The sequence below is a fragment of the Mycobacterium sp. NGS61 genome (assembly GCF_059812325.1).
Genome location: NZ_JCALCL010000009.1, coordinates 57,672 through 115,342 on the forward strand (window position 1 = coordinate 57,672; position 57,671 = coordinate 115,342).

Sequence of the window (57,671 nt, forward strand, 5' to 3'; positions counted from 1 at the left end):
GTCGAGCTGATGATGAGCTGCGAACCGGCCTTCGACTACCACCGCCTCGGCGCCACCTGGGAGTATTCGGCGAAGGCGTATAACGAAGCGATCGCTCGTGCGACCAAGCAGCCCGATGCGCATCCGACGCTGCGCCTGACCACGAACCTGAACATCGGCCTGGAAGGCCGCGAAGCCCGCGCCCGCACCCGGATGAAAGAAGGCGACGACGTGTTCGTCGCGCTGAGCTGGACCAAGCATCCCGCGCCGCAGACCTATGAAGAAGCTGCCCACAAGATGTGGCAAACCACCGAATGCTGGCGGCAATGGATCAACATCGGCAATTTCCCCGACCATCCGTGGCGGGCCTACCTGCAGCGCAGTGCGCTCACCCTGAAAGGGTTGACGTATTCGCCGACGGGTGCGTTGCTGGCGGCCAGCACCACGTCACTGCCGGAAACGCCGCAGGGCGAACGCAACTGGGACTACCGCTACTCCTGGATCCGGGACTCGACGTTTGCGCTGTGGGGGCTCTACACCATCGGATTGGACCGCGAGGCCGACGATTTCTTCGCGTTCATCGCCGACGTGTCCGGCGCCAACAGCGACGAACGTCATCCGCTGCAGGTCATGTACGGCGTCGGCGGCGAGCGCAGCCTGGTCGAAGAAGAACTGAACCATCTCTCCGGCTATGACCACGCCCGTCCGGTGCGCATCGGCAACGGTGCCTACGACCAGGTCCAGCACGATATCTGGGGCTCGGTGCTGGACTCCTTCTACCTGCACGCGAAGTCGCGCGAGCAGGTGCCGGAGACGTTGTGGCCGGTACTCAAGCGGCAGGTCGAGGAGGCGATCAAGCATTGGCGGGAGCCCGACCGCGGCATCTGGGAGGTGCGCGGCGAACCGCAGCACTTCACCTCCTCGAAGGTGATGTGCTGGGTGGCGCTGGACCGGGGTGCGAAGCTGGCCGAACGCCAGGGCGAGAAGACCTATGCCCACCAGTGGCGGGAGATCGCCGAGGAGATCAGGGCCGACATCCTGCACCACGGAGTCGATTCCCGGGGCGTGTTCACCCAGCGCTACGGAGACGACGCGCTGGACGCGTCGTTGCTGCTGGTGGTGTTGACCCGGTTCCTGCCGCCCGACGACCCGCGGGTGCGCGCCACCGTGCTGGCCATCGCCGATGAACTCACCGAGGAAGGCCTGGTGCTGCGCTACCGGGTGCACGAGACCGACGACGGGCTGTCCGGTGAGGAGGGCACGTTCACCATCTGCTCGTTCTGGCTGGTGTCGGCGCTGGTGGAGATCGGTGAGGTGGCCCGCGCCAAACGGTTGTGCGAGCGGTTGCTGGCCTATGCCAGCCCGCTGCACCTCTACGCCGAGGAGATCGAGCCGCGCACCGGCCGGCACCTGGGCAACTTCCCGCAGGCGTTCACCCACCTGGCGCTGATCAACGCGGTGGTGCATGTGATCAGGGCCGAGGAGGAAGCCGACGGCTCGGGCGCCTTCCAGCCCGCCAACGCCCCCGTTTGACGGCGCGGGATCAGACCAGGGCGCTGATCTTGTCCATCACGGCGCGGGCGATCTGAATCGCGCTGCTGCTCAGGGTCGCCGTGCCCTGATCCGATGAGTTGTCGGTGCTGAAGAAAGCGATCTCCACCTCGACCAGGCAGTTGGCCCGCACCCCGATGGCGCGCGCCATCGGCATCGGGGTGGCGTCCGACAGACTGGCCTGCTCGGAGATGTCAGCTGCCAGCACAGAATCGGCCACCCGGACGTTGCTGATCGTGTCGACGAAGCTGAGTGTGGAACCGGACAGCTGCACCGAGGTCCCCGCGCACTTCTTCCACTGGGTGGTGAACTGGTCGAAGAGCGCGCTCGCGTCGGTGACGGCGGGAAACGTCACCACGCCTTCGGTCACGCTGATGACCTTGACGGAATCAGTTGCGTGCCACCACACCTGGCGTGCAATGTCCTGAACCGGGGCGGATTCGTAGGAGCCTTTCTCCATCTGGGTCACGACGCCGACGCAGGAGGGTGGCGAGGCGGGTCCGTACGAGCGCGGCAACTTGTCGCGGCCGCCGTAGCGGGGCGGGAAATCCGAGTCGACCTTGAACGGCTGACCCAGCATGGCAGCCAGCGCGGCATCGTCGAGCAGCACCTCTTTGACGGTTTCGTTCAGCAGTGGGCGCGGTTTGAGTCCCGGTGCGGCGTGCATGGTGCCGGGCACCACATTCGTACATCCCGCCAGTCCCAGGACAAGCGACGAAAGACCCACTAGCCAGCGGTATTTCATGTGTCCGGGCCTCTCTGCCGTCGCTACTTCTTGCCCTTGTCTCCCGCGCTGTCGGTGGAAAGCGCTGCGACAAAGGCTTCCTGGGGCACGTCGACGCGTCCGATGGTCTTCATCCGCTTCTTGCCCTCCTTCTGCTTCTCCAGCAGCTTGCGCTTGCGGGTGATGTCACCGCCGTAGCATTTGGACAACACGTCCTTCCGGATGGCCCGGATGTTCTCACGCGCAATAATTTTGGAGCCGATCGCGGCCTGAACCGGAACTTCGAACTGCTGACGCGGGATCAGTTCCTTGAGTTTGGTGGTCATCTTGGTGCCGTAGGCCGCTGCGCCGTCCTTGTGGACGATCGCCGAGAACGCGTCGACGGCTTCGCCCTGCAACAGAATGTCGACCTTGACCAACTGGGCTTCCTGTTCGCCCGCCTCTTCGTAGTCGAGGCTGGCGTAACCGCGGGTGCGTGACTTCAACGAGTCGAAGAAGTCAAAGATGATCTCGCCCAACGGCATTGTGTACCGCAGTTCGACCCGCTCGGGCGACAGATAATCCATGCCACCCAGTTCGCCGCGCCGCGACTGGCACAACTCCATGATGGTGCCGATGAATTCGCTGGGCGTGATGATGGTGGTCTTGACGACGGGTTCGTAGACGGTGCGGACCTTGCCTTCAGGCCAGTCCGACGGGTTGGTGACCACGATCTCGGTGTTGTCTTCCTTTTCCACCCGATACACCACGTTGGGCGAGGTGGAGATCAGGTCCAGGTCGAACTCGCGCTCGAGCCGCTCCCGGGTGATTTCCATGTGCAACAGTCCCAGGAAGCCACACCGGAATCCGAAGCCCAGCGCCACCGAGGTCTCCGGTTCGTAGGTCAGGGCGGCGTCGTTGAGCTGCAGCTTGTCCAGGGCGTCGCGCAGATTCGGGTAGTCGCTGCCGTCGACCGGATACAGACCCGAGTAGACCATCGGCCTGGGCTCCCGGTAGCCCGTCAGCGCGTCCTTGGCCCCGTTGCGGGCCGTCGTGACGGTGTCCCCGACCTTGGACTGCCGGACGTCCTTCACCCCGGTGATCAGGTAACCCACCTCACCAACGCCCAGGCCGACGCTGGGCTTCGGCTCCGGCGAGACAATGCCGACCTCGAGCAGTTCGTGGGTGGCGCCGGTGGACATCATCGAGATGCGTTCGCGCGGAGTGATCTTGCCGTCGACCACCCGGACATAGGTGACCACGCCCCGGTAGATGTCGTAAACGGAGTCGAAAATCATTGCGCGGGTGGGGGCCTCGGCGTCACCCTGCGGCGGCGGCACCTCTCGCACCACATGATCGAGCAGATCGGCGACGCCCTCGCCGGTCTTGCCCGACACCCGCAGCACGTCGCCGGGTTCACAACCGATGATGTGGGCGATCTCACCGGCGTAGCGGTCCGGGTCAGCGGCGGGCAGGTCGATCTTATTGAGCACCGGGATGATGTGCAGATCGCGGTCCAGCGCCAGATAGAGGTTGGCCAGGGTCTGGGCCTCGATGCCCTGGGCGGCGTCGACCAGCAGCACCGCTCCTTCACAGGCCTCCAGCGCGCGGGACACCTCGTAGGTGAAGTCGACGTGGCCGGGGGTGTCGATCAGGTGCAGGACGTAGTCGCCTGCGTCGGGCCCATCCTTCAACGCCCAGGGCAACCGGACATTCTGCGCCTTGATGGTGATGCCGCGTTCCCGTTCGATGTCCATCCGGTCCAGGTACTGAGCGCGCATGGAGCGCTCGTCGACCACTCCGGTGAGCTGCAGCATCCGGTCGGCCAGCGTCGATTTGCCGTGGTCGATGTGAGCGATGATGCAGAAATTCCTGATCTGCGCCGGCGCGGTGAACGTCTTGTCGGCGAAACTGCTGATGGGAATCTCCTGGTCGGGCGGATTATGGGTATGCCCAGCGTATCCGTGCAGAACAGCCGGGACACAATCACGCGTCTATGCTGCGAGCATGGCACCGGGTAAGAAGTCGTCCGGCAAGTCACAGTGGAGGACGTTCCAACGATTTGCGGAGAATCTCGTCAACGAGGCTCCGAGGGTGGTGCAGCGCCTGCAGAACACGCAGGAGACGCTGCGGACCATCCAGCAGGCCGTAAAGATCACCGCGAACGTGATGGCGATGGGTCTGCCGGGCCCGCCGGCGGAGATCACCGCGGGTCGACCCGTGACGAACACGAGCTTTCCCACCGCGCACCGGGCCCGCAGGGTGAGTTATGCGCCCAACCTCGACGGTCGCGCCGATCCCGGCGAAATCGTGTGGACGTGGGTGGTCTACGAAGACGACCCCACCCGCGGGAAGGATCGGCCCGTGCTGGTCGTGGGTCGGGATCGCAGCGTGCTGCTCGGTCTGATGCTGTCCAGCCAGGAACAGCACGCCGACGATCGGGACTGGGTCGCCATCGGGTCCGGCGCGTGGGATTACGAGGGCCGGCAGAGCTGGGTGCGGCTAGACCGGGTGCTCGACGTGCCCGAGGAGGGCATTCGCCGCGAGGGGGCCATCCTGGACCGCGAGATCTTCGATGTGGTGGCGGCGCGGCTGCGCAGTGAATACTCCTGGCGCTGAGGTTTGCGCCCTTGCTGCGCTGACTCTGCGTCAGCGGCAGGGACGTGCGGGAAGGCACCACCCTCAGCGCAGCGTCAACGCCAGCGCCCCCGGGCCGGAGGTGAGCTCGCTCAACCCTGGGTGATGTAGGACTGCAACTGTTGCTGCTCGGCCTCGAGTTCGCCCATCCGCGTCTTGACCACGTCGCCGATGCTGACGATGCCGATCAGCTTCCGACCGTCGAGCACCGGCACGTGGCGTACCCGGTTCTCGGTCATCAGCACGCTGATCTCGTCGACCGTGTCCGACTTCGTGCAGGTGGCGACGGCGCTGGTCATGATCTTGGACACGGGCCGTGACAGCACGCTGGCGCCGTGCGTGTGCAGTTGACGTACCACGTCGCGCTCGGAGACGATGCCGACCACACCCTGGTCGCCGACCACCACCATGGCGCCGATGTTCTGCTCTGCCAGACCGGCCAGCAGTTCCCGGACCGTCGCGTCGGGGTTGATCGTGGTCACCGCCGCCCCCTTGTTCCGCAAGACATCCGAGATCCGCATCTAACCTCCCGTGGGTTGTGATCCGATTCACACAGGCTACGACTTCCTGGCGTAGCGGAAAAGCCGCTGTCCGAAGCTGTGATCCGCTGCAGCGAAACCGTCACTGCATCTTGACTGCGGCGATCGCGGGACTACTGCTCAGCGCACCGGCTTGCAAGGATGGAGCCATGATCGAGGTCACCCTGCTCGGCACCGGCAGCCCCATTCCCGACCCGAACCGCGCCGGACCCGCCACCCTGGTCCGGGCCGGCGGCCAGGTATTCCTGATCGATTGCGGGCGCGGGGTGTTGCAGCGCGCAGCGGCGGTCCGGGTCGGTGCCGCGGGTTTGACGGCGCTGCTACTCACCCACCTGCACAGTGACCACATCGCCGACCTCGGCGACGTGCTGATCACCGGCTGGGTCAGCAACTTCGCACCCGATCCGGCGCCGCTGCAGATCATCGGTCCGCCGGGCACAGCGCCGGTGGTGGACGCCACCCTGCAAGCCTTCGGTCACGACATCGGCTACCGGATTGCACATCACGCGGATCTGAACGCGCCACCGCCGATAGAGGTCCACGAGCACACCGCGGGCCGGGTATGGGACCGCGACGGCGTGACCATCGACGTGGCACCCACCGACCACCGTCCGGTGGCGCCGACGATCGCATTCCGAGTCGAATACGACGGCGCCGCGGTGGTTCTGGCGGGCGACACCGTCCCGTGCGGCACCTTGGACGAATTAGCCAGTGGCGCAGACGCATTGGTGCACACGGTGGTCCGCAAAGACATCCTCTCCCAGGTCCCGCAGCAGCGGATCAGGGATGTCTGCGACTACCATTCCTCAGTGCCGGAGGCGGCCGCGACGGCGGCGCGCGCCGGGGTCGCGACCTTGATTCTGACGCACTACGTGCCGGGTCTGGTGCCGGGCCAAGAGGGGCAGTGGCGGGACCTGGCGGCCGGCGAGTTCACCGGACGGATCGAGCTGGGTGACGACCTGCACCGGGTCGAGGTACACGCACGATGAGCACAAGACCCGAAATGGGTGTCCAGGGGCTCGCCGCGAGGTACGATCCGCTCCTGCCGTTGTTGAAATTAGGTGCGCGATGTCATGGTTTGCCGCGGAGCCGGAGGCGATAGCCGCTGCGACCAGCAGCCTGGCCGAGATCGGTTCGACGCTCGATGCGGCCAACGTCAGCGCGGCGTCGCCTACCACCGGTGTTCCCGCGGCCGCCGCTGATCAGGTCTCCGCGGCCGTCGCGTCGTTCTGGGGCACGCACGCGCAGGGATACCAGCAGATCAGCGCCCAGATGGCGGCGTGTCACGACCAGATCATGCAGGGACTGGCCGCCGCGGGCGAGTCGTACGCCGGCACCGAGGCGGCCGTAGCCCAGCCGCTGCAGGGCATCAACGCCCCCGCCAGACATCTGCTGGGCGGCCGCTGATCGACTCGGTCGGCTAAGCGAGTCTGGTGATCTCGACTTCCACGTCGAGGTCCGTCGCGCCCAGGCCGGAGTAGATACCCTTCAGCGGCGACACGTCGGCGTAGTCACGGCCCACTCCCACACTGATGTACTGCTCGGTGATTTCGGTGTCGTTGGTGGGGTCCCAGTTGCACCAGCCACCCGTCCAGGCCTGGATCCAGGCGTGGCTGCGACCCTCGATCGCCTTGCCGACGGCGGCATCCCGCTTGGGGTGCAGGTAACCGGATACGTACCGGCCGGGAATTCCCATGCTGCGCAACACAATCAACGTCAGATGAGCGAAATCCTGACAGACGCCCTTGCCCTGCTCCAGCGCATCCAGGCCGGAGGATCGCACCCCGGTGGTGCCGGGTAGATAGTCCAGTTCGCTGCGCGCCCAGCGGGCTGCTCCGACCACGGCGTCGGCCGGCTCGTGGTTCTTCATGATCCGCTTGCCCACCGCGGCGACCCGCTTGCTGAACGGGGTGTAGTCGGTGGGGCGCAGTACCTCGTCGAACCGGTCGATCACCGCCAACGACTGCAGTTCCTTCCAGCTTGTCTTGTCCGTTGGCACCTCGGGGCGTTCGGTTTCCACCACCGACGACGACGTCACCGTGAGCTCGGTGTGCGGGGCGTGCAGGTCGAAAGCCGTGACGGCGGTGCCCCAGTAGTCGATGTAGCGGTAGGAGCGGGTCGCCGGGATGGTCTCGACCCGGTTCAGGACGACGTTCTGCCGCGTGTTGGACCGCGGTGTCAGCCGCGCCTCGTTGTACGACGCAGTCACCGGCGACTGGTACGCATACCCGGTGGTGTGCACCACCCGCATCCGCCACATCAGGATTCTCCTTGACTCTGCACGAGCTCACCGCGCTGTCGGGCATCCGTCCACGCCACCCATGGCGCGGCGTGAAAGTACTGCAGCGCCAACGCTTCTCCCACGTCGTGGCATGTCTTCTGCAGGCCGCCCAGCCGGTTTTCCAGGGTCTCCAGCAGCACGCCGGGCTGCAGGAATTCCAATTCACTGCGCGCCTGACCGAGCAGTCGCTGCGCCTCGGAGGTGGCGCCCACGCGGCTCTGCGGATTGTGCAGCAACTCTTCGAGGTTGTGTTCGGCGAGCTTCAGTGAGTAGAAGACCGAACGCGGGAAAAGCCGGTCCAGCAACATGAATTCGACGACCCGGCCCGCGTCCAGCGCCCCCCGGTAGGTGCGCAGGTACGTGTCGTGCGCACCGGCTGAGCGCAGCAGTGTGACCCAGGCCGGCGACGAGGCACTGTCCCCCACCCGCGAGAGCAGCAGTCGCACCGTCATGTCGACCCGCTCGATCGCACGGCCGACCACCATGAAGCGGTACCCGTCATCGCGGGACAGGGTGGAGTCGGCCAGACCGGCGAACATGGCCGCCCGGCCCTCGATGAACGACAGAAACTCGTGTGGCCCAAGGCGTTTGGCCGCCCGCTCCCGTTCCGGCAGGGCATGGTAGGTGGTGTTGATGCACTCCCATGTCTCGCTGGACGTGACTTCCCTTGCCGACCTGGCGTTTTCACGAGCCGCCGAGATGGCGTCGACGATTGAACAGCCGCCTTCGGTATTGGGACTGAACGCCACCAAATCGGTCAACGACCAGACGTCGAGCCGGTGTTGGGGAGGTTCGATTCCCAGCACCTTGAGCAATAGCCGGGAAGACCGGTCCGGATCGACGCTGGATTCTTCGAGCAGGTGGTGTACGGCCACGTCCAGGATTCGCGCGGTGTCATCGGCGCGTTCCACATAGCGCCCGATCCAGTACAGGGCTTCGGCGTTGCGGGCAAGCATCAGTCGATCGCTTTCTGTTGCTGCTGTTGCTGTTGCTGTTCGTCCATCGGCTGCTGGATCGGTTGGGATTTCGTCCTTGCGGGGCGCGCGACCTCGGAGTTCTGCTCGGGCACGGCCCGCGGCAGCGAGCGCACCACCTGCGCGCGGCCCAGCTCGCGGGCGGCCACCGACGTGCGTGGCGCCAGCACCCAGGTGTCCTTGGAGCCGCCGCCCTGGCTGGAGTTCACCACCCGGGATCCTTCGACCAGCGCCGTGCGGGTCAGCCCGCCGGGCAGCACCCACACGTCGTCCCCGTCGTTGACGGCGAATGGCCGCAGGTCGACGTAGCGCGGTGCCAGCGAGTCACCGATCCGGGTCGGCACGGTGGACAGTTCCATCACCGGCTGAGCGATCCAGGAGCGAGGATCGTCGCGGATCTTCTTGGCCAGGGCGGTCAACTCCTTCTCCGACGCCTCCGGCCCGAAGACGATGCCGTACCCGCCGGAACCCTCGACCGGTTTGACCACTAGCTCCCGGATCCGGTCCAGCACCTCTTCGCGTTCGTCGTCCAGCCAGCAACGATAGGTGTCGACGTTGGCCAGCAGCGGTTTCTCCCCGAGGTAGTACTCGATGATGGTGGGCACATAGGTGTAGACGAGTTTGTCGTCGCCCACACCGTTGCCGATGGAGCTGGAGATGACGACGTTTCCGGCACGTGCCGCGTTGACCAGTCCCGCCACCCCGAGCACCGAGTCGGCGCGGAACTGCAGCGGGTCCAGGAAGGTGTCGTCGATGCGCCGGTAGATGACGTCGACCTGCCGTTCGCCGGCAGTGGTGCGCATGTAGACCTGGTTGTCGCGACAGAACAGGTCACGACCTTCGACCAGCTCGACACCCATCTGGCGGGCCAGCAGCGAGTGTTCGAAATAGGCCGAGTTGTAGACGCCGGGGGTCAGCACCACCACGGTGGGATCGGCCTCGTTGGTGGCCGCCGACTTGCGCAAGGCCCGCAGCAGGTGTGAGGCGTAGTCGTCGACGGTGCGCACCCGGTGCGTGGCGAACAAATTGGGAAAGACCCGTGCCATGGTGCGCCGGTTTTCCATGACATACGACACACCCGAGGGTGAGCGCAGGTTGTCCTCGAGGACCCGGAAGTCGCCCTTCTCATCGCGGATCAGGTCGATGCCCGCCACGTGGATACGCACCCCGTTGGGCGGAACGATGCCGACGGCCTCGCGGTGAAAATGCTCGCAGGAGGTGATCAGCCGACGCGGGATGACGCCGTCGCGCAGGATTTCCTGATCGCCGTAGATGTCGTCGAGATACAACTCGAGAGCCTTGACGCGCTGGGTGATGCCGCGTTCCAGCCGGGTCCACTCGGCGGCCGAGATGACCCGAGGCACCAAATCCAGCGGAAAAGGGCGCTCCTGGCCGGACAGCGAGAACGTGATGCCCTGATCGATGAAGGCCCGGCCCAGCGCATCGGCGCGGGCTTTGAGCTCCGAGGCATCGGTGGGCGCCAGTTCGTTGTAGATGCCCTTGTAGGGACCGCGGACGTTGCCGTGCGCGTCGAACATCTCGTCGAACGCCAACGAGTAAGCGGCGTCTGAGGTGTTGTAACCCTCGAAAATGCGCTCGGAGCGGACCGGTGACCGCCGCCTGGACGGCTGGACCTGATTGGCAAGACTCACCTGTGTCACTCTGCCTCAATCCCCCCACTCCGGCTGACCCGGAGTTCGTCTTTTGGGCGAAAACGTAACCGACTGATAACCTGGGCAGTCGCTATCGGGTTGCTTACCCCGGGCAAAGCCAAGTCGAAACGAAATAAGGAACTGACGCGTGGCCAACATCAAGTCGCAGCAGAAGCGCAACCGGACTAATGAGCGCGCCCGGCTGCGCAACAAGTCGGTGAAGTCTTCGCTCCGTACGGCCATTCGCGCCTTCCGCGACGCGGCCCACGCCGGCGAGAAGGAAAAGGCCGCCGAGCTGCTGGTCTCGACAAGCCGCAAGCTGGACAAGGCCGTGAGCAAGGGCGTCATCCACAAGAACCAGGCCGCCAACAAGAAGTCGGCGCTGGCCCGCTCGTTGCACAAACTCGGCTGACCACCGCCTCGGCGGGCGGTATTCAGCTCGAGGCCAACTCCGCCACCTGCCGCACCGCGGACTCCAAGGCGTAATCGGCGACCGCGACGGCCCCTTTCACATTGGCGTTGAGGGTCGCCACCACCTGCATCGCAACGGCCAATCGGTCGCGTGACCACCGCCGTGCCTGCTTCTGGGCTTTCTGCACCCGCCACGGCGGCATCTTCAGTTGCCCGGCCAGCCGATAATGATCGCCGGACTGCGCCGAGACCAGGCCGATGGTGTGCACGGCTTCGGCGAGCGCGTCGGCCAGCACCACCAGCGGTTCACCGCGCATCATCGCCCAGCGCAGCGCCTCCGCGGCGCCCGCCACATCACCGGCCACCGCCTTATCGGCGATGTCGAACCCCTTCACCTCGGCTTTGCCGCTGTGGTAGCGGCGCACCGCCGCGGCGTCCACGTTGCCGTTGGTGTCGGCGACCAGCTGCGAGCAGGCCGACGCAAGTTCGCGCAGGTCGGATCCGACGGCATCCAGCAGGGCCGTCACCGTCTCGTCGTCGACCTTGGCCTTCAGCGAGCGGAATTCTTTGCGGACGAAATCGGTCCGTTCACCGGCCTTCGTGATCCTGGCGCAGGGATGGACCTGAGCGCCCAGCGACCGAAGCTCACCGGCCAGCGCCTTGGCCCGGCCACCACCGGAATGCACCACCACCAGCACAGTGCCGGCCGGGAGGTCCGCGGCAGCCGACGCGACCAGCGCGGCCGCCTCCTTGCCCGCCTCGGCCGCGGCCTCGAGCACGACGATCCGTTCCTCGGCGAACAGTGAGGGGCTCAACAACTCGGTGAGCTCGTAGGTGCTGACGTCACCCGCCCGCATCCGGTCCACGGGCACGTCAGCCCCGGGGGTGCGGCGTCGCGCCGCCTGCACGATCTGCGCGACCGCCCGCTCGATGAGAAGTTCCTCTTCCCCCAGCACCAGGTGCAGCGACGAATCCTCGGTCACGCCACGATGGTGTCACGAAGCAGCGACAGCCACGGAATTCGGTGGCGACCCGCCGCACCCGGCTACGCCGCGCTTGCGATCGCCACGCGAACATGGTGGCGACCCGCCGCACCCGGCTACGCCGCGCTTGCGATCGCCACGCGAACATGGTGGCGACCCGCCGCACCCGGCTACGCCGCGCTTGCGATCGCCACGGAAACCGACCAGGCCGTGAGGGAAAGGGCGCCGGCCAGCGCCCCGCAGACCGCGGCAACCCGAAACCAATGCCATCGCCACATCACCACCACCAGCACGCTGGTGCAGCCGACCACCACCAGGCCCGCGACGCCCGTCGGCACTGGCACCGCGGCACCTGGCACGCCGGCGGCCCAGTGCGCAACGCGTAGCGCCCACCACACCTCGGGCCCGGTGAACCGGATCAGCAGCTGCGATGCCGCCGGCCAGCACACCGCCAGCACCGCCGCGGCCGTGCCCAGCACAGTGATCGCGGCTATGACCGGCGCCACCACCAGATTGGCGACCACAGCGACCAGGCTGAACCGGCCGGAGATCGCTGCGACCAGTGGCGCGGTCACCACCTGAGCCGCCGCGGCAACGGCCAACGCGTCGGCCAACGGCTTCGGACAGCCGCGGGCGGTCAACCGGCGCGACCAGGCGGGCGCGACGACAACCAACGCGGCGGTGGCGATCACCGACAGTGCAAAACCGACGTCAACAGCCAGTTGCGGTGCCACCACCAGCAGCAACAACACCGTGGTGGCCAAAGCCGGAATGGCTTGCCGGCGTCGCGAGGTCAGCATCGCGGTCAGCGCGATCGCGCCCATCACGGCCGCCCGCAGCACGCTCGGCGTCGGCTGCACGACGATGACGAAAGCGATCAGTGCCAGCCCGGCCAGCGCCACGGCGGCCCGGGGCCCGATCAACCGTGCCGAAAGCAGCACCGCCGCGCAGACAATCGTGACGTTGGCCCCGGAGACCGCCGTGAGGTGCGTCATGCCGGCCGCGCGGAACTCACCGTTGGTTGCGGCACTGACCTGTGAGGTGTCGCCCAGGACCAGCGCGGGCAGCATTGCGGCCTCGTCCGCGGGCAACACCTGGTGTACAGCCACGCTGAAGCGACGGCGGACGGTGTGTGCGGCCTGTTGCACAGAATTCGCACTGCCGACCGTCGGATGGCCCGTGGCAGTTAGCACCGCAACCGTCAGGTCACGACGGGTGGGCTGAGTGATCCGTGCGGTGAACCGCACCGGCTGGCCCACCGACAGCTCGCCGAACCCACCGTCGGATTCTGAAGCGCGCGCGAAAACGACTGCACGGCCTGATATTTCGGCGTCGCGCAGCCGCAGCAGGGTGGCTCGGAACATCAGCCGGCCGGACCGCAGCAACAGCGGGCTCTCGCTCGGGCTGACCGTCACCGGCTCGACGGTGCCGAATGCCGCGGTGATCGGGTGGTGACCGAGCGCGTCGGTACGCAGCGCGATCGCCAGCCCGTAGCCGGTACCCACCACGCCGACCGCGACCAGACCGGCACCGACGAAAGTCGTTCCGCGACCCCGCCGCCACCACACCAGACCCGCCGTCGCCGTCAACATCGCGCAGCAGCTGGTCAGCGCCGCACCGATGGGCCAGACGATCCCACCGGCCGTCACGATCCAGGCGGTCATGGCAGCTGGCACCAGCCGCACGTCCAGGCGCGACGCCGGGTCCGGCACCAACCCCCCGGTCGGACGCTGCCGAGTCAAACACGAACCAGGGCGCGCAGTTTGTCCAGCCGCGCCGGCCCGATCCCGTCGACCTCCCCGAGCTGGTCGACGCTGGTGAACCTGCCGTTGGCCTGGCGCCAGGCCACGATCGCGGCCGCGGTGACCGGTCCGACCCCGGGCAGGGCGTCCAGCTGTTCCACGGTCGCCGTGTTCAGGTCGAGCGCCTGCTTTGCGGTACCGGGTTTGCCTGAGGTGGTCGCGACTTGCGATGGCACCGGTCCGGCTGGGCTGCCTGTGCCGACGGAGCTGCCGAGCACCGACGGTTTGCCCGACGGTGGCGCCAGGCCGACGACGATCTGTTCGCCGTCACCGAGCGGGCGGGCCATGTTGAGCCCGATGGTGTCTGCGCCGTCGACCGGCCCGCCGGCGGCCTGCAGTGCGTCGGCGATACGCGCACCTGGCGCCAAGGTCACCAAGCCGGGCTTGCGCACCAGGCCAACGACGCTGACTACGACTGGACCCACCGGTGGGCCGGGGCTGCCCGAGGACCTCGGCCCGGTCGACGAAACCCGTTCCACCGGCGGCAGTTTGGCCGAAGTGACCGGCGCCGGCCGGTCACGCACCAACGTGAAGACGGTGATCAGCACCGCCAGCGCGGCGATCACCGCCAACCCGACGGCACCGGCACGACCCGGATCGGCGCGCACCCGTTCCATCCAGCCGCGTCCACCAGAGGGCTCAGGAAGCCAGCGCGGCAACAACGAGTTCGGGTCGTCTTCGGTACCTGCTTCGCTGTCTTCAGCCTCGGATTCGGCTGCGTCGGAGTCGGTACCCGGGCCGGACCCGAACCGCCGGTGCAGTCGCTCCGCGGGAGGTTCTGTTCGCATGCGCCGACCGTAGGCGCGCCCACCGCCACACCAGCCCGAAAATCGGCACCTCAACACCCGGTTGTGGACTAACCCGAGGCTGTGCACGGGCGCCGGAACGGATGGGTCAAGATGGAACCGGCGCGAACGATCCGGGCCGGACGTCCACCGTCTCTCGACGAGCTCACGTTCACCGACACAGGAGGCTGCAATGAAGCTGGCGCTCACATCCGAGGAAGCCGCGTTCCGCGACGAACTTCGTACCTTCTTCACCACCGAAATCCCCGCCGAGATCCGGGACCGGGTTCGCCAGGGCGGATCGCTGACCCGCGAGCAGATCGTGACCAACCACAAGCTGTTGCACGAGAACGGGCTCGCCGTGCCCGGCTGGCCGGTCGAGTGGGGCGGCAAGGATTGGACACCCACCCAGTCGCAGATCTACAACGACGAGATGCAGCTGGCCAGTGTGCCCGAGCCGCTGAACTTCAACACCAAGATGGTCGGACCGGTGATCGCCGAATTCGGGTCCCAGGAGATCAAGGAACGGTTCCTGCCGCCCACGGCGGCGCTGGACATCTGGTGGTGCCAGGGCTTCTCCGAGCCCGAAGCCGGCTCAGACCTCGCCTCGCTGCGCACCACCGCGGTCCGCGATGGTGACACCTACGTGGTCAACGGGCAGAAGACGTGGACGACACTGGGTCAGTACGCGGACTGGATCTTCTGCCTGGTGCGCACCGATCCGCAGGCACCCAAACGGCAGGCGGGCATCTCGTTCCTGCTCATGGAGATGGACACCCCGGGTATCACGTGGCGCCCGATCAAATTGATCGACGGGGGCGTCGAAGTCAACGAGGTGTTCTTCTCCGATGTCCGGGTTCCCGCCAATCAGCTTGTCGGCGAAGAGAATCAGGGCTGGACGTACGCGAAGTTCCTGTTGGGCAACGAACGCACCGGCATCGCGCAGGTGGGTCGCACCAAGGTGCGGTTGGCCGAGGTGAAGCGGCACGCCGCGGAGAGCGGGCTGCTCGACGACCCGCTGTTCGCCGCGCGGCTGGCCGAAGCCGAAAACGAGGTGCTGGCACTGGAACTCACCCAGGCCCGGGTCGTCTCCGGTTCGTCGGGCGGTAAACCGAACCCAGCTTCGTCGGTGCTCAAATTGCGCGGCAGCCAGTTGCAGCAGCTGTCCACCGAGTTGATGCTCGAGGCGGCCGGTGCCGACGCGCTACCGATCGACGGTGACGAAATCGCTTCGCCGGCTTGGGCGCAAGCCAGTGCGCCACACTACCTCAACTACCGCAAGACCTCGATCTACGGCGGTAGCAACGAAGTTCAACGCAACATCATCGCGTCCACCATTCTGGGATTGTGAGGCAGTCATGGACTTTCAGTTGAGCGAAGAGCAGGTGCTGTTGCGCGACACCGCCCGGGAGCTGTTGTCGCGCAGCTACGACACGGAAAGCCGCAACAAGGTGGTCGACACCGAGCTCGGCTGGAGTCGTGAGGTGTGGAGTCAGTTGGCCGAGACCGGGATTCTGGGTCTCGGCTTCGATCCGGAAGAAGCCGGCCAACTGGAGATCGCCGTGGTCCTCACCGAAGTGGGGCGCCGCCTGGCGCCGGAGCCGATCGTGCACGCTGCCCTGGCCCCGGGTGCGCTGATCGCCGAACTCGGCAGTGCTGCGCAGAAGGAACTGCTCGACGAGGTCGCCGCGGGCCAACTGCTGCTGGCGTTCGCCCACCTGGAGCCCGGACAGCGGGGTGCGTCGGCGGAGATCGCCACTCGCGCTGTGCAGCAAGGTGATTCGTGGACTGTGAGCGGACGCAAGAACCCGGTGCTGGCCGGGCACTGCGCCGAGACGCTGGTGGTCAGCGCGACGTTGCCGGACGGCGGCACCGGCCTGTTCCTGGTCGACGCCGACAATGCCACCCGACGGTCCTACGCCACCTTCGACGGCCAGCGCGGCGCCCAGATCGACCTGGACGACGCCGCCGCCGAACCGCTGGGCGATGCCGCCGACGCCTCGGTGGCGATCCGCAACGCCGTCATCCGGATTCAGTCTTCGCTGTGTGCCGAAGCGCTGGGGGCGATGGAGGAAGCGCTGCGGCTGACCACTGAATACCTGAAAACCCGCAAACAATTCGGGGTCACCTTGAACAAATTCCAGGCGCTGACGCAGCGCGCCGCCGACATGTATGTCTCGCTGGAGTTGGCGCGCAGCATGAATCTGTACGCGGCGATGTCCATCGCCGACGGCAACTACGACCCGGTGATCGCCGCGCGCGCCAAGCTGCAGATCGGGCGCTCCGGCCGGCACATCGGGCAGGAGGCGATCCAACTGCACGGCGGCATCGGCATGACCGCGGAATACCCGGTGGGCCACTACACGGCGCGGCTCACCGCGATCGACAACACGCTGGGCTCCACCGGAGATCAGCTGCGGGTGCTCATCGACAACGTCGGCGAATACGACCTGGCAAAGTTGTAAATCGCATGGCCGAACTGTCCGACCGCGTCATCGCCTTCCTGTCCGAAGGCACTCGGACGGGCATGCTGGCCTTCACCGCCAGCGACGGCCGCCCGCTGGTGGCGCCGGTCTGGTTCGTCGTCGACGACGGCGCACTGGTGTTCACCACCGACAGCAGGACCGCGAAAGGGCGTGCGCTGCAGCGTGATCCACGGGCCACGATCTGCGTCGACGACCCGCACCCGCCCTACTCGTTCGTGCAGGTTCAGGGCCAGGCTTCGGTGAGCGACGATCCGCAGCAGCTGCTGGACATTGCGACCCGAACCGGCGCCCGGTACATGGGCGCCGATCGGGCTGCTGAGTTCGGCCGGCGCAACGCCGTGCCCGGCGAGCTGGTGGTGCGGCTGCGGCCCACCAAGGTGATCGCCGGGTTCGACGTCAGCGACTGACGCGTCAGTCAGCCGGCCCCGGTGCTGATTCGGACTCGCCGTCCGCGTCCTCGGCCTGCGGGACTTCCCCGTCCGTCTCCGGCAGCTGCTCGGCCAGATACTCGGCCAGCGACCGGATTGTCGGGTAGTCGAAGACCGCCGTGGCGCTGATGGTGAACGCCCCGCCGAACTGCGCGTGCAACCGGTTGCGCAGTTCCACCGCCATCAGCGAGTCGGTACCCAGGTCCAGGAACCGGCTGCTGGCCGCGGGCGGCTGCGCAAGCCGCAGGAACTGTTGCACCTCGTGCTGCAGGTACTCGCTGATGAAGTCGGCGCGTTGCGCTTCCGGCACTTCGTAGAGCTGACGCAACAATTCGCTGTCGCCGGGTGTCGCTGTGGCATCACTGGGCAGCAGGTGGTCGAGGATCGGCGGCCGGGCACCGCCGAGCATCTTGGCGAGCCGTTGCCAGTTGGCCTTGATCACGGTGACCTGCCCGGTGCCGTGGGCGAGGATCTCGCCCAGCGCACTCAGGGCCGCGCTGGGCTCCAGCGGAAGCAGGCCCTGTGCACCGAGATTGGCGCGCGCCGCATGTGACGTGGCCATGCCGCCCTTGCCCCACGGACCCCAGTTGATGCTGGCTGCGGGCAGACCTTGGGCCTTGCGGTAGGCGGCGAGTCCGTCCAGCAGTGCATTGGCCGCTGCATAGTTTGCCTGTCCGGGCGAGCCCAGCACGCTGGAGGCCGACGAATACAGCAAGAAGAAATCGAGGTCGTCGTCTGCCGTCAACCGATGCAAATGCCACGCCGCCAATGCTTTCGGTTGCAGGGTTGTCTGGAAGTGCGCCGCGTCCTGCTGGGTCAGCAGCGCGTCGTCGAGCACACCGGCCAGATGGGCCACCCCGGCCAGCGGCGGCAGCTCCGACCGGATCCGCCCCAGCAACTCGGCGGCCGCAGTCTCCTCACCGACGTCGGCGGCGAAGGTGTGGATCCGGCACCGGTACCGCTCGGTGATGTCGGCGATGGTCCGCTGCGCCTCGGCATCGGGCTCTCGCCGGCTGGTCAATACGATGTCGCCGGCGCCGAGCTGCGCCAGGTGGGCGGCTGTGTGCAGCCCGAGCGCTCCCAGACCACCGGTGATCAGGTAACTCCGATCACCGTGCAGCTGAAGCGGTTTGGGCATCTGTAGCACGATCTTGCCGATGTGACGTGCCTGCTGCATGCGGCGGAAGGCGGTCTTGGCTTCGGTCAGCGGATAGATCTCCACCGGTAGCGGCGACCACTCGCCGTTGCCCAGTCCCTCCGACACCTCGACCAGCAGACGCTGGATGTGCGCGGGGTCGGACACGATGGTGCCGTCCAGCGCGACGATCTCGTAGGCGATGTCCGGCCGTTCAGCCGCCATCTGTTCCGGCGACCAGATGTCGCGCTTGGCGATTTCGGCGAATCGTCCGTTGCGCGCGGTGGCCCGCACGGTGGCAGCGACGAACCCGTCATTGGTCAGGCTGTTGAGCACCACGTCGACACCGGCTCCCCCGGTGTCGGCGAGGATCTGGTCGGCGAAATCCGTACTGCGCGAGTCATAGACGTACTGCACGCCCAGTTTGCGCAGCATGGCCCGCTTATAGGTGCTGGCGGTGGCGAAGACCGTGGCACCGTGCTGTTGGGCCAACTGGACCGCGGCCAGCCCGACCCCACCGCTGGCTGCATGCACCAAGACCCGGTCGCCCGGCCGCAGCTTGGCCCAGTCGAACGCGAGTCGCGCGGTGAGTGCGGCGGCGGGAATGCTGGCCGCGTCGACCGCGCTCAGTCCCTTCGGAACGGGCGCCAGCAACTGCGCCGGCACGTTGACCCGGCTGGCGAACGCGCCCTGCATGAAGCCCATCACGCGTTGGCCGACCGCGAGTCCGGTTACGCCGCTGCCTAATTCGGTGACGATGCCGGAGAAGTCGCCACCGATCAGCCCCGGGTCGCCGGGATACAGGCCGAGCACGTTGAGCACATCCCGGAAGTTGAGGCCGGCGGCCTCCACCTGGATCTGCACCTGGCCCTCGCTGGGCGAGTTGACCTCTGACTCGGTCAGACGCAGGTTGTCGATCGCACCGCGCTCGGTCGGCGCCAGCACGTAGTCGCCGGCGCGGGGTACCGCGAGATGTCCGCTGCGGGCCCACGGCATCAGCCGCGAAACCAGGTACTTTCCTTGCCGCAGCGCGAATTCGGGTTCCTCGCCGGGAGCGCCGAGCAGTCTGGCCAGCGCGGACACCGCTTCCTCGGACCCGTCGTGGTCGACCAGGCGGCAGCGCAGGATCGGTTGTTCGGCGACGATGGTCCGTCCCAGCCCCCACAGCGCGGATTGCACCGGGTCGACAGGCTCACCCGGTTCTGCGGCGACGGCTCGTTCGGTGACGATCCACAGTCCGCCGGTGAGTTTCACCGTTTCGTCAGCCAGCAGCGGTTGCACCACGTCGATCACTTCGCCGATCTCGGTCTGCAGGCGCTGCGCGAACTCGGCGCTGGACTCCTCGCCGGCCGGTCCGGAGCTGCCGCGCAACACGATCCCGGAAATCGGCATTCCGCGGTCCTGGGCCTGCGCGATAAGCTGCCGCCACTGTTCGGCGTCGGCGTTGCGATCCACGCGCAGGCAGCCGGGCAACTCGGTGGCCAGCTCGTCGAATCCGGCGACAAGCCACGTGCCGGAGATGCTTTCATCACCATCGGACGGCGGCGGCGGCACCTCGTGCCAGCCCAGGGTGTACAGCAGTCTGGTGGCGTCACCTCCGAGCCCACGCAGCAACGCCTCGCGGGGCGCGCGCTTCACGGTGAACTCGCGGATACCGCCCAACAGGCGCCCGTCCCGGTCCACGAAATCGAGGTCGAAGACCTGTGTTTCGTTGTCCAGTGCATTGCCGTGCCACTTCGCCCGGCAAAAGAACCGGCGTGGCATCCGTTCGCGCAGCATCACTCGGCCGTACCGCAGCGGCAGAAACAGGTCGGCCACGCCGTGCTCGGCTGCCAGCAGCGCGGGGAACGCCGGGAAGGCGACACCGGTGCACAGGTCCAGCAGCACCGGATGGATCGGTTCCCCGCCGAGGTGCTCGCTGAGTTCGTCGCCGACGACGACATCGCCGATCGCCTCGCCTTCACCCACCCACAATGACTTCAGGGACGTCGACCAGGTTGGCCCCCAGGCCAATTCCATGTCGGCGAAGGTTTCGAACAGCTGTTGCGGCCGGGTGCGGCTCAGCTGCTCGGTCGCCGCTTCGACGGAATCCTCGGTATCCAGCGCCGACTCGTCGTCCACACCGGTCACGACGGTCCCGTCGGCGTTCAACGACCAGTCGACATCGCGCACCCCGTAGGGGCGGCTGTGCACCTTGAAGGTGAAGCCGCTGCCATCCTCGGTCGGGGTCAGCGTCAGCTGCACCTCACGAGAACTCTTCTCCGGCAGGATGATCGGCTCGTAGAAGAAGACATCCTGCACCCGCGCCGGCGGGCCGACGGCGGCAAGGGCCATCGCCGCGTACGTCGCGCCCGGGACGACGACCGTGCCGTAGATGACGTGATGAGCCAGCCACGGCTGCGATTTGACCGACAACCGGCTGGTGTAGACGGCGTCACCGGAGGCGAGGTCTTTTGCGCTGCCCAGGATCCCGGACGCCGCGACACCTTCGCCGCCGCCGATGATGCCGGAGGTCTTGGGCCAGAAGTGCCGGCGCTGAAACGGATAGGTCGGCAGTTCGAGCCGGCGGCGCGGCGAGTGATACAGCTTGGCGAAATCCGGACGATGCCCCGAAACATAGGCTGTGGCAACCGCTTCGGCGATCTGGCGCCGCGCGTCGGTGCCCTTGCGCAGCGAGACGATCGCGCGGGGCGCGGTCGCGTGCTCGGGCCACACCTGCACCGCGGCCGCGGTCAGGATCGGCTGCGGACCCAATTCCATCAACACCGTGCATCCCAGCTGCGCCACCGTGCGCACGCTTTCGGCAAACTGCACCGGCTGCCGGGAGTGCCGCCGCCAGTACTGCGCGTTGAGCGGGGTTTCGGCGCTGAGTACCCCGCCGGTGCGGTTGCAGACCAGCGGTCGAGTCGGAACCGCGAACTGGAAACCCGCCGCATACGACTCGAACTCGTCCAGCGCGGGTTCCAGCAACTCCGAATGGAAGGCGTGGCTGGTGTCCAGCCAGTTGCAGCGGATCCCGTCCTCGCTGAGGGCTTCGACGACCTGCTCCAAGTCCTCGCCCGGGCCCGACAGCACCGTGTTAGGGCCGTTGTAGGCGGCGACCGAAACCCGCGGCGACTTGTCGGCGACGGCCTCGACGTGTCCGGCATCGGCGAAGACTGCGACCATTCTGCCGCCGGCCGGCAGATTGCCGAACAACCGACCGCGTTCGGCGATCAGCCGGGCCCCGTCCTCGAGGCTGAACACTTCGGCCACGCAGGCGGCCGCGTACTGGCCCACGCTGTGCCCGAGAACCACGTCGGGCTCGATGCCCCACGACTGCCACAGCCGGGCCAGACCCATCTCGACGGCAAACAACGCCGGCTGCGCGAAAGACGTGTGCCGCAACGTTTCCGAACTGTCCCGGTCGGTGGCGAACATCACCTCCAACAGTGGCCGCGGCAGCAGGTCATCGACCGCGGCGGCACATCGCTGCAGGACGTCGGCGAATACCGGTTCGGCAGCGAACAACTCGCGTGCCATGCCCGGGTACTGACTGCCCTGCCCGGTGAACAACCACGCCGTGGTCGGCGGGTCGGCGCATTCGCCGCGCAGCACCCCCGGTCGCAGCCGATTCTCGGTCAACTCGACCAGCTGGTCGCGGGCGTTGCGCACCGGGTCCCCGCCCGGGTCCAGAACCAGCGCGGCCCGGTGTTCGAACTGTGAGCGGCCCACTCCGGCGGTGAAGCAGACGTCGGCGATGTCGACCTCAGGATGCGCGTCGAGCCATTCGCAGTACCGCTGCGCCAACGCCGTCAGCGCCTGCGGGGAGCGCGCCGACAGCGGCAACACCTTGACCTGTTCGTCAGCGGTGTCCGCCTTCGGCGCCACCACCCCGTCGTCATCGGTGCCGGCCAGGTCGTCGACAACCGGCGGCGCCTCCTCGATCAGTACGTGCGCGTTGGTGCCGGTGAAGCCGAACGAGCTCACCCCGGCCCGCCGCGGCCTGCCGTTGGTCTGCCACGGCATCGGCTCGTCCACCACCCGCACCGGTAGCGAACTCCACGGGATATGCGGCGACGGGTTCCCGAAATGCAGTAGGTGCGGCAGCATTTCGTGCTGCATCGACAACACGACTTTGATCAGTCCGGCGACGCCCGCAGCGGACTCGAGGTGGCCGATGTTGGTCTTGACCGATCCGAGCAGCAGGGGCCGGTCCGGGGTGCGGCCGGTACCGTAGGCGGCCGCGGCGGCCTGCACCTCGATCGGGTCACCGAGCGCGGTGCCCGTCCCGTGCGCCTCGAGATAGTCGACGTCGCCGCCGCTCAAACCGGCGCGCGTCAGTGCCGAGGCGATAAGGCGTTGCTGCGCACCGCCGTTGGGCACTGTGAGACCACTGGAAGCGCCGTCCTGGTTGACCGCGCTGCCGCGGATCACCGCGCAGATCCGGTCCCCGGCACGCTCAGCGTCGCTGAGTCTCTTGAGCACCAGAATCCCGCAGCCTTCGCTGCGCACGTACCCGTCGGCCGCGGCGTCGAAGGTCTTGCAACGACCGTCGGGCGAGAGCATCCGGGCTCGGGAGGCGGCGACGATGGACGCGGGGCTCAGCAACACGTTGACCCCGCCGGCCAGCGCCAGATCGCAGTCACCGGAGTGCAGTGCCTGGCAGGCCTGGTGGACAGCCACCAGCGACGAACTGCAGGCAGTGTCCACCGCCACCGCAGGGCCCTCCAGCCCGAGCGCGAACGCCACCCGGCCCGCGATGGCGTTGAGCGCATTGCCGGTGATGAAGTGGGCTTCGATGCTGTCCACCGAGTCCCGCGACAGCAGATGCGAATACTCGTTGGCGGCCACCCCGACGAAGATGCCGCTGCGGCTGCCGCGCAACGCCGTCGGCGAATATCCGGCGCGCTCCAAACCCTCCCAGACGATCTCCAGCATCAACCGCTGCTGAGGATCGATCCACACGGCCTCGCGCGGGGAGATGCCGAAGAACTCCGGATCGAATTCCGCGATGCCTTCCAGGTACCCCCCGTTGCGGCTGTAGATCTTGCCCGGCGTCTCGGGATCCGGGTCGTAGAACTCGTCGATGTCGAACCGGTCCTCGGGGATCTCACGGATCGCGTCGACACCGCCGGACAACAGGTCCCAGTACGCTTCGGGATTGGGCGAACCCGGAAAGCGGCACGCCACCGCGACGATCGCGATCGGCTCGTCGGCGGCTCCGGACGTCAACGACGTCGGCTGGGTCGGCGCCGCGGCCGCCGAGGGCTGGGCACCCAGTCGCAGTACGTCGCCGAGCAGGTAGTCCGCCACGTCGACCAGGCGCGGATGATCCATCGCCAGCGTCGCCGGCAGATCCCTGCCGACGGCCTGCTCGACCCGCCGCCGCAGTTCGACGGCCATCAACGAGTCCATACCGAGGTCGAAGAAGCCGGCCTCCTCGCGGATTTCGGACCCGTCGGTCCGGGTCACGTCCGCCACCACGTCGCGCAGGAACTCGACCAGAATCTTCTTGCGCTGCTGCACCGGAGCCGCGGTCAGCTGCTCGACCAATCGAGTGGGACCGGATGCCCCCGATGCCGCTGCCGCCGTTCCGGACTCGGGCACCTCGCGCTCGAGCTCCGCGAGGAAGGACCGCCGGCCACCCAGCTGGTACAGCGGCAGGAAGCGGGCCCAATCAACCCGTGCCACAACGCCGTTCGGGGTCTCCGATGCCGCCGCCATGACCTCGGCCATCCCGGCCAGCGCGTCAGCGGACGACAGAGCTTTGACGCCGCGCTGCTCGAGACGGGCGCGGGCGTCCTCGTCGGCCATGCCGGACGCTCCGGACAGCCCGGACATCCAGGGACCGAAGTTCACGCTCATGGCGGGCACGCCCTGTTCGCGCAACCGCCACACCAACCCGTCGAGGAAGGCGTTGGCGGCACTGTAGGCGGTCTGGCCGAAGCTGCCCCAGACCGCGGCGATCGAGGAGGTGCACAGGAAGAAGTCCAGTTTCTGGTCCCCGGGCAAATCCGCCACAGCCTCACTCAAATGCCAAGCGCCCCAGACTTTTCCAGCAAAGACACGGTCAACTTCGGTGTCCTCGAGAGTCTGCAGGGGTGTGTTGCCGATCTCACCGGCGGCGTGCACGATGCCTGCCAGCGCGGGCAGCTCGGACTGCACGGTGGCCATCAGGCGGGCCACGTCGTGCGGGTCGGCGACGTCGGCCGCGACCACCCTGATCTGGCAGTCATGCTCGCCGCTGATGGCCTCGATGCGCTGCCGGGCACCGTCACCGGGCGCCCGCCGACCGGTCAAAACCAGCTGCCGGGCACCGCGCGACGCCAGGTATCCGGCAATCTCCAGACCGACGGCACCCAGCCCACCGGTCACCAGATACGTTGCGTCAGAACGGAGTTGCAGCGGCGCGGCGACCGGCAGGCCGGGCCGACGGTGCAGCCGGGGAACGTAGACAGCCTGGTCGCGCAACGCGATCTGGTCTTCTCGGACCGCCGAGTTGGGTGAGGTCACGGCCAGCTGGTCGATCAGTCGGGACCACTCGTCGGTGCTGCCGTCGGGCAGGTCTGCCAGCCCGCCCCACACCTGCGGATGCTCCAGCGCGGCCGCGCGACCGAATCCCCAGAGGCAGCTCTGCACCGGCGACACGACGTCGGCGTCGACGACCCGCTGCGCACCGCGGGTGACCAGCCAGATAGGGGTACGCAGTTCGGCGGCAACGGCGGCGCGGAACAGGTGTTTGGCTCCGCCGAGCACCCGGTGCTGCATCCGCAGCAGCGAACGCATCGACGGCGCAGTGGAGACACCGCCGCGTTCCAGGGCAGCCAGGCACAGGATGCGCAGCGAGGGTTCCTCGGCCACCGCGGCGCGCAATGCGGCTTCGAGTCGGTCGCGGTCCGCGTCGGAGGCCGGCAACCCGAGGATCCGGTACCGGTGACCCCGCGCGGTCAGCGCCTCGGTCAACGACGCGGCGAGTTCGGCGTCGTCACCGATGAGCAGCCAGGCCGAGCCCTCACCGGCGCCCACCTTGGCCACCGCAGACTTCTGCCAGCGCATCTCGTAGCGCGCGTCGACGATCGACTGCACCGCCCGCTGGCGATTATGCTGCGCGGCAAACTTTTTCAAAATTTCCGCAGTCTGTTGGTTGCCGCTGTCACCGTCGAGCAGCGCGGCGAGTTCGTCGATCCGGCCGTCCTCGAGCAGGCGCACCGCCTCGGTCCGCGCAGCGGGGGCGGCGGTCTCGGCGACCGGGGCGCGGCTGTCCCGGTACCAGTACGGGCGGCGCTGGAACGGGTAAGTGGGCAGGTCGAGCTTGTGGGTGGCCCCATGCTGCAGCGCGCCGAAATCAGGCAGGTGCCCCGTGGTGTAGGCGCTGGCCAGGGCTTCGGTGATCTGGCGGTGGTCGGCACCGTTGCGGCGCAGCGACGCGATCGCGCGCGGCGCGGTGGCCGGGTCGGGCCAGACCCGCAGTGCCGCGGCGGTGAGCACCGGCTGCGGCCCGACCTCCAGCAGTGCCGCGCAGCCGAGGTCGGCCAAAGTGGCCACGCTCTTGGCGAATTCGATCGGCTGGCGCGCATGACGACGCCAGTAGCGCGCGTCCAGTTTCACCGTCCTGCCCAGCGCGGCACCGGTGCGGTTGCACACCAGCAGACGCTGCGGCGAGCGGTATTCGAAACGGCTTGCGTACGACTCGAATTCGTCGAGGGCCGGATCCAACAGCGCCGAGTGGAACGCGTGGCTGGTGTCCAGCCAGTCGCACCGCACTCCGTCGGCGGTCAGCGCGGCCACCGCCCGGTCCAGATCCTCGGCAGGTCCCGACAGCACGGTGTTGGCGCCGTTGTAGGCGGCCACCGAGAGTCGGGGGAATTCATCGGTGAAGCTCTCCACCCGCTCGGCGGCGGCGAACACCGCAACCATCCGGCCACCCGCGGGCAGGTTCCCGAACAGACGGCCGCGTTCGGCGAGCAGCAACGCGCCGTCTTCGAGGCTGAAGACACCGGCGACGCAGGCCGCCGAGTACTGGCCGACGCTGTGCCCGAGCACGACGTCGGGCTGAAGTCCCCACGACTGCCAGAGCCGGGCCAGACCCATCTCCACCGCGAACAGGGCGGGCTGGGCATAGCTGGTCTGGCGCAAGGTGTCTGATCCGTCGGGCGCGAAGATGACGTCCAGCAGCGGCTGGTCCAGCACGGCGTCGACCACTGCCGCGCACCGGGTCATCGTCTCGGCAAACACCGGTTCGGTCTCGAACAACTCCCGGGCCATGCCGGCGAACTGGCTGCCCTGGCCGGGGAACAGCCAGGCCGTCTTCGGGACGTCGGCAGCGGACTCACCGCGCACCAGGCCGGGGGCCGGTCGGTCGTCGGCCAGCGCGCCCAACAGCTCACTCGCGGACTCCACCGAATTCACCACCAGCGCGGCGCGGTGCTCGAAGTGGGAACGACCCACACCGGCGGTGAAGCACAGATCGGTCAGAGCGGCCTCGGGATGCGCGGTCATCCACTCGCGATACCGCTGCGCGAGCTGCACCAGGGCGGCCGGGCTGCGGGCCGACAGCGGCAGCAGGCTGAACCGGCGGTCCTCACTGTCGTCGATCACGGCGGGTGCGGGCACCCGAGCGGGCGCTTCTTCGAGGATGACGTGCGCGTTGGTCCCGGAGAACCCGAACGAACTGACCCCGGCGATGCGCGGCGCGCCGTTGCGTTCCCAGGCGGTGGCCTCCTGCACGACGCGCACCGCGAGCCGGTCCCACGGGATGTGCGGCGACGGTTTGCGGAAATTGAGGTGCTTGGGCAGCGCCTCGTGCTCCAGCGCCAGGATGACCTTGATCACACCGGCGATTCCGGCGGCCGCTTCCAGGTGCCCGATGTTGGTCTTGACTGACCCGATCAGCAGCGGGCGGCCCGGGTCGCGACCCTTGCCGAGCGCCGCACCGGCGGCCTGCACCTCGATCGGATCACCCAGCGAGGTCCCGGTCCCGTGCGCCTCCAGGTATCCGACGTCACTGGCTGCGACGCCGGCGCGGTGCAGGGCCTCGGTGATCACCCGCTGCTGGGCGACCCCGTTGGGAACCGTCAGACCACCCGAAGCGCCGTCCTGATTGATCGCGCTGCCGCGAATCACGGCCCGGATACGGTCGCCATCGCGGATCGCGTCGTCGAGCCGTTTGATGACGATGACGCCGCAACCCTCGCCCCGCACGTAGCCGTCTGCGGCCGCGTCGAACGTCTTGCAGCGTCCGTCCGGCGCAAGCATGTGCGCATGCGAGAACGTGATCATGGTCGCGGGGCTGAGCAGCACGTTGGCCCCGCCGGCCAGCGCCAGGTCACACTCGCCCAACCGCAGCGCCTGGCACGCCTGATGGATCGCCACCAGCGACGAGCTGCACGCGGTGTCGACCGTCACCGCCGGGCCCTGCAGTCCCAGGCGATAACTGATCCGGCCGGCTGCCGCAGCAGCCGCCGTGCCGATCGCCATGTAGGCCTCGATCTCGGCGTAGTCGAGTTCGTCGGACGCCATGCCCAGGTAGTCATGGGTGGACAGACCCATGAACACCCCGGTGTTGGAATTGGCCAGCGCCATCGGGGCGGTACCGGAGTGCTCCACCGCCTGCCACGCCGTCTCCAGCAGCAGCCGATGCTGCGGGTCCATCAACCGCACCTCGCGGGTCGAGACCCCGAAGAACGGCGCGTCGAACCCCGTCACGTCCTCGATGAATCCTGCGCGGCGCGCAACCATTTTTCCCGGCGCGTCCGGATCGGGGTCGAAGAACTCATCGACGTCCCACCGGTCCCGGGGCACGTCGGAGACCGCATCGCGGCCCTGCCGCAGCACGTCCCAGAACTCGTCTGCATCGGCAGCACCGGGGAACCGCGCCGCATAACCGACGATTGCAAACCCTGATGTCGGCCCCGTCGGTTCCGCCACGATTGCCATGCATTGCCCTCTCTGGTCGGCCGGCCCGGTTGCGCTGCAGCCGCACCCTTCCCGCGCCCAGTATGGCAAGCGAGCGGATCCGCCACGCCGCGACTAAGCAAGGTCACAGGTTGCGACCCCGTTCCGGCCGTGCTCACCGGTGCCATCGGGGAACGGTTATGTTGATCTGGGTAACAGCGCGGCCGCACCGGGGTAGCGCAGACCCGGGAGGAAATATTGCGCATCGGGAAAATCACGATCGGCACCATCAATCAATGGAGCTTTCGGCCCGGGACGGTTATCTCCTGGCACCCGACCGATGCAGCGCGGGAAAAGGCACGGCAGGCTCCGGTCAGTTCGGTTCCGGTCAGCTACATGCAGGCCCAGCATCTGCGGAATTATCACGAGCGCACCTCCGCTGGACTCGACTTTTCCCGGCTCATACTCGCCGGCTGCGAGGTTCCCGGTCACTGCGATATCGACATCATGGATCGAGCACTCAACGCCTACCTGCGCCGCCACGACACCTACCGCAGCTGGTTCGAATGCACCGACACCGGTGATCTGGTCCGCCACACCCTCGCCGATCCGACGGACATCGAATTCGCTCCGGTCAATCACGGTCAAATGGATGCCGACGAGATTCGGCGGCATGTGATCTCCACACCGAATCCCCTGGAATGGGGTTGCTTCAGCTTCGGCATCGTGCAGAGTGACGACCAGTTCACCTTCTATGCCAGCATCGATCACGTCCACGGGGACGCGACGCTGATCGGCATCACCATGCTGGAATCTCACGCGATGTATCAGTCGCTGACCGCCGGCAACGGACCGCTCGCCTTGCCCGAGACCGGCAGCTACGACGACTTCTGCGTCCAGCAGCGTGACTTCACCGCGCAGTTGACCGAGGATTCGCCACAGGTGCGCGCCTGGATCGACTTCGCCGAGAACAACGGCGGCGGCTTTCCCGAATTCCCGCTTCCGCTGGGCAATCCGCGCAAGCCGTCCGACAGCGACATGGTCACCCTCCAACTGATGGACCCGGAGCAGACGGCCCAATTCGAATCCGCGTGCGACGGTGCCGGCGCCCGGTTCATCGGCGGCCTGTTCGCCTGCATGGCCCTGGTCGAACATGAGTTCACCGGTGCCCTGACCTACTACGGCCTGACCCCGCGCGATACCCGCCGCACGTCGGAGAATTTCATGACCCAGGGCTGGTTCACCGGCTTGGTCCCGATCACCATTCCGATCGCCGCGGCATCGTTCGGGGACGCGGCGTGGGCCGCGCAGAATTCCTTCGACTCGGGCCTGGACATGGCGAAGGTCCCGTTCTACCGGGTGCTGGAGTTGGCCCCTTGGCTCAACTGGCCCCGGCCGAATTTCCCGGTCTCGAATTTTCTGCACGGCGACGCGGCTCCGCTCAACGCCGTGTTGGCCGCCGCCGACATGGGTTATGCCGACAACATCGGGATCTACTCCGACGGCCGGTATTCCTATCAACTGACCATCTACATATTCCGGTACGGGCAGGGCACTTCGATGGCGGTGATGTTCCCCGACAACCCGGTCGCGCAGAAGTCCGTCGCCCGCTACCTGCAGGCGATGAAGTCGGTGTGCACCCGAGTTGCTGAGAGCGGTGATTGGGGCCGCGTTGCGTAGTGTGGGGTAGTTCGATGGATAGCGCTGTCCCGAAATGCCCGGTCTCCGATCCGGCGCGGTGCGCCGTTTCGCGCGGAATGGCAAGTGGGACAACGAGTGTCGCTGGGGGGCGCACGCTGGGACCGGAGGTGGGGACGCAGTGCGACGGCTAGCCGATGTAGTGGTGCGCTGGCCCTGGCTGGTGATCGGGCTGTGGGTTGCGATCGCCGTCGCCCTGCCGCTGACGATGCCGTCGCTCAACGAGATGTCCCAGAAACATCCGCTGTCCATCCTGCCCAGCGACGCGCCGTCGGCCGTCACCGCCCGCAAGATGACCGAAGCGTTTCACGAGTCCAGCTCGGAGAATTTACTGCTGGTGGTCCTGACCAACGACCGCGGGCTGGGACCGGCCGACGAAGCCGTCTACCGCAAGCTGGTGGCGGATTTGCGCGGCGACACCAGAGATGTCGTGATGGTGCAGGACTTCATCGGCACCCCGCCGCTGCGGCCGGTCTTGACCAGCAAAGACAACAAGTCGTGGGTGCTGCCGGTCGGACTGGCCGGCGAGCTGGGCACACCCCGGTCCTACGCCGCGTTCGGACGCGTCTCCAACGTCGTCAAACACAACGTCGCCGGAACGCCGCTGACCGCCAACCTGACCGGGCCGGCAGCCACCGTCGCCGATCTCACCGCCGCCGGCGACCACGACAGACTGCCGATCGAGATCGCCATCGGGGTCCTGGTGCTCGCCGTCCTGCTACTCGTCTACCGCAACCCGGTCACCATGTTGCTGCCGTTGACGGCGATCGGGATGTCGCTGCTCGTCGCGCAATGCCTGGTGGCCGGGTTCTCCCAGCTGACCGGGTTCGGCGTGTCGAACCAGTCCATCGTGTTTCTGAGCGCGATGATCGCCGGCGCCGGCACGGACTACGCCGTCTTCCTGATCAGCCGATATCACGACTATCTGAGGGACGGCGCCGATTTCGACGACGCGGTGCGCCGGGCCTTGATCTCCATCGGGAAAGTGATCGCCGCGTCCGCCGCCACGGTGGGCGTCACCTTCCTCGGCATCAGTTTCGCCCGGATGGGGGTGTTCTCGACGGTCGGTGCGTCCTCAGCGATCGGGATCGGCGTGGCGTTTCTGGCCGCGGTGACCTTGTTGCCGGCCATTCTGGTGATCGCCGGACCACGTGGCTGGGTCCGGCCCCGGCGCGATCTCACCGCCCGGTTCTGGCGGCGGTCGGGAATCCGCATTGTGCGCCGTCCGACCGCCCATCTGGTGGGCAGCGTCCTGGTGCTGATCGCGCTGGCGAGCTGCGCAGCCCTGGTGCGCTACAACTACGACGACCGCAAGGTGGTGCCGGCGTCGGCCCCGAGTTCGATCGGGTACGCCGCGCTGGAACGCCACTTCCCGGTGAACCAGTCCGTCCCTGAATACATCCTGATCCAGTCGCCGCACGACTTGCGCACCCCGAAGGCGCTCGCCGACTTGGAACAGATGGCGGACCGGGTCAGTCAGTTGCCCGACATCGCCAGGGTCAGCGGCATCACCCGGCCCACCGGCGTGGTGCCGCAGGAGTTCCGCGCCACCTACCAGGCGGGTGCCGTCGGCGCCCGACTCGGCGGCGCGTCCGACGTGATCAACGACCACAACGACGACCTGAGCAAGTTGGTCAGCGGCGCCAATACGCTGGCCGCCAACCTCGGCGACGTGCGCGGCCAGGTCAGCCAGATGGTGGCCAGCATGCAGGGTCTGACCGATGCGTTCGCCTCCATGAAAACGCAGTACGGCGGCGAGAAGCTGGTGCGGGAGGTAGTGACCGCGGCCAAGCTGGTCAACAGCATCAACGCCCTGGGCAACTCGATGGGAGTGAACTTCAGCGCCGTCCGGGACATGTTCGCCTGGATCGGGCCGGTATTGGCGGCATTGCAGAACAACCCGGTCTGCGACGCCGACCTCTCCTGCAGTGACACCCGCGTCCAGTTCCAACGACTGGTCGGGGCACGTGGGGACGGCAGCCTCGACCAGATCAACGAGCTGGCCGGACAGCTGCAGACGTTCCAGGACCGGCAGACCCTGAACGCTTCGGTGGACCGGCTGCGCGCCGTCCTCACCGGCTTCACCCGAGCGATGCACTCATTGGGACTGGACCAGCCCGGCGGCCTGCAGTCGGGCCTGACCAATCTGCAACAGGGCGCCGACCGGTTCGCCGGGGGTAGCCGCCAGCTGGCCGACGGCGTGGAACAACTGGTCGACCAGGTCCGACAGCTGGGTGACGGGCTCGGGGAGGCGTCGGCGTTCCTGTTGGCGATGAAGAACGAAGCAGCCGATCCGTCGATGGCGGGATTCAACATTCCGGCCCAGCTGCTGCATCTGGAGGAGTTCAAGAAGGCCGCCAAGATGTTCATCTCGCCCGACGGTCGCTCGGTGCGCTACCTGGTGCAGACCAAACTCAATCCGTTCGGCGCCGAGGCGATGGACCAGGTCAACGCGATCACCGACGCAGCGCGAAGCGCCCAGCCGAACACCGCTCTGGCGGACGCTTCGATATCGATGGCCGGATATCCCGTCACCTTGCGCGACACCCGCAACTACTACGAGCGCGACATCCGCTACATCATCGTGGTCACCATCCTCGTCGTGCTGCTGACCCTGATGGCGTTGCTGCGCGCGGTGGTCGCGCCGCTGTATCTGGTCGGTTCGGTGATCATCTCCTACCTGTCGGCGGTGGGCATCGGCGTTGTGGTGTTCCAATTTCTGCTCGGTCAGCACTTGCACTGGAGCGTTCCGCCGTTGGCGTTCGTGGTGCTGGTCGCGGTGGGGGCCGACTACAACATGCTGTTCGTCTCCCGGATGCGCGACGAGTCGCCGCACGGCATGCGCTACGGCGTGATCCGCACCTTGACCTCGACCGGCGGCGTGATCACCGCGGCCGGTCTGATCTTCGCCGCGTCGATGTTCGGTCTGCTGTTCTCCAGCATCGGCACGGTGATCCAGGCCGGATTCGTGATCGGTGTCGGGATCCTGCTGGACACCTTCCTGGTGCGCACCGTGACGGTGCCCGCCATCGCTACCCTGGTCGGAGCGGCGAGTTGGTGGCCGTCCCGGCTCAGGTCGCGGGAGTCACCGGGCGAGCGGGTCGACTAGGAGCGGGTGTATGCACAACTACGGGACTGAGCCGGACGGGCGGGGTATGCCGATGAAGAAACTGCTCGCAGGGGTCACCGCGCTGGTAACCGTCTGCGCCACAGGATATTTCGGCGTCGGCCTGGCAAATGCCGACGAACCACCCGCCGACCCGCCGACCCCCGGTGGTAACGCCTACGCACTGGGTGGCGCCCACGTGCTGGGCATCCCGTACGACGAGTACATCCGTCGCGAAGGCGACGAATGGTTCCCGGGTCTGCGACGCCAGATCGTCAATTACCCGGCCGGTCAGGTACAGGGCCACGTACTGGGCCGGATCTTCCCGGGCATCGGCCAATTGGACGAGTCCTTTCCCGGCCTTGGTGCGGACGGTCCGAGTGTCGGCGAGTCGGTGGTGGTCGGTGAGGACAATCTCTACTCGGCGATCCGCGCCGGCGGCCCGGGCACCGCGATCGGACTGTCCGAGGGTTCACTTGTCCTCAACGCCGTGCAGGCCCGGCTCGCCAACGATCCGACTGCTCCCCCGCCGGACCAGTTGACGTTTGCCACTTTCGGCGACCCGGTCGCGCGGCACGCCTTCGGGCAGAGTTTCCTGACCGCGATGTTCCCGGTCGGGTCGGTGGTACCCGCGTTGGACTACACCATCCCGCCGCCGGTGGAAAGCCAATACGACACAAGCGTTTTCGTCTCCGCCTACGACTCGATCGCCGACTTCCCGGACCGGCCGGACAACTTGCTGGCCCTGGCCAACACGCTGGTGGGCCTGGCCACCGGGCACACCGCGGTCGCCTTCACCAACCCCAGCATGGTGCCGCCGCAGAACATCCGCACCACGGTCAACTCCCGGGGCGCCAAGACAACGACATACCTGATCCCCGAGCGGCATCTGCCGCTGATCCTGCCACTGGGCTACCTCGGGGTGCCGGACGAACTGCTCAGTCAGATGGACGCCGAACTGACCCCGATGGTCAACGCCGCGTATTCGCGCAACGACGATCCGCTGACCGCTCCGATCCAGGTGGACCCGGTGCGTGGGTTCGACCCCGCGGCCGTCACCGCCCCGGCCACCCAGGCCACCTTCGGTGGCGGCGCGGATCCGATGTCGCAGATACTCTCCGGGGCGCTGGCCGTGTTGGGTCAGGGCCACCACTGAGCAGGCGCGTGCAAAGGAGAACCCGATGACTGACCGTCCCCTGCGGGTGATCCAGTGGACGACTGGCAACATCGGGCGGCGTTCGTTGCACGCCATCATCGGCAGGCCCGACCTGGAACTGGTCGGGGTCTACGCGCACGGCGCCGACAAAGTCGGTGTCGATGCCGCCGATCTGTCGGGCTGGCCGAAACCCACGGGCATCCAGGCCACCAACGACATCGACGCGCTGCTCGCGCTCGGTGCCGACGCCTGTTGCTATAACCCGTTGTGGCCCAACATCGATGAGTTGGAGCGGCTACTGGAGTCGGGGGTGAACGTGTGCTCCAGCGCGGCGTGGATCACCGGTGGCAAACAGACACCGCAGGACCGCGAGCGCATTCTGCAAGCCTGCCAGCGCGGCAACTCGACGATCTTCGGTAGCGGCGCGCACCCGGGCATGACGAACATGGTCGCGATGGTGCTCAGCGGGTCCTGCGAGCGGGTGGATGAGATTCGCATCACCGAGTCGGTGGACTGTTCGACCTACGAGTCGGCCGGAACCCAGACCGCGATGGGCTTCTCGCAACTCCCCGACACGCCGGGATTGGCCGAGAGCGTGCGGCGGGAAAGCGAAGTGTTCGCCGAATCCGCCGCGATGATGGCCGACGCGATCGGCGCGCGGCTGGACCGGATGACCTTCGACGTCACGTTCACCGCCGCGACCGGCGACAGCGATCTGGGTTTCATGACCATCCCCGCCGGGACCGTCGCCGGCGTACACGGCTACCACCGTGGCTGGGAGGGCGAGCGCAACGTGGTCAGCGTCGGGTTCAACTGGACCATGGGCGACCACGTGGTTCCGCCCAAGCCTCTGGAGCACGGGCACGTCATTCAGGTGTTCGGGTTGCCCAACATGCGTACGGTGCTGCACTGTCTGCCGCCACGGGACTGGAAAGAACCCGGGTTCATGGGCCTGGGCATGATCTACACCGCGCTGCCGGTCACCAATGCGGTACCGGCGGTGGTGGCCGCCAGACCGGGCATCGTCACACTCGCCGATCTGCCACCCATCACCGGCCGGTTCGCACGCTAGGGTCACTGCCGGGTTGGTTGTCGCCGCCGCGCCCCGGCTGTGCCGTTGGACACGTCGCGGCCACCCCGAGGAACGCTCGCGTGCACTAAGGGTTAGCATACTTAGCCGAGCAAAGATTCTCCTCGGCAATGTCCGGCGGGCGGGAAGCAAGCTCTTCGATCAGATGTTGCATCGTGCGATCGGCGTGCGGAAGGCGGTGGCTGGGCGGTGGCGTTGAAGACCGGTTCGCTCGGAGGTACCGCTGCCCGCCTGCTCAAACGAGCGTGGATCCCGTTGGTCCTGGTGGTGGTGCTCGCCGTCGCGGGCCTGGCCGTGTCGCGGCTTCACAAGATATTCGGCTCCCAGGATCTCAATGCCAACGCCGGCGCCGGGATCGAGATCGTGCAGTTCAACCCCAAGGTCGTCACGTACGACATCTACGGCTCGCCCGGCGCTACCGCCAACATCAACTATTGGGACGCCGACGCCAACACCCATCAGGTCAATGCCGCGACGTTGCCGTGGTCGTTCACCATCTCGACGACGCTGCCCTCGGTGAGTGCCAACATCATGGCCCAGTCCGACGGCAGCCAGATCGGCTGCCGTATCACCGTGGACGGAATCGTCAAGGAGCAGAAGAACTCCGACGGCGTCAACCCGCAGACCTTCTGCCTGGTGAAGTCCGCATGAGCAACCTCGAAGACACCCGGGGTGCGGCGACCGGCCCGATCAACGTGCAGGACCGCGCCGACACCACCGCGCCCGCTGCCCGCCCGCACCGCCCCGCCATCCCGCACGCCATCCGCCTCTTCGCGATCCCGATCATCCTGGCCTGGGTGTTCGTCACGGTGCTGGTGAACGTCGTCGTCCCGTCACTGGAAGTCGTCGGCGAGCAGCATTCCGCCCCGATGACCCCGCTGGACGCGCCGTCGATGAAAGCGATGATGCGCCTGGGCCACAACTTCAAGGAGTTCGACTCCAACAGCACCGTGATGATCGTGCTGGAGAGCCAGGGACCGCTGGGCGACGAGGCGCACCGCTACTACGACAACCTGATTCGTCAGCTTCGCGAGCAGCCCAAACACGTTCAGCACATCCAGGACTTCTGGGGCGACCGGCTGACCGCGGCCGGCGCCCAGAGCGCCGACGCCAAGGGCGCCTACGTGATGTTGAATCTGGGTGGCAATCAAGGCACCACCGAAGCCAACGAATCGGTGGAAGCGGTACGCAAGGTCATCGATAAAAACGCGGTGCCGGCCGGGCTGAAGGTCTACGTCACCGGCCCGGCTGCGCTCAGCGACGACATGCATGTGATAGGCAACGCCAGTCTGGCCAAGATCACCCTGTTCACGCTGGGCGCGATCGCCATCATGCTGCTACTGGTCTACCGGTCCATCGTCACCACGCTGGTCCAGTTGTTCATGACGTTCGTCGCACTGGCTTCTGCGCGCGGCGTCGTCGCGGTATTGGCCTACCACAACGCATTCGGGCTCACCACGTTCGCTGCGAACATCCTCACCATGCTCGCGATCGCCGCCGGTACCGACTACGGAATCTTCCTGGTCGGGCGATATCAGGAAGCGCTGCGCGCCGGTGAGGACCGGGAAACCGCCTACTACACGACATTTCGCGGCGTGGCCCCCGTGGTGCTGGGCTCGGGTTTGACGATCGCGGGCGCCACCTACTGCCTGAGTTTCGCGCGGCTCCCCTGGTTCAACACCATGGGTGCACCGGTGGCGATCGGGATGCTGGTGGTGGTGCTGGCCGGCGTCACATTGGGTCCCGCGGTGGTCTTCGTGGGCAGCAAGCTGCACCTGTTCGAGTCCAAGCGGGCAGCCAAGCAGGGACGCATGTGGCGACGGGTCGGCACCGCGGTGGTGCGTTGGCCCGCACCGGTTCTCGCGGTCAGCACCGCGGTCGTCCTGATCGGCATGGTTGCGTTGCCGAGCTTCAAGACCAGTTACAACGACCGTTTCTATCTGCCGACCGCCGCCCCGTCCAACCAAGGCCAGGAGGCCGCGAACCGGCACTTCTCCGAGGCGCGGATGAACCCCGACATGTTGATGGTCGAGGCCGACCACGACATGCGCAACCCGGCCGACATGCTGGTGCTGGACCGAGTCGCCAAGAACGTGATGCGCACCGTGGGCATCGCGATGGTGCAGGACATCACCAGACCGCTGGGCATCCCAATCCAGCACAGCTCCATACCTTTTCAGAACAGCATGCAGAGCCAGACCACGATGCAGAACATGGCCTTCCTGCAGGACCGAATGGCTGACATCACCAAGATGGCCGACCAGATGCAGTTCATGATCGAAACGATGCAGCGCATGTACAAGGTGACGCAGGATCTCTCCAGTGCCGCCGACGACAGCGCCAAGACCACGGCCGAAACCGCCGAGATCACCAACCGACTGCGCGACCACATCGCCGACTTCGACGACTTCTGGCGTCCGATCCGCAGTTACTTCTACTGGGAGAAGCACTGCTTCGACATCCCGATCTGTTGGTCGTTGCGGTCACTGTTCGAGTCGCTGGACGGATTCGACCAGCTCGCAGGACAATTCGACGAACTGACCAAGGACATTCAGCGGACCGCTGCGGCCACCCACCAGATGCTGGTGTTGATCCCGCCGATGATCACCACCATGAAGACGACGAAAGCGTTGACACTGACAATGCAGGCCACGTTCAAGGCCATGCTCGATCAGATGAAGTCGCTGAGCGACACCGCGATTGTGATGGGGCAGAGTTTCGACACTGCCAAAAACGACGACATGTTCTACCTGCCGCCGGAAGCGTTCGACAACCCGGACTTCCAGACCGGCCTCCGGATGTTCCTGTCGCCGGACGGAAAGTCGGCACGCTTCTTCATCACCCACCAGGGTGATCCGATGTCGCCCGAAGGCATTGCCCGGGTGGATGCGGAGCGCACGGCCGCGCAGGAAGGCCTCAAACAGTCCTCGCTGTCGAATGCGCTGGTATATCTCGGTGGTACCGCCGCCACCTTCAAGGACATGCATGACGGCGCCAAGTACGACCTGATGATCGCCGTGGTGTCGGCCCTGACGCTGATCTTCATGATCATGCTGCTGCTCACCCGCAGTGTGGTTGCGTCGATGGTCATCGTCGGAACCGCGGCCAGTTCCATCGCGGCGTCCTTCGGGTTGTCGGTGCTGATCTGGCAGGACCTGTTCGGCATCCGGATCCACTGGATCGTAATGGCGTTGTCGGTGATCATCCTGTTGGCCGTCGGGTCGGACTACAACCTGTTGCTGGTCTCCCGGTTCAAAGAGGAGATCCACGCCGGGCTGAAAACCGGGATCATCCGGTCGATGGCCGGCACCGGCGGAGTGGTGACGGCGGCCGGACTGGTGTTCGCGTTCACCATGGCTTCCATGCTGGGCAGTGACCTGCGAGTGCTCGGCCAGTTCGGGTCCACCGTCTGTATCGGTCTGCTGCTGGACACTCTGATCGTGCGCACCTTGCTGATGCCGTCGATCGCCACGCTGCTCGGGCGCTGGTTCTGGTGGCCGCAAGTGGTGCATCCGCGCGGCGACAACGCCCGACGCACCTTCGCCCGGACGTGACCTCGCAACCGGTCAGGCTGTGCTGACCCGGTAGACCTCGATCTGTTCCGGAACGCCCTTGAGTTGTTGCGGCCCAAGGCTTTCTGATGCGCCGAAAACTATTCGGCCAGTTGGAGACACACCGCAATCGCTCCGTCGCCGACGTGCAGCGCAAGCACCGGACCCAGCGGCGTGACGATCGCCGGTTCACACTTCGGTAGCCGTTCGGCCAGCGCCGCCGCCACGTCCTGCGCGCCCGCCGGGTTGGCGACATGGTGCACCGCGAGCGCAGCCGGGTGCTCCCCCACCAATTCACACACCTGATCGACCAGCGCCGTGAGAGCGCCCCGGGTAGTCCGGATCCGTTGTGCCAGAACCAGATTTCCATCGTCGATGTGCAACAGTGGCTTGAGCGACAGGGCGGTGCCCAACCACGCCTTGGCACCGCCGATCCGGCCGCTGCGGCGCAGATTGTCCAGCCGGTGCACCACCATATAGGCGTGCGTCAGCGACACCCCGGACGCTGCGGCAGCGGCGACGGCAGCCAGATCCTCGCCCGCCGCAGCGGCGCGCGCGGCGGCCAGCGCCAGGAATCCGGTGCCCATTGCCGTCGATTTGGAATCGATCACCCGTACCGCCGGTCCGAGGTCGGTGGCGACGAGTTCGGCGGCCCGGTAGGTTCCGGACAACCCCGACGAAATATGCACTGCCACAACGCCGTCACCGCCGCTGTCGGCCAGCGCCTGTTCGTATGCGCCCCCGAGCTCAGCAGGAGTCGCTGCCGCGGTGGTGGCGTTGCGCTTGTGGATGTCGGCGGGGATGTCGTCCACGCCGTCACGCAGGTCGGCGTCATCGAGCAGGATGTGCAGCGGGACCTCCCGGATACCCCACGTGTCGCGCAGATCGACCGGAATCCGCGACGAGCTGTCAGTGACCACGACGACGGTCACCGGCGCCGCTCCTTCCCATCGCTACGCTCTGCATCGTCACCGGCGCGGCTCACGGTCGGCGGGATTTCTCGCTCGGCGCGCTAGTCTTCTGCACGGCTTCGGCCAGCGCCTTGAGCATCAGTTCGGCGACCGCCTGATGCGCTTCGAAGTTCCAGTGAATGCCGTCGGGATTTCCTCGCCCGCTCATGATCTCATCCGCGACAGCGGCTTTGAGGTCCACCAACGGAACATCATGCTGTTGGGCCCATTCGGTGATCGCTGCGACGGTTCCCGCGCGCCCGTGGTGCGCCTTGCCGTATGTCTCGGCGATGTGCACCGACGGCAGCGACGCCACAATCGGAATGCCAGGCCGGTTGAAATCGATTGCACCGCGGGTTTTTTCCAGGTAATAGGCGGTCAACCGGGGAGGAAGGGCGGGCCTGGCCACCGGCGAAAACCGTGGCTGGAGCCAGCCGTATCCGTCGCGGACCCAGCGCCGCAACCGGGGCGGGCGCACGTACCGGATCAACTCACGCAACGCGGTCGGCCACACCGACGGCAGTGAGTCCATCCCACTGGTAGCGAAGATCACCGCGCCGGCCCGGGGCAGCGCAGCCCAGGAGCGGGGGTCCTGAGTCGCTGCCCACCACACGTCACGACAGGTCCACCCGATGCGCCCGATCAAGTCGACATCCCAACCCAGTTCAGCGGCAACGATATTGGGCCAGATGCGCGGATCGTCTGCTGGCAAACCACCGGCGGGCCCGTAGTAGGACAGCGAGTCGGCGAAGATCAACAGGGTCGGTTTACCGACCGGTCGGTATTCAGAGGACATCGTTGGACACCTGCGCCGAGGCGTTCCACACGTCCAACCGCCACCCGATCTCGTCGAAGCCGGCGCCACCCTCGGAATGCCCGGACAGTTGCACCCAACTGCAGTTGCCCATGCCACCCAGGATCGGCCAGTTGGCGACCGGCAACTTCAACAGCGCCGCCGACAGCGCGGCGATCAGGCCGCCGTGCGCGACCAGGACCACGGGGCGCTCCGGGGCGCCCGCATCCCCCCACTCGGGCGCGCCGGCGACCAACTCCGCGACCAGCGGCACACTGCGGGCGGCAACGTCGACTCTGCTCTCCCCGCCGTGCGGTGCCCAGCGGGCGTCTTCGCGCCACGCCAGCCGGGCCCCCGGAACGTCGGCGTCAATCTGGCTGTGCGTCATACCCTGCCACTCGCCGAGGTGGGTCTCGCGCAGTCGCGCGTCCACCCGCACCGGCAGTCCGGTCTGCTCCCCCAGGCTGGTCGCGGTGTCATAGGCGCGGCGCAAGTCCGACGACACGATCAGCAGGGGCTGCAATTTGCCCAGCACCTCTGCCGCCGCAACCGCCTGAGCGCGGCCCAGCTCACTCAGGTCCGTGTCGAGCTGACCCTGCATGCGGCTGCCCAGGTTGTAGTCGGTCTGCCCGTGTCGGAGCATCACCAACCGGCGCGCGGTCATGGCGCGTCCACCTCCGGGTCGGACAGGTCCACCGGAACCACGGGGCAGTCTGCCCATAGCCGGTCCAGCGCATAGAAGTTGCGGTCGTCCTGGTGCTGGATGTGCACGACGATGTCGCGGTAGTCCAGCAGGGTCCAGCGGCCTTCCCGCGCCCCCTCGCGGCGGGCCGGTTTGTGACCGGCCTGGCGCATCTTCTCTTCCACTTCGTCGACGATCGCATTGACCTGGCGCTCGTTGGACGCCGAAGCGATCACGAAGCAGTCGGTGATGACCAGCTGGCCGGAGACATCGATGACCAGCACGTCGTCGGCGAGCTTGGCGGCCGCAGCGTGGGCGGCCACCGTGGCCATGTCGATCGCTTCCTGATTTGCGCTCATGTGCTTTTACCGGCGGCCAGGCTGCGGGCGGCCGGGTCCTCGCTTTCCTCGGGTGCCCGGTAGAGATGCCGCTTGGAGACGTACTGCACGACGCCGTCGGGCATCAGGTACCACAGCGGCCGGCGCTGCGCGGCGCGCTCCCGGCAGTCGGTCGACGAGATGGCCAGCGCAGGAACGGTGATCAGCGTCAGCGCATCCTCCGGCAGATCGCTCAGCACGCCGGTGATGTGGTCCTGGCTCAGCTCGTAGCCCGGCCGGCTGACCCCGATGAACCGCGCCAGCTCGAACAGTTCCTCCCAGCGTTGCCAGGACAGGATCGAGGCCAGCGCGTCGGCTCCGGTGATGAAGTACAGCTCGGCATCGGGGTTCAGGGTGCGCAGTTCCCGCAGCGTGTCCTTGGTGTAGGTGGGACCGCCGCGGTCGATGTCGACGCGGCTCACCGAGAAGCGGGGGTTGGATGCGGTGGCGATCACCGTCATCAGATACCGGTCCTCAGCGGCGGACACATTGCGGGATTTCTGCCACGGCTGGCCGCTGGGCACGAACACCACTTCGTCGAGCGCGAACGCATGGGCCACCTCGCTGGCAGCGACCAGGTGGCCGTAATGAATGGGATCGAACGTCCCACCCATCACTCCCAGCCTGCGCAGCCGCGTTTGCATGGTGTGCCAGCTTACTGGAGCAGCGGTCACGGTATTCTCTAGGCATGCGTGCAACCATTGACAAGGCAGGTCGATTGGTTATTCCTAAGCCATTGCGAGATCAGCTGGGCCTGCGACCGGGCGAGGTGGAGGTGACGGCCGACGGTGCGGCCCTGCGAGTCGAACCCGTCGCCGGGGAGTCGCTCGGGGAGCGGGACGGCCGTCTGGTGATTCCGGCGGGTGGGGCCGACATCGACGACGCCGTGGTGCGGACGCTGCGCGATGCCGGCCAGCGCTAGATCCGGCACGCTGCTGGTCGACACCAGCGTCGCGGTTGCGCTCGTCGTCGCCGACCATGCCCAGCACGAGCAGACCTTCCGCGCGCTGCGCGGGTGCGACCTGGGGTTGGCGGGACATGCCGCTTTCGAAACGTTCTCGGTGCTCACCAGGTTGCCGCCGCCGGCCCGCCGGACCGCGGCGACCGTCGCACGATTGCTCGCCCAGACATTCCCGGAAACCAGATATCTCGGTGCGCGCGCGGCCACCGCACTGCTTGACGATCTGGGAACGATCGGCATCGCCGGCGGCACCGTGTATGACGCCCTGGTCGGCGCCTCGGCCAATGAGCACCGCCTACCACTCGCCACCCGCGACCGGCGGGCACTGGAGGTTTACCGCGCATTGAATGTGCAGATCGAGTTGCTCAGCTGAACCGAGACGTCCTTTTGGTGCGATGGCGCCCCATCGGGAGCTTCAATCGTGTACAAGGAGTCTGTGGAAAATTCGCTGCCAACAACAGATCAGGCGCAGCAGTGGCGAGACGCCATGACCAAGCGGGTCTACACCCGATCGGTGGTCACCGGTGAGATATCGCTGCCGGCTATTCCGAGCATGCTCGAGGAATACGTGCAGATGTGCAGCCGGATCTTCAGCGGGGTCGGACGGGAATTCAACGAAGACGAGCTGGCCCATCTGCGCAAGGTGCTGGAAGGCCAACTGGCGGAGGCCTATTCCATCTCGCATCGTTCGAACATCGTCATCTCCTACAACGCCCCCGTCGGCCCGACGCTGCACTATCAGGTCAACGCTCGATGGTTCACCGTGGCCGAGGCTTACGAGAACTGGATCGCCACTCGCGAGCCACCGTTGTTCGGCACCCAGCCCGACGCCCGTGTCTGGGCGTTGGCCGGCGAAGCCACCGATCCCACCACACATCGGATACTCGAAATCGGTGCGGGCACCGGACGAAACGCGCTGCCACTGGCCCGGCGCGGGCATCCGGTCGATGTGGTGGAGCTGACGCCCAAGTTCGCCGAAATCATCCGCACGCAGGCGCGTCAGGAACAGCTCGACGTACGCATCATCGTGCGCAATGTTTTCGAGACCACCGATGACCTGCGGCGCGACTATCAACTGATCACGCTGTCCGAGGTGGTGTCCGATTTCCGGACCACGCAGCAGTTACGCGGCCTGCTCGAGCTCGCCGCCGAATGCCTGGCTCCCGGCGCACAGTTGGTGTTCAACGCATTCCTGACCCGCAACGGTTTCGAACTCGACAGTGCCACACGTGAATTCGGGCAACAGGCGTACACCAGCATTTTCACCCGCCAGGAACTCGACGACGCAGTGGCCGGTCTGCCTCTCGAACTGATCTCCGACGAGTCGGTGTACGACTACGAGCAGGCCCACCTGCCGCCCGGTGGGTGGCCGCAAACCAGTTGGTATGCAGCGTGGGTCAGCGGATTGGACGTGTTTCCCGTCGAGCGCGAGAACAGCCCGATCGAGATGCGCTGGTTGGTGTTCCGCAAAACCAGCTGAACTCAGACGGGCAGCAACTGGTCGATCACGGCTGCCAGCTGCTTGGCCGACCGGCATTCGTGCATGGTGATCACGTCCTGGTAGCGCGGTACGGCCGAATCACCGCTGCCCCAGAGGTGTTTGGGCTCCGGGTTGAGCCAGTGCGCATGCCGGGCGGCGGTGACCATGTCGTCGAGCACGTCCACCGCCGGGTTGCGGTAGTTGGTGCGGCCGTCGCCGAGGATCAACAACGAACTGCGCGGCGACAGCACATTCGGGTTGCCCTGCATGAATGTGACGAATGCATTGCCGTAGTCGGAGTGCCCGTCGCGGGCATACACACCCGCCTCGCGGGTGATCCGCTGAATAGCCACCGCCAGATCGGCCTCCGGACCGAACATGTGCGTCACCTCGTCGGTGGTATCGATGAAGGCGAACACCCGGACGCGGGAAAACTGCTGTCGCAGCGCATGAACCAACAACAACGTGAAATGACTGAACCCGGCGACCGACCCGGACACGTCGCACAACACCACCAGTTCCGGGCGCGCTGGACGGGGCTTCTTGAGCACCACGTCGATCGGCACGCCGCCGGTGGACATCGACTTGCGCAGCGTCTTGCGCAGGTCGATCGATCCCGCGCGGGAGCGACGCCGCCGCACAGCCAGCCGGGTCGCCAGGGTGCGCGCGAGCGGCGCGACCACGCGGCGCATCTGGCGCAGCTGGTCACCCGACGCGCGCAGGAACTCGACGTTCTCGGAAAGCTGCGGAATGCCGTACATCTGCACATGCTCCCGGCCCAGTTGCTCGGCGGTCCGACGCTTGGTCTCCGCGTCGACCATCTTGCGCAACTGCGTGATACGCTGCGCAGCAAGCGCTTTGGCGATCTGTTCCTGACTCGGGGTGGGCTCGTCGCCGTAGGGGGCGAGCAACCCGGCCAGCAGCTTGCCCTCCAACTCGTCCAGCGCCATCGCCTTGAGCGCCTGGTAGGAGGAAAACGACGGGCCGCGGCTGGAATTGTATTTGCCGTAGGCCTCCACGATGCTTGCGATCATCTGCACCAGCCGCTGGTCCATGTCGGCGAGTTCAGGGTGCTCGGTGAGCAGGTCCAGCAGCAACTGGCGCATTGCCTCGACATCGTCGGGCGGCAGCGCGTCCGGGTCTTCGGACCCGTCACCTTCAGTGACCACGGCGCGGGCGCCCAGCGCGGCGGGAAACCACAGATCGAACATGGCGTCGTAGGTCTCCCGATGCTCCGGTCGGCGCAACACCGCACACGCCAACCCTTCGCGCAGCACCTCACGGTCACCCAACCCCAGCGTGGCCATCACCCGTCCGGCGTCCACCGTCTCCGACGGGCCCACCGAAATCCCGCTGCCGCGAAGCGCTTCCACGAACCCGACCAAGTGTCCGGGCAACCCGTGTGGGGCGAGTGGCCGGCTGGGCCGGATGCGTCGGGTAGCCATCAGTTGAGCCTTAGTTCTCCGGCCGCGCGCTGCTGGTCGGACTGGTGTTTGAGTACCACCCCGAGGGTGGCGGCGACGACCGCGTCGTCGATGGTGTCCATCCCCAGCGCCAGCAGCGTGCGGCCCCAGTCGATGGTCTCGGCTATCGACGGCACCTTCTTGAGCTGCATCCCGCGCATCACCCCGATGATGCGCACCAGTTCCTCGGCGAGGTGTTGCGGCAGTTCGGGCACCCGGGACAGCAGGATCCGACGTTCCAGCTCCGGGGTCGGAAAGTCGATGTGCAGGAACAGACAACGACGTTTGAGGGCCTCGGACAGTTCGCGGGTGGCGTTGGAGGTCAGCACCACCAACGGTGTTCGCGTCGCGGTGATGGTGCCGAGTTCGGGGACGGTCACCGCGAAGTCTGAAAGCACCTCCAGCAGCAGACCTTCGATCTCGATGTCCGCCTTGTCGGTTTCGTCGATCAGCAACACCGTGGGTTCGGTACGGCGGATCGCCGTCAGCAACGGCCGTTGCAGCAGGAACTCCTCGCTGAACACGTCGTCCTTGGTGGCCTGCCAGTCACCCGAGCCGGCCTGGATTCGCAGAATCTGCTTGGCGTGGTTCCACTCGTACAGCGCGCGGGCCTCGTCGACGCCCTCGTAGCACTGCAGACGGACCAGACCGGAGTCGGTCGCCTGCGCAATCGCCCGCGCCAGTTCGGTCTTGCCGACCCCGGCCGGGCCCTCCACCAACAACGGCTTGCCGAGCCGGTCGGCCAGGAAAACCGCAGTGGCAGTAGCGGTGTCGGGCAGGTAACCGGTCTCGGCCAGCCGGCGCGAGACGTCGGCGATGTCGGCGAACAGCGGCACGGGCCGCGCGGGCACGCTCATCTATGACTCCTAGGGTTCAGGCCGGACGGGTGTGGCCGTCACCCCACACAATCCACTTGGTCGAGGTCAGCTCCGGCAACCCCATCGGGCCGCGGGCGTGCAGCTTCTGGGTGGAGATGCCGATCTCGGCGCCGAACCCGAACTGCTCACCGTCGGTGAACGCGGTCGACGCGTTCACCATCACCGCCGCGGCGTCCACCTGCTCGGTAAAACGTTGCGCGGCAGCAAGATCGGTGGTCACGATGGCTTCGGTGTGCCCGGTGCCGAACTCGTTGATGTGCGCGATGGCACCCTCGACACCGTCGACCACGGCCACCGCGATGTCCATCGCGAGATATTCCCGACGCAGGTCCTCCTCGCCGGCGTCGAGATGCACGGTGACGCCGGCGTCCTGCAGGACACTGAGCAGCCGCGGCATCGCCTGCCCGGCGATCGCGGCGTCGACCAGTAAGGTCTCCGCGGCGTTGCAGACACTGGGCCGGCGCGTCTTGGAGTTCAACAGGATTCGCTCGGCGACGTCGAGGTCGGCGGCGTGGTGGACGTAGACGTGACAGTTGCCGACGCCGGTCTCGATGGTGGGAACCTGCGCGTCCCGCACCACCGCTTCGATGAGTCCGGCGCCGCCGCGCGGGATGGCCACGTCCACCAGGCCGCGCGCCTGGATGAGGTGCGTGACGGTGGCCCGGTCGGCCGAGGACAGCAGCTGGACAGCGTCGGCCGGCAGGCCCTGGCCGACCAGCGCGCGACGCAGCACCGTGACCAGGGCCTCGTTGGATCGCGCGGCTGAGGAGCTGCCGCGCAGCAGGGCCGCGTTGCCGGACTTCAGGGTGAGACCGAACGCGTCGACCGTGACGTTGGGGCGGCCCTCGTAGATCATCCCGACCACGCCGAGCGGAACCCGCTGCTGGCGCAGCTGCAAACCATTGGGCAGGGTGGACCCGCGCAGCACCTCGCCGACCGGGTCGGGCAGTCCCGCGACCTGACGCAGACCGGCGGCAATGCCGTCGATCCGCTGCGGACTCAATGCCAGCCGGTCGAGCATCGCGGCCGGAGTGCCGGCTCGCCCGGCGACGTCCAGGTCCTCGGCATTGGCGGCGAGGATCGCCTCGACGTCGGCCAGGATCTCGTCCGCCGCAGCGTGCAACGCGCGGTCTTTGACCACCGTGGGCGTTGCGGCCAGAACGCGGGCAGCCACCCGGGCGCGTCGGGCGGCATCGTGCACCTCCAGGCGCAGATCGGGTGCCGGCACGCTGCGGGCGTGGGCTTGCACACTCATTAGCCCAGGGTATCGGGCTTAATGCCACTCAGTCGGGCTGGGTCAGCCGGACTTCTGCTTCGACCACCGTTACAGGGTGCTGAGGTCGGGCCCCTGGAGGGTCAGCTGACCCTCTCCCGCCGGGAGATGCGCCGCGCGGTACTTTGCCGTTCCTCGATGATTCGGCCCAGGTCCTGGAGCAGCATCGGCTTGTTCATCACGATCTTTTCCAGGTGTTCGCGGTCGATCTCCAGCGCGGTCACTTCGTCGAGCGCATACGCACCCGCCACGTTGGGTTGCCGAGTCAGCGCGGTGACACCGATGAAAGAACCTTCATCCAGAGTCGAGACCGGCACCATCACGCCGTCCTCGTCGGTCACGGTCAGTCGCACTCTGCCGGCGATGAGGAAGGTCATCGCAGTGGGCACCGCTCCCGGGTACTGCACGACCTCGTCCGCGCCGTACCGCACGATTCTGGCGTACGGGGCGAGGAACTGCTGGTCGGTCAGGGTGAGCCGCAGCTCGCTCGCCACCACGGTGCGCAGGGCTTCCATGACCCGGGCGGGCGTCGAGAAATCATCCTCGGCGCCGTCGAGGTGCAGTTGCTGCCGCCGCGCGGTGTACCAGATCCAGCGCAGGAAGGTCGACTGCGTGGCTCCTTCGTCGGCCGGTGAGGTGACCATGAGCGTGGTGCGGTATCCGCCGCCGCCCAGGGCGATCGAGGCCGGAACGGTACCGGCCTGGATGAGCGGCAGCCCGCTGGCGACCGTCGACAGCATGGCGCACACCTGGTCCGGCGGGTCCGTGGTGGCGAAGGTGGTGGTGATCGAGCACTTGTGCGGGCCCGCCGGGCGGCTGAGGTTGGTGAACGCCGTGCTGGCCAGCATCGAGTTCGGCATGATCCGCAGTCCGCTGCCGGTCTGAATGTGTACGGCCCGCCAGTTCACTTCGATGACGCGTCCCCGCGCCGTCTGGGTGTCCAACCAGTCGTTGATCCGGAACGGCTGTTCGAACAGCATGAACAAACCCGACACGATCTGGCCGACGGAGTTCTGCAGCATCAACCCGATGACCACCGACGTGATGCCCAGGGCGGTGAAAACGCCGCCGACGCGGACGCCCCAGATGTAGGACAGGATCACGGCCAGGCCGAGCCCGATCAGCGCGAAGCGAGCGACGTCGAGGAAGATCGCCGGAACCCGCTTGCGCCAACTCTCTTCGGGCGCACCTTCGAACACGGTTGCATTGAGCCCGGATAGCAACAGCACCAGGACCAGGAACCCGAACAGCGTGGTGAGTAAGCGAACCGGGGCGTCGCCGGCCGGAATCTGGGAAGTCTTGACCAGCAGCAGCAACAGCGCACCGAGCGGCAGCAGCCAGTTGCGCACCATGCTGACCTGCCGAGTGAGCCGACTCCGTCGGCGAACGAGCGAGTGTTGCAGTTCGGTGAGCAGGATCAACCCGAGCGGAAAGCCGATCGCCACCGCAAGTGCCCAGTAGAACCACGAAGAATGCAGCGGATTCGTCATTGTCGCTCGATCAGCCGGTAGATCGTCTGTTCGGTACCGCCAACCAGGATGGTGCCGGCCGGTGTGAACTTACGGGTGTCACGCATCGCCTCGTACACCTGTGCCGCCACATAGATGCCGGGTTGCGGTGCGCCGCTGTGCATCTGGTATGCGAGGCTCACCGCCGCGCCCCACATGTCGTAGACGAGTCCGGACTGGCCAACCAGTCCGCTGACGACGTTTCCCGTGTTGATGCCGACGCGCAGGCCCAGCACGTGCCGACTCTTGCTGTTGAAACGCTCGATGACCCGCCGCATTTCGAGCGCGAATTCGATGCTGCGGTGGATGCTGTCGAGCCGCGGTGTGATGACGCCGCAGCTGGCGAGATAACCGTTGTGAAAGGTTCGAATCCGTTCGACGCCGCGGGCTTCGGCCGCCGCATCGAACTGACGGAACAGATCGTCGACGACTTCGACCAGTTCCTGTCCGGTCAGGTCGTTGGAGATCTCGTCGACCCCGACGATGTCGGCGAAGATAATGGCAACGTCCTGATGCATTTGCGCGACGGTGGCCTCCCCCTCGCGATAGCGCTGGACGACGGACTCCGGCATCAATGCCAGCAGTAGCCGGTCGTTTTCTCGGCGTTGCTCGTTGAGAAGCTCTTCCTTGATCGCAAGATTGCGACTCATTTCATTGAAAGCATTGGTGAGATCTCCGATTTCGTCACGCGACGTGATCGGGATCGTGACCTCGTAGTCACCGGAACTGATTTTCTGGGTGCCCAGCTCCAACCGCCGCAACGGGCGAACAGCGGCCTGCGCAATGAGCATCGAAGCCACACTGATCACAAAGATCATCGCCGTGACCGCGACCGCCAGCGTCTTGCTGAACCGTCCCAACCGCGCGAAGGCGTCCGAATCATCCCGGGTTGCCAGGATCGCCCAGTGCAGGTCGGAGTTCGGAATGTCCAACGGCGCATAGGCTTCCAGCTCTTGGTTGCCGGTGTAGTCGGTGCCGCGCATGACGCCGGTCTCGCCGCGCAGCGCGGCCTGCACGCCGGCACTCTTGACCGGCTGCACCAGCGTGGTGCCGCCCAGTTTCATCGCCCGGTCCGGGATTTCGGACGACGTGCCGGTGGCGATCACCTGATGCCGGTACTCTTTGGGATCTTCCAGGAAAAGCCGCGAATCCGAACGCATCAGGCCATCGGGACCGGTCAGGTACGTCTCGGTCGCCGCACCCATCCCGGCGGCTTGCCAATGCTTGTCGGCGGTCATGATCTTGTTGATCTTGGCGATCGGCAACGGCAACGCCATCACGCCGTCGATCTTGCCGTCGATGCCGATGGGTGAGACCGCCCACGCGGTCGGAGCGCCCAGCGCGGGCTGGTAGGGCTGGAAGTCGGTGATCCAGACGTACTCGACATCGTTGGACCGCAACGCTTTCCGGTACGCATCACGCAGATTGGATTCCCGATAGGGCCCGGTCAGGATATTGGTGCCGAGGTCCGGCCCCTTGCGGACCGAGTACACGACATTGCCGTCCAGGTCGAACAACAGCGCATCCCGGTAGTCGAACCGGTTGACGATGTCACGCATGTAAAAGTCGTAGCGCGCGTTGGCCGCCGACCAGGCGCTGCCGTCGCCGGCATCCAGCACCGGCTCCGAGTTGGGGCGCACCGCGGCGGTGTAGTTGGCCTGCAGGTACTTCTGGGAGTTGGTATTCGGCAGGACTGCGTTGAGATCGATCTCCTCCCCGGTCACCTGCTTGACGGGCTTGATCATCTGGTTGTCGTAATAGCTCGTGATCGCCTGCTGCTGGGCGGGGTTGATCGTCGCGGTAGCCAGTTGACTGAACCCCGCGGTGAGCGCCAGCACAGCCTGGTTGACGCTGAATCCGCCGCTGTAGACGTCCAGAGAGTTGGCCACTTCCGAGAACAGCGCGTCGATCTGGCGCTTCTGGGATTCGCGCAACTCGATGAGCCGCTCGGACTCGACTTCCCGCAACGCACTGCGGCCGGAGAGAGCACCGATGAGGCCGATCACCGCCACCGACAGGATGCTCGAGAGTAGTAGGGCGACAAGTATTTTAGACTGGATACTTACCCGGGAGCGGATGCGAGACAGGAACCCGGTGGCGCGCTTCTTACCCGGAGCACTCTCAATCTCCGGTGCTGCCTCTGTTGGCTCAGCCGACGTCAATCGGCTTCCCTTCTGCCGCCGGTTCGTTACGGGTCTCCGATCTTGGTGCACACTAGTTCGCGGGCTGCCGCTAGCGGGACTCCGCGCAGAAGTGAGGCCTTGCTGTGTCCGCGCCTTCACCGAAAGGTGATGCGGAGTCGGCCTGTGATTTACCCGCGGTGCTCGTGTGGTGGTGACGTCAGGAGTGCGGGAAGCTCAGTCTTCGGGGATCTCTCGCTCGATCTCGTCGAGCCAGATCCGTGCCGACATGTCCGACGGCGCACGCCAATCCCCGCGCGGCGAGAGTGACCCGCCGTGAGACACCTTGGGGCCATTGGGCAATGCAGAGCGCTTGAATTGGCTGAACGAGTAGAACCGCTTCGCGAAAACCTCAAGCCAGTGCCTGATTTCGCTCAACGAATAGGAGGGGCGATTCTGCTCGGGAAATCCGGGCGGCCATTCGCCTTGGTCGGGATCGTGCCAGGCATGCCAGGCCAGGAAGGCGATCTTGGAAGGCCGGAATCCGTACCGCAGTACTTGGAAGAGCGAAAAATCCTGCAGTGCATACGGTCCGACCTTCTCCTCGCTGCTCTGCAGGTCTTCCTCCTCGCCGGCAGGCACCAGTTCCGGGGTGATCTTGGTGTCGACGACCGACTGCAGCACATCGGACACCTCCTGCTCGAACTGCTCGGACGAGATGACCCACCGGATCAGGTGCTGAATGAGCGTCTTGGGTACACCGCCGTTGACGTTGTAGTGCGACATCTGATCGCCGACGCCATACGTCGACCACCCCAGTGCCAGCTCCGAAAGGTCGCCGGTGCCAAGGACTATGCCGCCGCGCTGGTTGGCCAAGCGGAACAGATAATCGGTGCGCAGTCCCGCTTGCACGTTCTCGAAGGTGACGTCGTAGACCTTCTCGCCGCGGGCGAACGGGTGGCCGATCTCCTCGAACATGCGGTTGGCGGTTTCGCGGATGTCGATCTCCTCGAAGGTGATTCCCAACGCTTCACCGAGTTTGATCGCGTTGTTCTTGGTGTGATCGCCGGTGGCGAAGCCGGGCAAGGTGAATCCCAGGATGTCGCTGCGGGGACGCTCCTCCCGATCCATCGCCTTGGCCGCGACGATCAGGGCGTGGGTGGAATCCAAACCTCCGGACACACCGATGACGAGCTTCGGATAATCCAGTGCGCGTAGCCGCTGCTCGAGGCCAGACACCTGGATGTTGTAGGCCTCATAGCAATCCTGTTCCAGCCGTTCACGATTGGCCGGGACGAAGGGAAACCGCTCGATGTTGCGCAGCAAGCCGATGTCGCCGTCGGGTGGGTCGAGCCGGAAGTCGATGCGACGGAACGAGTCGGCGGTCGCCCGGTGGTGGCGACGGTTGTCGTCGAAGGTGCCCATCCGTAGCCGCTCGGAGCGCAGCAACTCCAGGTCGACGTCGGCGACCGACCGGCGCGGCCCCTTGGGAAAGCGCTCCGAACACGCAAGCTCGGTGCCGTTCTCCCAGATCATCGTCTGACCGTCCCAAGCCAGGTCCGTTGTCGACTCGCCCTCCCCCGCCGCGGCATAGAGGTACGCGGCCAGGCACCGCGCCGATGCGGACCGCGCCAACAGGCAACGGTCCTCAGCACGCCCGATGGTGATCGGACTGCCGGAAAGATTGGCCAGCACCGTCGCGCCCGCCAGCGCCGCCTCAGCGCTGGGGGGGACCGGAACGAACATGTCCTCACAGACTTCGACGTGCAGCACGAGGCCTGGCACATCAGAGGCGGCGAACAGCAGATCGGCACCGAACGGGGCTTCGACGTCCCTGAATCGGATCGTGCCCCGCTCACTGTCCCCGGGCGCGATCTGCCGATGCTCGTAGAACTCCCGATAGGTCGGCAGATAGGACTTGGGCACCACCCCGAGCACCGCGCCGCGGTGAATGACGACAGCGGTGTTGTAGATGCGGTGCAGTCGCCGCAGCGGCGCGCCGACGACCAGCACGGGCAGTAGGTCCGCGGACGCCGCAATGATGTCGAGCAACGCTTCCTCGACTGCGTTCAGCAGGGCATCTTGCAGCAGGATGTCCTCGATCGAATATCCCGTCAGCGTCAGCTCCGGAAAGATCGCCAGCCCGACACCCTCCTCATGACTGGCGCGCGCCAACTCCAGTACTGACTTGGCGTTAGCTGCCGGGTCGGCAATTGTGGTCTGGTGCGTGCATGCGGCGACGCGCACGAACCCGTGCTGATATGCGGAATAGAAGCTCATCGCCCCTCATTGTCACGTGGCCCACTACTACGCCCGATGTTGCCCCCGCAGAGTTCGGGCAAACATCCGAACCGCGAAGGGCTGCTCGAGCCGTGGTCGCCGGCTCGGCGGGACCCCGCAGCGTTCTATCCTCGAAGGGGTGGAATCCCCCGAACTGGTCGCGCTGCTGAGCGGTCGGCGCGTGGCGGTACTCACCGGCGCGGGGCTGTCCACCGATTCCGGCATCCCCGACTATCGGGGTCCGGAGTCGCCGCCCAGCAATCCCATGACGATCCGCCAGTTCACCTCCGACCCCGCGTTCCGGCAGCGGTACTGGGCGCGCAACCACGTCGGCTGGCGACACATGGACGACACCCGGCCCAATGCCGGGCATCGGGCGCTGGCCGCGTTGGAGCAGGCGGGCGCGGTGACCGGGCTGATCACCCAGAACGTCGACCTGCTGCACACCAAGGCCGGCAGCCGGCACGTCATCAATCTGCACGGCACCTATGCGCAGGTGGCCTGTCTGGACTGCAGCTTCACCATGAGCCGCGAGGCGCTGGCGGACGAACTCGAAGCGCTCAACCCGGGCTTCACCGAACGTGCCGAAGCCGTCGGTGGGTTGGCGGTGGCTCCGGACGCCGACGCCGTCGTCGAAGAGACCGACTCGTTCCGCTACCTGAACTGTCCGCGGTGCGGCGGCATGCTCAAACCCGACATCGTGTATTTCGGTGAGAGCGTACCGAAAGACCGCGTCGCTCAATCCTATTCACTTGTCGATCAGGCTGATGCCCTGTTGGTAGCAGGTTCGTCGCTGACGGTGTTCTCCGGGTACCGATTTGTGCGCCACGCCGCCGCCACCGGCACGCCGGTGGCGATCGTCAATCGGGGTCGCACCCGGGGTGACGACATGGCTGACGTCAAGGTCGACGGGGGCTGTTCGGAGATGTTGAGCTTGTTAGTCACCGAACTGAGCGTCAACGCGCCCTTCTGACCTCGGCGACGAACTGGCGGCCCTGGTTGTCGATCACCTGCCAGGAGTAGGGACCGATGACTCGCGGATAACCCAGGTTGTGAACGGCCATCCGGGCGTCGTGCTCGTACCGGATGTTGTCGACGCGCAGTCCGTTCGATGTTGTCAATGCCCACATGGTCTTCTCCGAATCTCTGGCATGTGCGACCGGTCAGGGTGACCAACTCGCTGATGTGACGAGCTTCTCGGAAGCGACTGTGCGGATTCTCAACAGATTCTTGGCGACGACCAGACCGGCGACAGCGCCGTGGTCGGACGGGTCAGGAGCACAGCCCTACAAGCGTGCGCGACTGTACTCCTGTTGCGCCGAGCTGTCAGAAAGTGCAGGGCATGCGCCGGATGGCGTGAATGAAATTGCCGACGACGTAAGACGGTTCGCCGGCCTGAATTTCCGGCACCTGGCGCAGTAGTTCGCCGAACAGGGCACGCAGCTGTGCTCGCGCCACGTGCGCGCCGAGGCAGAAGTGCACGCCACCACCGCCGAAGCCCACATGCGGATTGGGATTGCGGCCCAGGTCCAACCGTTCGGGATGGTCGAAGGCGTCGCGGTCCCAGTTTCCCGAGGCGTAGAACATGGCGACCTTCTCCCCGGCCCGGATGGTCTGACCACCGAGTTCGTAATCCTTTGCCGCAGTACGGCGAAAGGTCATCACCGGGGTGGCCCACCGGATGAACTCCTCGACCGCTGTGCCGATGCGGTTGTCGAAATCACTGGAAAGCCAATCTTTTTGGTCGGGAAAGTCGGTGAGCGCCTTCAATGCGTGACTGGCGGTCTGGCGGGTGGTGTCGTTGCCGGCCACGGCGAGCAGGACGAAGAAGGCGGCCACCTCCGCGTCGGTCAGGCGATCACCGTCCACTTCGGCGGTCACCAGGCTGCTGAACAGATCGTCTCCTGGCTGTTCGCGGCGCTGCGCGGCCAGCGCTCCGGCCACCTGGTGCAGGTACAGCTGATTCTGGAACAGCAACTCGAGCGGGTTGCGACCGTCGAGGAATTCGGGATCAGCCCAGGAGACCACGGCGTCGGCCGCGCTTGCCACCTGGTGGCGCTCGGATTCCGGGATGCCCATCATGTCCGACAGGGTGCGGATTGGCAGTTCTTTGGCGCAGATGTCGACGAAGTCGGCGCCGCTGCCGGCGGCCCGCAGTTCCTCGACGATGACCTTGGCGTTGTGCTTGATCGAATCTTCGATACGCCGGACCTGTCGGGGGGTGAACGCCGCGCTGGCCAGCTTGCGAAGTTTGGTGTGCCGCGGCGGGTCCATCGCCAGGAAGGACTGCGACGCCTCCAGCAACTCTTCGGGGATGTCGGCGAACATGACGCCCTTGCCGGACAGGAACACCTCATTGGTGCGACTGACCTCGACGATGTCCGCACGGCGGGTCACCGCCCAGTAGCCGGGATCGGCCGGATTGTCGATCAGGTCGCCTTCTACCGGCGGCTGCCAGCTGACCGGCCGCTCGGCTCGCAATGTGGCGAAAGATCGTTCCCGGTCGGCGGCCGTCGTCGACCAAAAAGCCTTGGAGGACAGGTCGATCGCATCATAAGGGCGGGTGGCGGGCTGCACAGATGTGCTCATGAATGCGTCCTTCCGTTGATTCGACGATATGCTTAGACACTTCGTCTAGTCAAGACGTCCATGGGTCGGTTATGCTCGTCGAATGCCGGCCGTGACACGCAAATCCCAGGGCAATCGCCAGCAGGAGCGTGAGCAGCGGCAAGAGCAGATGGAACGCCGGCTGTTGGAGGCCACCGAACGGCTGATGCGCGACGGCACCAGCTTCACCGAACTCAGCGTCGATCGCCTGGCCACCGAGGCCGGCATCTCGCGGGCCAGCTTCTACATCTACTTCGAAGACAAGGGCCACCTGTTGCGCCGCCTCGCCAATCAGGTACTCGACGACCTGACTACCAGTGGAGAGCGCTGGTGGGACGTGGCCTGGCGGCATAATCCCGATGACGCCCGGGTGGCAATGGCCAGCATCATCGCCAATTTCCGTCGTCACCAACCAGTTCTGGTGGCGCTCAACGAAGTCTCCGGTTACGACCCCACGACCGCGCAGGCCTACCGCGACCTGCTGAACAACGTCAGCGGGCGCTTGACGCGGGTCATCGAAGAAGGCCAGGCCGACGGGTCGATCCGTCCGCAGCTGCATGCGGTGACCACCGCCAGCGCATTGACCTGGATGGTCGAGCGGGCCTGCCACCAGAACCTGCCGGTCCAGCCGTCGGAGTACGACACCCAGCTGGCCGCGACCCTGACTGAAATAGTCTGGGGCTCACTGTATCTACAGCCTGCGCAGTGACCTACTGAAGTTGTTGCACGACTACCAGATCGTCGGCGTGTACCGCCGGACGGCGTAATTCACCGGGTAGGTCCGAGGTGGAACGGCCGATCATGCCGGCCAGTTCACCCGCGTCGTACGCGACCACACCCCGGGCCACCACCACCCCTTCCGATCCGCACAATTCGACGACGTCGCCGCCGAAGAACTTGCCCGAAACCCCGGTGATGCCGGCAGGCAGCAACGAACGCCGTTGCGTCACAACGGCGCGCACCGCGCCGTCGTCCAGGACCAGTGACCCGGTGGACTCGGCGGCATACCGCACCCAGAATCGTCGCGCCGACATCCGTTCGGCGCGCGGCGCAAACACCGTGCCCACCGACGCGTCGGTGAGCGCCTGAGCGACTTCGGCTGCCGGAGCAAGCAACACCGGCAACCCGGCGTCGGCGGCCAGCAGCGCCGACGACATCTTCGATGCCATGCCGCCGGTGCCCAGATGACTGCTCTGCCCGGCGACCACTCCGGTCAGATCCTGCGGACCCCGCACCTCCGGAATGAACCTGGCAGTGGCGGACTTTCGCGGATCCGCATCGTAGAGCCCGTCGATGTCGGACAGCAGCACCAACGCGTCGGCACCCACCAGATGCGCCACCAGCGCCGAGAGCCGGTCGTTGTCGCCGAACCGGATCTCGTTGGTGGCCACCGTGTCGTTCTCGTTGACGATCGCGACCGCGTGCAGTGCCCGCAACCGGTCCAGGGTGCGCTGAGCGTTGTTGTGCTGCACCCGC

General features: G+C 66.5%; 41 protein-coding genes and 2 pseudogenes (2 of these 43 cut by a window edge). 19 read left to right on the forward strand and 24 right to left on the reverse strand.

From position 1 onward, the window contains the following. A pseudogene (locus tag AC5Y3Z_RS18330) lies at window positions 1-1,512 on the forward strand (glycoside hydrolase family 15 protein) (its annotated part extends 393 nt beyond the left edge of the window); the annotation flags it as partial. A 10-nt stretch (window positions 1,513-1,522) separates the two neighbouring features. Here AC5Y3Z_RS18330 and AC5Y3Z_RS18335 read toward each other — a convergent pair. Both AC5Y3Z_RS18335 and lepA read right to left on the reverse strand, forming a co-directional pair. Next, the gene (locus AC5Y3Z_RS18335) at window positions 1,523-2,257 is read right to left on the reverse strand and encodes a sensor domain-containing protein (protein ID WP_463824813.1); all 735 of its coding nucleotides are present in this window, start codon (window positions 2,255-2,257) and stop codon (window positions 1,523-1,525) included. Window positions 2,258-2,298: 41 nt separating this feature from the next. Further along, window positions 2,299-4,247: pseudogene (gene lepA / locus AC5Y3Z_RS18340) on the reverse strand (translation elongation factor 4). Here lepA and AC5Y3Z_RS18345 point away from each other — a divergent pair. After that, the gene (locus AC5Y3Z_RS18345) at window positions 4,241-4,852 is read left to right on the forward strand and encodes a type II toxin-antitoxin system PemK/MazF family toxin (RefSeq protein WP_463824814.1); all 612 of its coding nucleotides are present in this window, start codon (window positions 4,241-4,243) and stop codon (window positions 4,850-4,852) included. The pseudogene lepA and the gene AC5Y3Z_RS18345 overlap by 7 nt on opposite strands. Window positions 4,853-4,962: 110 nt before the next feature. Here the strand turns inward: AC5Y3Z_RS18345 and AC5Y3Z_RS18350 are convergent, their stop codons facing one another. Next, a complete protein-coding gene (locus tag AC5Y3Z_RS18350) occupies window positions 4,963-5,391 on the reverse strand; it encodes a CBS domain-containing protein (protein ID WP_463824815.1) in 429 nt (142 codons plus the stop codon). 167 nt (window positions 5,392-5,558) lie between these two features. Here AC5Y3Z_RS18350 and AC5Y3Z_RS18355 point away from each other — a divergent pair, with 167 nt between their 5' ends. Further along, window positions 5,559-6,398 (forward strand): ribonuclease Z, encoded by an 840-nt coding sequence (locus AC5Y3Z_RS18355; protein WP_463824816.1) that lies wholly within the window; start codon window positions 5,559-5,561, stop codon window positions 6,396-6,398. Between the two features lie 79 nt (window positions 6,399-6,477). Continuing rightward, window positions 6,478-6,816 carry a PE family protein gene (locus AC5Y3Z_RS18360; RefSeq protein WP_463824817.1) on the forward strand — a complete coding sequence of 113 codons (339 nt, stop codon included), beginning with the start codon at window positions 6,478-6,480 and terminating at the stop codon, window positions 6,814-6,816. A gap of 13 nt (window positions 6,817-6,829) precedes the next feature. Here AC5Y3Z_RS18360 and AC5Y3Z_RS18365 read toward each other — a convergent pair whose 3' ends face one another. The 3 genes from AC5Y3Z_RS18365 to AC5Y3Z_RS18375 are packed head-to-tail and all read right to left on the reverse strand — an operon-like array spanning window position 6,830 to window position 10,325. Further along, window positions 6,830-7,669: a transglutaminase family protein gene (locus tag AC5Y3Z_RS18365; RefSeq protein WP_463824818.1), complete on the reverse strand. Its 840-nt coding sequence runs from the start codon at window positions 7,667-7,669 to the stop codon at window positions 6,830-6,832. Then, a complete protein-coding gene (locus tag AC5Y3Z_RS18370; RefSeq protein WP_463824819.1) occupies window positions 7,669-8,646 on the reverse strand; it encodes an alpha-E domain-containing protein in 978 nt (325 codons plus the stop codon). The genes AC5Y3Z_RS18365 and AC5Y3Z_RS18370 overlap by 1 nt, the downstream gene beginning before the upstream one ends. Further along, window positions 8,646-10,325 carry a circularly permuted type 2 ATP-grasp protein gene (locus tag AC5Y3Z_RS18375; RefSeq protein WP_463824820.1) on the reverse strand — a complete coding sequence of 560 codons (1,680 nt, stop codon included), beginning with the start codon at window positions 10,323-10,325 and terminating at the stop codon, window positions 8,646-8,648. Before AC5Y3Z_RS18375 ends, AC5Y3Z_RS18370 begins: the two co-directional genes overlap by 1 nt. A 139-nt stretch (window positions 10,326-10,464) precedes the next feature. On the opposite strand from AC5Y3Z_RS18375, the gene rpsT reads away from it, so the two are divergent. After that, entirely contained in the window at window positions 10,465-10,728 is a 264-nt protein-coding gene (rpsT, locus tag AC5Y3Z_RS18380) for a 30S ribosomal protein S20 (RefSeq protein ID WP_463824821.1), read from the forward strand. A 22-nt stretch (window positions 10,729-10,750) separates the two neighbouring features. Here the strand turns inward: rpsT and holA are convergent, their stop codons facing one another. The 3 genes from holA to AC5Y3Z_RS18395 all read right to left on the reverse strand — a co-directional run bounded on the left by holA (window position 10,751) and on the right by AC5Y3Z_RS18395 (window position 14,300). Beyond that, window positions 10,751-11,692, reverse strand: a complete 942-nt coding sequence (gene holA / locus AC5Y3Z_RS18385; protein WP_463824942.1) for a DNA polymerase III subunit delta — start codon at window positions 11,690-11,692, stop codon at window positions 10,751-10,753. 188 nt (window positions 11,693-11,880) lie between these two features. After that, on the reverse strand, window positions 11,881-13,374 hold the full coding sequence (locus AC5Y3Z_RS18390; protein ID WP_463824822.1) for a ComEC/Rec2 family competence protein: 1,494 nt from the start codon (window positions 13,372-13,374) through the stop codon (window positions 11,881-11,883). Between the two features lie 74 nt (window positions 13,375-13,448). Beyond that, window positions 13,449-14,300: a helix-hairpin-helix domain-containing protein gene (locus tag AC5Y3Z_RS18395; protein ID WP_463824823.1), complete on the reverse strand. Its 852-nt coding sequence runs from the start codon at window positions 14,298-14,300 to the stop codon at window positions 13,449-13,451. Window positions 14,301-14,490: 190 nt separating this feature from the next. Here AC5Y3Z_RS18395 and AC5Y3Z_RS18400 point away from each other — a divergent pair, with 190 nt between their 5' ends. Genes AC5Y3Z_RS18400 through AC5Y3Z_RS18410 form a run of 3 tightly spaced genes read left to right on the forward strand, consistent with a single transcriptional unit; the run spans window position 14,491 to window position 17,190 of the window. Further along, window positions 14,491-15,648, forward strand: coding sequence for an acyl-CoA dehydrogenase family protein (locus AC5Y3Z_RS18400; RefSeq protein WP_463824824.1), 1,158 nt, complete (start codon window positions 14,491-14,493; stop codon window positions 15,646-15,648). A gap of 7 nt (window positions 15,649-15,655) precedes the next feature. Further along, window positions 15,656-16,762, forward strand: a complete 1,107-nt coding sequence (locus AC5Y3Z_RS18405) for an acyl-CoA dehydrogenase family protein (protein ID WP_463824825.1) — start codon at window positions 15,656-15,658, stop codon at window positions 16,760-16,762. 5 nt (window positions 16,763-16,767) lie between these two features. Beyond that, the gene (locus AC5Y3Z_RS18410) at window positions 16,768-17,190 is read left to right on the forward strand and encodes a PPOX class F420-dependent oxidoreductase (RefSeq protein WP_463824826.1); all 423 of its coding nucleotides are present in this window, start codon (window positions 16,768-16,770) and stop codon (window positions 17,188-17,190) included. A 4-nt stretch (window positions 17,191-17,194) separates the two neighbouring features. Here the strand turns inward: AC5Y3Z_RS18410 and AC5Y3Z_RS18415 are convergent, their stop codons facing one another. Further along, a complete protein-coding gene (locus AC5Y3Z_RS18415) occupies window positions 17,195-28,264 on the reverse strand; it encodes a type I polyketide synthase (protein ID WP_463824827.1) in 11,070 nt (3,689 codons plus the stop codon). Window positions 28,265-28,480: 216 nt separating this feature from the next. On the opposite strand from AC5Y3Z_RS18415, the gene AC5Y3Z_RS18420 reads away from it, so the two are divergent. The 6 genes from AC5Y3Z_RS18420 to AC5Y3Z_RS18445 all read left to right on the forward strand — a co-directional run bounded on the left by AC5Y3Z_RS18420 (window position 28,481) and on the right by AC5Y3Z_RS18445 (window position 38,826). Next, a complete protein-coding gene (locus AC5Y3Z_RS18420) occupies window positions 28,481-29,902 on the forward strand; it encodes a condensation domain-containing protein (protein WP_463824828.1) in 1,422 nt (473 codons plus the stop codon). 139 nt (window positions 29,903-30,041) lie between these two features. Next, window positions 30,042-33,029, forward strand: a complete 2,988-nt coding sequence (locus AC5Y3Z_RS18425) for an MMPL/RND family transporter (protein WP_463824829.1) — start codon at window positions 30,042-30,044, stop codon at window positions 33,027-33,029. A 52-nt stretch (window positions 33,030-33,081) separates the two neighbouring features. Then, window positions 33,082-34,182: an acyltransferase PE gene (pe, locus tag AC5Y3Z_RS18430; protein ID WP_463824943.1), complete on the forward strand. Its 1,101-nt coding sequence runs from the start codon at window positions 33,082-33,084 to the stop codon at window positions 34,180-34,182. A gap of 25 nt (window positions 34,183-34,207) precedes the next feature. Beyond that, the gene (locus AC5Y3Z_RS18435) at window positions 34,208-35,254 is read left to right on the forward strand and encodes an NAD(P)H-dependent amine dehydrogenase family protein (protein WP_463824830.1); all 1,047 of its coding nucleotides are present in this window, start codon (window positions 34,208-34,210) and stop codon (window positions 35,252-35,254) included. A 249-nt stretch (window positions 35,255-35,503) separates the two neighbouring features. Then, window positions 35,504-35,923 (forward strand): MmpS family transport accessory protein, encoded by a 420-nt coding sequence (locus AC5Y3Z_RS18440; protein ID WP_463824944.1) that lies wholly within the window; start codon window positions 35,504-35,506, stop codon window positions 35,921-35,923. Further along, window positions 35,920-38,826: an MMPL/RND family transporter gene (locus tag AC5Y3Z_RS18445; protein ID WP_463824831.1), complete on the forward strand. Its 2,907-nt coding sequence runs from the start codon at window positions 35,920-35,922 to the stop codon at window positions 38,824-38,826. Before AC5Y3Z_RS18440 ends, AC5Y3Z_RS18445 begins: the two co-directional genes overlap by 4 nt. A 98-nt stretch (window positions 38,827-38,924) precedes the next feature. Here AC5Y3Z_RS18445 and AC5Y3Z_RS18450 read toward each other — a convergent pair whose 3' ends face one another. The 5 genes from AC5Y3Z_RS18450 to nadD are packed head-to-tail and all read right to left on the reverse strand — an operon-like array spanning window position 38,925 to window position 42,269. Then, window positions 38,925-39,755: a DegV family protein gene (locus AC5Y3Z_RS18450; RefSeq protein WP_463824832.1), complete on the reverse strand. Its 831-nt coding sequence runs from the start codon at window positions 39,753-39,755 to the stop codon at window positions 38,925-38,927. Between the two features lie 49 nt (window positions 39,756-39,804). Continuing rightward, window positions 39,805-40,569 (reverse strand): diglucosylglycerate octanoyltransferase, encoded by a 765-nt coding sequence (octT, locus tag AC5Y3Z_RS18455; RefSeq protein WP_463824833.1) that lies wholly within the window; start codon window positions 40,567-40,569, stop codon window positions 39,805-39,807. Continuing rightward, window positions 40,559-41,230: a glucosyl-3-phosphoglycerate phosphatase gene (gene gpgP, locus AC5Y3Z_RS18460; RefSeq protein WP_463824834.1), complete on the reverse strand. Its 672-nt coding sequence runs from the start codon at window positions 41,228-41,230 to the stop codon at window positions 40,559-40,561. The genes octT and gpgP overlap by 11 nt, the downstream gene beginning before the upstream one ends. Next, window positions 41,227-41,607, reverse strand: coding sequence for a ribosome silencing factor (rsfS, locus tag AC5Y3Z_RS18465; RefSeq protein WP_463824835.1), 381 nt, complete (start codon window positions 41,605-41,607; stop codon window positions 41,227-41,229). The genes gpgP and rsfS overlap by 4 nt, the downstream gene beginning before the upstream one ends. After that, window positions 41,604-42,269 carry a nicotinate-nucleotide adenylyltransferase gene (nadD, locus tag AC5Y3Z_RS18470; protein ID WP_463824836.1) on the reverse strand — a complete coding sequence of 222 codons (666 nt, stop codon included), beginning with the start codon at window positions 42,267-42,269 and terminating at the stop codon, window positions 41,604-41,606. Before nadD ends, rsfS begins: the two co-directional genes overlap by 4 nt. A 44-nt stretch (window positions 42,270-42,313) precedes the next feature. Here nadD and AC5Y3Z_RS18475 point away from each other — a divergent pair, with 44 nt between their 5' ends. From AC5Y3Z_RS18475 to AC5Y3Z_RS18485, 3 genes are all read left to right on the forward strand, one after another. After that, window positions 42,314-42,547, forward strand: a complete 234-nt coding sequence (locus tag AC5Y3Z_RS18475; RefSeq protein WP_463824837.1) for an AbrB/MazE/SpoVT family DNA-binding domain-containing protein — start codon at window positions 42,314-42,316, stop codon at window positions 42,545-42,547. Further along, window positions 42,531-42,959, forward strand: coding sequence for a type II toxin-antitoxin system VapC family toxin (locus tag AC5Y3Z_RS18480; protein WP_463824838.1), 429 nt, complete (start codon window positions 42,531-42,533; stop codon window positions 42,957-42,959). The genes AC5Y3Z_RS18475 and AC5Y3Z_RS18480 overlap by 17 nt, the downstream gene beginning before the upstream one ends. Before the next feature lie 114 nt (window positions 42,960-43,073). Further along, window positions 43,074-44,066, forward strand: a complete 993-nt coding sequence (locus AC5Y3Z_RS18485) for a class I SAM-dependent methyltransferase (protein WP_463824945.1) — start codon at window positions 43,074-43,076, stop codon at window positions 44,064-44,066. 2 nt (window positions 44,067-44,068) lie between these two features. On the opposite strand, the gene AC5Y3Z_RS18490 is transcribed toward AC5Y3Z_RS18485, so the two are convergent. The 6 genes from AC5Y3Z_RS18490 to AC5Y3Z_RS18515 form a co-directional block, all read right to left on the reverse strand. Then, window positions 44,069-45,511, reverse strand: a complete 1,443-nt coding sequence (locus tag AC5Y3Z_RS18490) for a vWA domain-containing protein (RefSeq protein ID WP_463824839.1) — start codon at window positions 45,509-45,511, stop codon at window positions 44,069-44,071. Continuing rightward, window positions 45,511-46,386 (reverse strand): AAA family ATPase, encoded by an 876-nt coding sequence (locus AC5Y3Z_RS18495; RefSeq protein ID WP_463824840.1) that lies wholly within the window; start codon window positions 46,384-46,386, stop codon window positions 45,511-45,513. The genes AC5Y3Z_RS18490 and AC5Y3Z_RS18495 overlap by 1 nt, the downstream gene beginning before the upstream one ends. Before the next feature lie 16 nt (window positions 46,387-46,402). After that, window positions 46,403-47,662 carry a glutamate-5-semialdehyde dehydrogenase gene (locus AC5Y3Z_RS18500; RefSeq protein WP_463824841.1) on the reverse strand — a complete coding sequence of 420 codons (1,260 nt, stop codon included), beginning with the start codon at window positions 47,660-47,662 and terminating at the stop codon, window positions 46,403-46,405. A gap of 101 nt (window positions 47,663-47,763) precedes the next feature. Continuing rightward, the gene (locus tag AC5Y3Z_RS18505; protein ID WP_463824842.1) at window positions 47,764-49,170 is read right to left on the reverse strand and encodes a mechanosensitive ion channel domain-containing protein; all 1,407 of its coding nucleotides are present in this window, start codon (window positions 49,168-49,170) and stop codon (window positions 47,764-47,766) included. After that, the gene (locus tag AC5Y3Z_RS18510) at window positions 49,167-51,350 is read right to left on the reverse strand and encodes an adenylate/guanylate cyclase domain-containing protein (RefSeq protein WP_463824843.1); all 2,184 of its coding nucleotides are present in this window, start codon (window positions 51,348-51,350) and stop codon (window positions 49,167-49,169) included. The genes AC5Y3Z_RS18505 and AC5Y3Z_RS18510 overlap by 4 nt, the downstream gene beginning before the upstream one ends. A 195-nt stretch (window positions 51,351-51,545) precedes the next feature. Beyond that, window positions 51,546-53,588 (reverse strand): NAD(+) synthase, encoded by a 2,043-nt coding sequence (locus AC5Y3Z_RS18515; protein ID WP_463824844.1) that lies wholly within the window; start codon window positions 53,586-53,588, stop codon window positions 51,546-51,548. Window positions 53,589-53,727: 139 nt separating this feature from the next. Between AC5Y3Z_RS18515 and AC5Y3Z_RS18520 the strand changes: the two genes are divergently transcribed. Next, on the forward strand, window positions 53,728-54,561 hold the full coding sequence (locus AC5Y3Z_RS18520) for an NAD-dependent protein deacetylase (protein ID WP_463824845.1): 834 nt from the start codon (window positions 53,728-53,730) through the stop codon (window positions 54,559-54,561). Here AC5Y3Z_RS18520 and AC5Y3Z_RS18525 read toward each other — a convergent pair. Both AC5Y3Z_RS18525 and AC5Y3Z_RS18530 read right to left on the reverse strand, forming a co-directional pair. Continuing rightward, window positions 54,545-54,709, reverse strand: coding sequence for a hypothetical protein (locus AC5Y3Z_RS18525; protein ID WP_463824846.1), 165 nt, complete (start codon window positions 54,707-54,709; stop codon window positions 54,545-54,547). The genes AC5Y3Z_RS18520 and AC5Y3Z_RS18525 overlap by 17 nt on opposite strands. 205 nt (window positions 54,710-54,914) lie before the next feature. Then, entirely contained in the window at window positions 54,915-56,177 is a 1,263-nt protein-coding gene (locus AC5Y3Z_RS18530; protein ID WP_463824847.1) for a cytochrome P450, read from the reverse strand. 82 nt (window positions 56,178-56,259) lie between these two features. On the opposite strand from AC5Y3Z_RS18530, the gene AC5Y3Z_RS18535 reads away from it, so the two are divergent. After that, window positions 56,260-56,904: a TetR/AcrR family transcriptional regulator gene (locus tag AC5Y3Z_RS18535; RefSeq protein ID WP_463824848.1), complete on the forward strand. Its 645-nt coding sequence runs from the start codon at window positions 56,260-56,262 to the stop codon at window positions 56,902-56,904. A gap of 1 nt (window position 56,905) precedes the next feature. On the opposite strand, the gene proB is transcribed toward AC5Y3Z_RS18535, so the two are convergent. Continuing rightward, window positions 56,906-57,671: the 3' portion of a glutamate 5-kinase gene (gene proB / locus AC5Y3Z_RS18540; protein WP_463824849.1), read on the reverse strand. The gene runs 353 nt beyond the window's last position; the window shows 766 of its 1,119 coding nt (coding positions 354-1,119); the start codon falls outside the window, past its right edge; the stop codon is at window positions 56,906-56,908.

Coding starts and splice junctions, on each gene's coding strand:
- nadD (WP_463824836.1), bottom strand. CDS start 42,269: ATGCAAACGCGGCTGCGCAGGCTGGGAGTGATGGGTGGGACGTTCGAT.
- rsfS (WP_463824835.1), bottom strand. CDS start 41,607: ATGAGCGCAAATCAGGAAGCGATCGACATGGCCACGGTGGCCGCCCAC.
- AC5Y3Z_RS18400 (WP_463824824.1), top strand. CDS start 14,491: ATGAAGCTGGCGCTCACATCCGAGGAAGCCGCGTTCCGCGACGAACTT.
- gpgP (WP_463824834.1), bottom strand. CDS start 41,230: ATGACCGCGCGCCGGTTGGTGATGCTCCGACACGGGCAGACCGACTAC.
- AC5Y3Z_RS18480 (WP_463824838.1), top strand. CDS start 42,531: ATGCCGGCCAGCGCTAGATCCGGCACGCTGCTGGTCGACACCAGCGTC.
- AC5Y3Z_RS18535 (WP_463824848.1), top strand. CDS start 56,260: ATGCCGGCCGTGACACGCAAATCCCAGGGCAATCGCCAGCAGGAGCGT.
- AC5Y3Z_RS18475 (WP_463824837.1), top strand. CDS start 42,314: ATGCGTGCAACCATTGACAAGGCAGGTCGATTGGTTATTCCTAAGCCA.
- AC5Y3Z_RS18415 (WP_463824827.1), bottom strand. CDS start 28,264: ATGGCAATCGTGGCGGAACCGACGGGGCCGACATCAGGGTTTGCAATC.
- AC5Y3Z_RS18485 (WP_463824945.1), top strand. CDS start 43,074: ATGACCAAGCGGGTCTACACCCGATCGGTGGTCACCGGTGAGATATCG.
- AC5Y3Z_RS18355 (WP_463824816.1), top strand. CDS start 5,559: ATGATCGAGGTCACCCTGCTCGGCACCGGCAGCCCCATTCCCGACCCG.
- AC5Y3Z_RS18490 (WP_463824839.1), bottom strand. CDS start 45,511: ATGGCTACCCGACGCATCCGGCCCAGCCGGCCACTCGCCCCACACGGG.
- AC5Y3Z_RS18515 (WP_463824844.1), bottom strand. CDS start 53,588: ATGAGCTTCTATTCCGCATATCAGCACGGGTTCGTGCGCGTCGCCGCA.
- AC5Y3Z_RS18500 (WP_463824841.1), bottom strand. CDS start 47,662: ATGAGTGTGCAAGCCCACGCCCGCAGCGTGCCGGCACCCGATCTGCGC.
- octT (WP_463824833.1), bottom strand. CDS start 40,569: ATGTCCTCTGAATACCGACCGGTCGGTAAACCGACCCTGTTGATCTTC.
- AC5Y3Z_RS18495 (WP_463824840.1), bottom strand. CDS start 46,386: ATGAGCGTGCCCGCGCGGCCCGTGCCGCTGTTCGCCGACATCGCCGAC.
- AC5Y3Z_RS18505 (WP_463824842.1), bottom strand. CDS start 49,170: ATGACGAATCCGCTGCATTCTTCGTGGTTCTACTGGGCACTTGCGGTG.
- AC5Y3Z_RS18370 (WP_463824819.1), bottom strand. CDS start 8,646: ATGCTTGCCCGCAACGCCGAAGCCCTGTACTGGATCGGGCGCTATGTG.
- AC5Y3Z_RS18350 (WP_463824815.1), bottom strand. CDS start 5,391: ATGCGGATCTCGGATGTCTTGCGGAACAAGGGGGCGGCGGTGACCACG.
- AC5Y3Z_RS18410 (WP_463824826.1), top strand. CDS start 16,768: ATGGCCGAACTGTCCGACCGCGTCATCGCCTTCCTGTCCGAAGGCACT.
- AC5Y3Z_RS18390 (WP_463824822.1), bottom strand. CDS start 13,374: ATGACCGCCTGGATCGTGACGGCCGGTGGGATCGTCTGGCCCATCGGT.
- AC5Y3Z_RS18405 (WP_463824825.1), top strand. CDS start 15,656: ATGGACTTTCAGTTGAGCGAAGAGCAGGTGCTGTTGCGCGACACCGCC.
- AC5Y3Z_RS18345 (WP_463824814.1), top strand. CDS start 4,241: ATGGCACCGGGTAAGAAGTCGTCCGGCAAGTCACAGTGGAGGACGTTC.
- AC5Y3Z_RS18435 (WP_463824830.1), top strand. CDS start 34,208: ATGACTGACCGTCCCCTGCGGGTGATCCAGTGGACGACTGGCAACATC.
- AC5Y3Z_RS18360 (WP_463824817.1), top strand. CDS start 6,478: ATGTCATGGTTTGCCGCGGAGCCGGAGGCGATAGCCGCTGCGACCAGC.
- AC5Y3Z_RS18530 (WP_463824847.1), bottom strand. CDS start 56,177: ATGAGCACATCTGTGCAGCCCGCCACCCGCCCTTATGATGCGATCGAC.
- AC5Y3Z_RS18395 (WP_463824823.1), bottom strand. CDS start 14,300: ATGCGAACAGAACCTCCCGCGGAGCGACTGCACCGGCGGTTCGGGTCC.
- pe (WP_463824943.1), top strand. CDS start 33,082: ATGAAGAAACTGCTCGCAGGGGTCACCGCGCTGGTAACCGTCTGCGCC.
- AC5Y3Z_RS18445 (WP_463824831.1), top strand. CDS start 35,920: ATGAGCAACCTCGAAGACACCCGGGGTGCGGCGACCGGCCCGATCAAC.
- AC5Y3Z_RS18365 (WP_463824818.1), bottom strand. CDS start 7,669: ATGTGGCGGATGCGGGTGGTGCACACCACCGGGTATGCGTACCAGTCG.